General features: G+C 43.7%; 47 protein-coding genes and 1 pseudogene (1 of these 48 running past the window's edge). 8 read left to right on the forward strand and 40 right to left on the reverse strand.

Annotated features, from left to right (window positions below):
- Positions 1-43: 43 nt before the first annotated feature.
- The 7 genes and pseudogenes from L0M98_RS21135 to L0M98_RS21165 form a co-directional block, all read right to left on the reverse strand.
- Positions 44-301 (reverse strand): annotated as a pseudogene (locus tag L0M98_RS21135) (DUF4134 family protein); the annotation flags it as partial.
- Between the two features lie 74 nt (positions 302-375).
- Entirely contained in the window at positions 376-702 is a 327-nt protein-coding gene (locus L0M98_RS21140) for a DUF4134 domain-containing protein (RefSeq protein ID WP_004289321.1), read from the reverse strand.
- 1 nt (position 703) lies between these two features.
- Positions 704-1,150, reverse strand: coding sequence for a hypothetical protein (locus L0M98_RS21145; protein WP_004289320.1), 447 nt, complete (start codon positions 1,148-1,150; stop codon positions 704-706).
- 240 nt (positions 1,151-1,390) lie between these two features.
- Positions 1,391-2,278: a toprim domain-containing protein gene (locus L0M98_RS21150; protein ID WP_004289318.1), complete on the reverse strand. Its 888-nt coding sequence runs from the start codon at positions 2,276-2,278 to the stop codon at positions 1,391-1,393.
- Positions 2,279-2,359: 81 nt separating this feature from the next.
- A complete protein-coding gene (locus L0M98_RS21155) occupies positions 2,360-3,484 on the reverse strand; it encodes an AAA family ATPase (protein ID WP_004289317.1) in 1,125 nt (374 codons plus the stop codon).
- Positions 3,462-3,836: a helix-turn-helix domain-containing protein gene (locus L0M98_RS21160; protein WP_004294465.1), complete on the reverse strand. Its 375-nt coding sequence runs from the start codon at positions 3,834-3,836 to the stop codon at positions 3,462-3,464. The genes L0M98_RS21155 and L0M98_RS21160 overlap by 23 nt, the downstream gene beginning before the upstream one ends.
- A gap of 198 nt (positions 3,837-4,034) precedes the next feature.
- Positions 4,035-4,679, reverse strand: a complete 645-nt coding sequence (locus L0M98_RS21165; RefSeq protein WP_007478951.1) for a hypothetical protein — start codon at positions 4,677-4,679, stop codon at positions 4,035-4,037.
- Between L0M98_RS21165 and L0M98_RS21170 the strand changes: the two genes are divergently transcribed.
- On the forward strand, positions 4,584-4,877 hold the full coding sequence (locus L0M98_RS21170) for a hypothetical protein (RefSeq protein ID WP_224200298.1): 294 nt from the start codon (positions 4,584-4,586) through the stop codon (positions 4,875-4,877). The two genes, L0M98_RS21165 and L0M98_RS21170, sit on opposite strands and share 96 nt — an antisense overlap.
- A gap of 59 nt (positions 4,878-4,936) precedes the next feature.
- Here L0M98_RS21170 and L0M98_RS21175 read toward each other — a convergent pair whose 3' ends face one another.
- Both L0M98_RS21175 and L0M98_RS21180 read right to left on the reverse strand, forming a co-directional pair.
- The gene (locus L0M98_RS21175) at positions 4,937-6,067 is read right to left on the reverse strand and encodes a site-specific integrase (protein WP_004289313.1); all 1,131 of its coding nucleotides are present in this window, start codon (positions 6,065-6,067) and stop codon (positions 4,937-4,939) included.
- Between the two features lie 218 nt (positions 6,068-6,285).
- Positions 6,286-7,749, reverse strand: a complete 1,464-nt coding sequence (locus L0M98_RS21180) for a DUF4114 domain-containing protein (RefSeq protein ID WP_227217750.1) — start codon at positions 7,747-7,749, stop codon at positions 6,286-6,288.
- A gap of 315 nt (positions 7,750-8,064) precedes the next feature.
- On the opposite strand from L0M98_RS21180, the gene L0M98_RS21185 reads away from it, so the two are divergent.
- A complete protein-coding gene (locus L0M98_RS21185; protein ID WP_317198073.1) occupies positions 8,065-8,634 on the forward strand; it encodes an AAA family ATPase in 570 nt (189 codons plus the stop codon).
- A 224-nt stretch (positions 8,635-8,858) separates the two neighbouring features.
- On the opposite strand, the gene L0M98_RS21190 is transcribed toward L0M98_RS21185, so the two are convergent.
- The 11 genes from L0M98_RS21190 to L0M98_RS21240 form a co-directional block, all read right to left on the reverse strand.
- Positions 8,859-9,302 carry a LytR/AlgR family response regulator transcription factor gene (locus tag L0M98_RS21190; RefSeq protein WP_227217748.1) on the reverse strand — a complete coding sequence of 148 codons (444 nt, stop codon included), beginning with the start codon at positions 9,300-9,302 and terminating at the stop codon, positions 8,859-8,861.
- A gap of 161 nt (positions 9,303-9,463) precedes the next feature.
- Positions 9,464-10,090 (reverse strand): hypothetical protein, encoded by a 627-nt coding sequence (locus L0M98_RS21195; protein WP_227217747.1) that lies wholly within the window; start codon positions 10,088-10,090, stop codon positions 9,464-9,466.
- Positions 10,091-10,104: 14 nt separating this feature from the next.
- Positions 10,105-10,767, reverse strand: a complete 663-nt coding sequence (locus L0M98_RS21200) for a fasciclin domain-containing protein (RefSeq protein ID WP_227217746.1) — start codon at positions 10,765-10,767, stop codon at positions 10,105-10,107.
- Between the two features lie 12 nt (positions 10,768-10,779).
- Positions 10,780-12,336, reverse strand: coding sequence for a RagB/SusD family nutrient uptake outer membrane protein (locus L0M98_RS21205; RefSeq protein ID WP_227217745.1), 1,557 nt, complete (start codon positions 12,334-12,336; stop codon positions 10,780-10,782).
- 3 nt (positions 12,337-12,339) lie between these two features.
- On the reverse strand, positions 12,340-15,879 hold the full coding sequence (locus tag L0M98_RS21210; RefSeq protein ID WP_227217744.1) for a SusC/RagA family TonB-linked outer membrane protein: 3,540 nt from the start codon (positions 15,877-15,879) through the stop codon (positions 12,340-12,342).
- A gap of 105 nt (positions 15,880-15,984) precedes the next feature.
- A complete protein-coding gene (locus tag L0M98_RS21215) occupies positions 15,985-17,154 on the reverse strand; it encodes a FecR family protein (RefSeq protein WP_227217743.1) in 1,170 nt (389 codons plus the stop codon).
- A gap of 92 nt (positions 17,155-17,246) precedes the next feature.
- The gene (locus tag L0M98_RS21220) at positions 17,247-17,753 is read right to left on the reverse strand and encodes an RNA polymerase sigma factor (protein WP_237961952.1); all 507 of its coding nucleotides are present in this window, start codon (positions 17,751-17,753) and stop codon (positions 17,247-17,249) included.
- Positions 17,754-17,820: 67 nt separating this feature from the next.
- Complete coding sequence (locus L0M98_RS21225) at positions 17,821-19,401, reverse strand: lytic transglycosylase domain-containing protein (protein WP_186978528.1); 1,581 nt, start codon at positions 19,399-19,401, stop codon at positions 17,821-17,823.
- Positions 19,402-19,411: 10 nt separating this feature from the next.
- On the reverse strand, positions 19,412-20,125 hold the full coding sequence (locus tag L0M98_RS21230) for a DUF5683 domain-containing protein (protein WP_227217741.1): 714 nt from the start codon (positions 20,123-20,125) through the stop codon (positions 19,412-19,414).
- Positions 20,126-20,133: 8 nt separating this feature from the next.
- Positions 20,134-21,024 carry a ParB/RepB/Spo0J family partition protein gene (locus L0M98_RS21235; protein WP_227217740.1) on the reverse strand — a complete coding sequence of 297 codons (891 nt, stop codon included), beginning with the start codon at positions 21,022-21,024 and terminating at the stop codon, positions 20,134-20,136.
- A 96-nt stretch (positions 21,025-21,120) separates the two neighbouring features.
- Positions 21,121-21,891, reverse strand: a complete 771-nt coding sequence (locus L0M98_RS21240; protein WP_186978526.1) for a ParA family protein — start codon at positions 21,889-21,891, stop codon at positions 21,121-21,123.
- A 144-nt stretch (positions 21,892-22,035) separates the two neighbouring features.
- Here L0M98_RS21240 and L0M98_RS21245 point away from each other — a divergent pair, with 144 nt between their 5' ends.
- Both L0M98_RS21245 and L0M98_RS21250 read left to right on the forward strand, forming a co-directional pair.
- Complete coding sequence (locus tag L0M98_RS21245; RefSeq protein ID WP_227217739.1) at positions 22,036-22,752, forward strand: DNA alkylation repair protein; 717 nt, start codon at positions 22,036-22,038, stop codon at positions 22,750-22,752.
- Positions 22,753-22,803: 51 nt separating this feature from the next.
- Positions 22,804-24,672, forward strand: a complete 1,869-nt coding sequence (locus L0M98_RS21250) for an ABC-F family ATP-binding cassette domain-containing protein (protein WP_227217738.1) — start codon at positions 22,804-22,806, stop codon at positions 24,670-24,672.
- Between the two features lie 70 nt (positions 24,673-24,742).
- Here L0M98_RS21250 and L0M98_RS21255 read toward each other — a convergent pair whose 3' ends face one another.
- The 16 genes from L0M98_RS21255 to L0M98_RS21330 form a co-directional block, all read right to left on the reverse strand.
- A complete protein-coding gene (locus L0M98_RS21255; RefSeq protein WP_227217737.1) occupies positions 24,743-27,406 on the reverse strand; it encodes a zinc-dependent metalloprotease in 2,664 nt (887 codons plus the stop codon).
- Between the two features lie 82 nt (positions 27,407-27,488).
- Positions 27,489-28,598: a TlpA disulfide reductase family protein gene (locus L0M98_RS21260; protein ID WP_227217736.1), complete on the reverse strand. Its 1,110-nt coding sequence runs from the start codon at positions 28,596-28,598 to the stop codon at positions 27,489-27,491.
- A gap of 20 nt (positions 28,599-28,618) precedes the next feature.
- On the reverse strand, positions 28,619-29,572 hold the full coding sequence (locus L0M98_RS21265; RefSeq protein WP_227217735.1) for a hypothetical protein: 954 nt from the start codon (positions 29,570-29,572) through the stop codon (positions 28,619-28,621).
- Between the two features lie 18 nt (positions 29,573-29,590).
- On the reverse strand, positions 29,591-31,084 hold the full coding sequence (locus L0M98_RS21270; RefSeq protein WP_227217734.1) for a RagB/SusD family nutrient uptake outer membrane protein: 1,494 nt from the start codon (positions 31,082-31,084) through the stop codon (positions 29,591-29,593).
- A 10-nt stretch (positions 31,085-31,094) separates the two neighbouring features.
- Complete coding sequence (locus tag L0M98_RS21275) at positions 31,095-34,751, reverse strand: SusC/RagA family TonB-linked outer membrane protein (protein ID WP_227217733.1); 3,657 nt, start codon at positions 34,749-34,751, stop codon at positions 31,095-31,097.
- Between the two features lie 168 nt (positions 34,752-34,919).
- Positions 34,920-36,086, reverse strand: a complete 1,167-nt coding sequence (locus L0M98_RS21280) for a FecR family protein (protein ID WP_227217732.1) — start codon at positions 36,084-36,086, stop codon at positions 34,920-34,922.
- 120 nt (positions 36,087-36,206) lie between these two features.
- Positions 36,207-36,770 carry an RNA polymerase sigma-70 factor gene (locus L0M98_RS21285; RefSeq protein ID WP_099291908.1) on the reverse strand — a complete coding sequence of 188 codons (564 nt, stop codon included), beginning with the start codon at positions 36,768-36,770 and terminating at the stop codon, positions 36,207-36,209.
- 119 nt (positions 36,771-36,889) lie between these two features.
- Positions 36,890-37,132, reverse strand: coding sequence for a hypothetical protein (locus tag L0M98_RS21290; protein ID WP_227217731.1), 243 nt, complete (start codon positions 37,130-37,132; stop codon positions 36,890-36,892).
- Positions 37,133-37,214: 82 nt separating this feature from the next.
- Complete coding sequence (locus L0M98_RS21295; protein WP_227217730.1) at positions 37,215-38,891, reverse strand: TlpA disulfide reductase family protein; 1,677 nt, start codon at positions 38,889-38,891, stop codon at positions 37,215-37,217.
- A gap of 55 nt (positions 38,892-38,946) precedes the next feature.
- On the reverse strand, positions 38,947-40,092 hold the full coding sequence (locus L0M98_RS21300) for a 6-bladed beta-propeller (protein ID WP_227217729.1): 1,146 nt from the start codon (positions 40,090-40,092) through the stop codon (positions 38,947-38,949).
- Positions 40,093-40,293: 201 nt separating this feature from the next.
- Positions 40,294-42,591 (reverse strand): Gldg family protein, encoded by a 2,298-nt coding sequence (locus tag L0M98_RS21305; RefSeq protein ID WP_227217728.1) that lies wholly within the window; start codon positions 42,589-42,591, stop codon positions 40,294-40,296.
- A 25-nt stretch (positions 42,592-42,616) separates the two neighbouring features.
- Positions 42,617-43,540 carry an ABC transporter ATP-binding protein gene (locus tag L0M98_RS21310; RefSeq protein ID WP_227217727.1) on the reverse strand — a complete coding sequence of 308 codons (924 nt, stop codon included), beginning with the start codon at positions 43,538-43,540 and terminating at the stop codon, positions 42,617-42,619.
- Positions 43,541-43,800: 260 nt separating this feature from the next.
- Positions 43,801-44,703 (reverse strand): hypothetical protein, encoded by a 903-nt coding sequence (locus tag L0M98_RS21315; protein ID WP_227217726.1) that lies wholly within the window; start codon positions 44,701-44,703, stop codon positions 43,801-43,803.
- 21 nt (positions 44,704-44,724) lie between these two features.
- Positions 44,725-46,149, reverse strand: coding sequence for a RagB/SusD family nutrient uptake outer membrane protein (locus tag L0M98_RS21320; RefSeq protein ID WP_227217725.1), 1,425 nt, complete (start codon positions 46,147-46,149; stop codon positions 44,725-44,727).
- A gap of 26 nt (positions 46,150-46,175) precedes the next feature.
- On the reverse strand, positions 46,176-49,697 hold the full coding sequence (locus L0M98_RS21325; RefSeq protein ID WP_227217724.1) for a SusC/RagA family TonB-linked outer membrane protein: 3,522 nt from the start codon (positions 49,695-49,697) through the stop codon (positions 46,176-46,178).
- 233 nt (positions 49,698-49,930) lie between these two features.
- Positions 49,931-52,060 (reverse strand): Tex family protein, encoded by a 2,130-nt coding sequence (locus tag L0M98_RS21330; protein WP_370645697.1) that lies wholly within the window; start codon positions 52,058-52,060, stop codon positions 49,931-49,933.
- Between the two features lie 177 nt (positions 52,061-52,237).
- Between L0M98_RS21330 and L0M98_RS21335 the strand changes: the two genes are divergently transcribed.
- The 4 genes from L0M98_RS21335 to L0M98_RS21350 all read left to right on the forward strand — a co-directional run bounded on the left by L0M98_RS21335 (position 52,238) and on the right by L0M98_RS21350 (position 54,722).
- Positions 52,238-52,885, forward strand: a complete 648-nt coding sequence (locus L0M98_RS21335) for an ABC transporter ATP-binding protein (protein WP_186978516.1) — start codon at positions 52,238-52,240, stop codon at positions 52,883-52,885.
- A gap of 69 nt (positions 52,886-52,954) precedes the next feature.
- On the forward strand, positions 52,955-53,557 hold the full coding sequence (locus tag L0M98_RS21340; protein ID WP_099291904.1) for an FKBP-type peptidyl-prolyl cis-trans isomerase: 603 nt from the start codon (positions 52,955-52,957) through the stop codon (positions 53,555-53,557).
- 108 nt (positions 53,558-53,665) lie between these two features.
- A complete protein-coding gene (locus L0M98_RS21345; protein WP_186978572.1) occupies positions 53,666-54,277 on the forward strand; it encodes an FKBP-type peptidyl-prolyl cis-trans isomerase in 612 nt (203 codons plus the stop codon).
- Between the two features lie 70 nt (positions 54,278-54,347).
- On the forward strand, positions 54,348-54,722 hold the full coding sequence (locus L0M98_RS21350; protein WP_099291902.1) for a DUF3127 domain-containing protein: 375 nt from the start codon (positions 54,348-54,350) through the stop codon (positions 54,720-54,722).
- Positions 54,723-54,759: 37 nt separating this feature from the next.
- Here the strand turns inward: L0M98_RS21350 and menA are convergent, their stop codons facing one another.
- The 4 genes from menA to L0M98_RS21365 all read right to left on the reverse strand — a co-directional run.
- Complete coding sequence (gene menA, locus L0M98_RS21355) at positions 54,760-55,680, reverse strand: 1,4-dihydroxy-2-naphthoate octaprenyltransferase (protein WP_227217722.1); 921 nt, start codon at positions 55,678-55,680, stop codon at positions 54,760-54,762.
- A gap of 43 nt (positions 55,681-55,723) precedes the next feature.
- Positions 55,724-56,560: a CvfB family protein gene (locus L0M98_RS21360; RefSeq protein ID WP_099291900.1), complete on the reverse strand. Its 837-nt coding sequence runs from the start codon at positions 56,558-56,560 to the stop codon at positions 55,724-55,726.
- A 76-nt stretch (positions 56,561-56,636) separates the two neighbouring features.
- Complete coding sequence (locus tag L0M98_RS22735; RefSeq protein WP_370645695.1) at positions 56,637-57,359, reverse strand: CPBP family glutamic-type intramembrane protease; 723 nt, start codon at positions 57,357-57,359, stop codon at positions 56,637-56,639.
- 114 nt (positions 57,360-57,473) lie between these two features.
- On the reverse strand, positions 57,474-57,671 hold the end of the coding sequence (locus tag L0M98_RS21365) for a hypothetical protein (protein ID WP_227217721.1). Its footprint extends 576 nt past the window's final position; only the last 198 of its 774 coding nucleotides appear in the window; its start codon lies off the right edge, out of view; the stop codon is at positions 57,474-57,476.

Consider the following 57,671-nt stretch of genomic DNA (forward strand, 5'->3'; position numbering starts at 1 on the left):
CCTCTTGCTAAAGAGGAATTTATCATGCAACCATTACGGACGCACTCATGGCGATGTACACCGAGATAGCGCCTACGATAGCCACAACACCGGCAATGGCGTAACACAGTTTGACCATGATGGGAACGTACTTGGCGATTTCCTCCGTCACGGTAGCCAGTGCAGTCGTACCGGCGGAATAATCGCCTGCGGAGTTCTGGGCCATGACGGCCGTCGTGCCACACAGCAACATCAGTGTGAGCATCTGTACTTTTTTAGCAGAAAACATTTTTTTCATTTGTCTTTTTGTTTTTTGAAACATGATTATTTATTTTAGGGTAAGTATTGCAGTTCTTTCGAATCGTTATGGCGGTACTTGATTCCTGCCTCCCGTTTCTATATGCGATAGCCGAAAAAGGCAGGAAAGACGAGGAACGCACCGATCAGGAACAGGCACGCGCCCACAAGCGTTACGACGGACTTGGTAATGCCGTCCTCGCCCGTGTTCATCTTTACGTAAATCTGGAATCCGGACACAATCACACAAATCCCGGCGATGGCACAACAGAGAGCTTGGACGTAAAACATCATTGTTACCACGTAGTCGTGCATCGTCGCCAGCGCATCCGCACCCCAACTGTAATTCACGCTGCCGCTTTTCGCCAGAGCTGAACAGGGGATGATGGAACAAAGCGCACATAGTATCTTTTTCGTTTTCGACATCTTACAGCTTATCTTTGACCGGTCTCCATTTCAGGCAGGGACGGTTGTCCAAGCGTCCTTTGGAAATCAACGCCTTATACATCTCTTCGTCGGTAAAGCCGTCGGACAGGTAGGGAGCGATCTCTTCCATCTGCGCCTCCGCCTTGGCCTTCAGCCTTTCAAGCCGCTCTTTCGCGGCTGCCTCCTTTTTCCCTGTATCGCCGTCTTGTACCGCAGGCGGGGCAGCTACGGCTTCCGTGTCGCATGTCTCATTTCCGATACTAAACCCGGTCTCGTTCTCCGAAACCTCGACACTCTCTTCCGTGGCATCCATCGGACCGAGGTCGAAAACTTCTTCGTCAGTCTTCTCCGTTCCCTTCTTTCCATACAGGTCACGGGTAATATTGACCGCGTAATAGACGATGTACAGCACCGTCAGTACAAGGGCGAATATAAAGTATGAACTCATCTGTTTTAAGTATGAAATTAAACTTTAATTGAACTTTGAAAGTACAAAAGCAAAGAAAAGTATTATATTTGATATAATGAAAACTCTTTATATCAAACAATATTTTATTACGTATAAATAAGTATGAAACATATAAATTGAACTTTAATTTCATACTTTAAGGCGAATGTACCGGGAAAAACGGGCATAAAAAAAGCCCTCCGGGAGGAGAGCTTTCAAGGGAGGGGTAACGATAATGCCTTACCGTTTCTTTCCGCGCAGGTAATCGTTCAGGTCCTTGTACTCGTGATAACGGAGTGCTTCGTTGTGCACCCGCTTGCCGTACATGCCGGCGATGGTCTCTTCCGTTTTCTGTCCGGCGAGATCATTGTCGAGATAACAGTGTATTTCCTCGTACACCTGCAAGTGTTCCAAAGCCTTTTTCAGGTTGTTCACCGAGTTCATCACGAGGTAATCGCAAGGTGCGCCGATGCAGACCGTATCATCACCCGTCTGTTTCAGCGTCAGGTAAGAGAGAAAATCCATGAAGCCTTCGAACACGCAAACCCGGTTCTGTGCTTCACTATGAGAATGCCTGATGACAGAGATGTCCTTACACCGGATACAGCCCTTATAATAAGGATTGCGAACCTCGTACCCGCCCGCCACGTTACCGAAGGCAAGGGCGAAGTAGCGCCGTTGCCGCAATTCATAATGGACCTCCCGGCAGAACATGCGGCCGATGTCTCCGTCGATTCCACGGGAATGAAGGTACGAGAGCAGCGCATGGTGCTGCAACGGTACGACGAGCACGTCCTTCATGTCGGCTTCGACGGGTCGGGGCGTTGTCCCCGGAATCCGCACCCTTTGTATCGGGATAGCGTTCTCGTGCTTCCCTATATAGGCAAGCACTTCGCTCACGCTGTCCGTCTGGTAAAGGTGTTTGCCCAGTTCCACAAGGTCTCCGCCCGTCGCTGCGCCAAAGTCATACCATTCGTTGAGCCGGTCATTGACCTTGAACGACGGGGTACGCTCATTGCGTAGCGGCGACAAATACCAGTATTGTTTCGATGTTACACTCTGGGGGTGGTAGCCGAGACTGGCAAGATAGTCCACGATACGCAGTTGTTTTGCTTCCGCTATGGTCATGTCATTTTCTTTTCACTTGTTTTCAAAAAACGGTTTACTTTGGTTTTTCTCCTATATATACCCGGACCAAAGTAAACTAAATTATTTTTCACCTTCTGCGTCCTCGCATTCTTCGTCGAAAAGCAAGGCTTCGGTCGGGGTCACATCGTAATAAAAGAGCTTGTCCCGTTTGACGATCAGCTTCAGGTTTTCCGTCAGGTACTGCAGCAGTTTTATCATGACGCTGCGTCCCCGTTTGAACCCGATAGCCTCATAGGAGGCCATGAGAGCCTGCAGTACGTTCTCGAAACCTTTGATGGGCCTGTCCCCGAAAGCGGCGGAAAGCGCCTCCCGGTGCTGCTCGATGGACAAATCCATGAAGCTGCTCCGGGCCTTCGGTCTCACGCTGCCATCAAACGAATAGTTATCCACCATGACCGGCAATCCTTCGTCATCAACGGAAAAAGCAAACGGTTTGAACTCCTTCTCGCGGATATGCAGCGCATGAACTTCACTGATAACGGGATTCTCCGCACTCTTGGTGATGACCAGCACCGTTTCCGCCTTATTGCTCATTTCCGTGCCGATATGCCCGCGCACATTGTTGTCGCCTTTATTCAGGTGCAGCACACAATGGATATGCAGGTCGTATTTCGACGACCATTCCATCATCTTGTTGATAACCTCCACCGATTCGCTGGTGCTGTTGATGTCGAGCATCAGGTCGCGGATGCCGTCAATGATGACCAGCCCGTACCCTTTGTTCTGTCGCAGAGCGTAGTCGATGACCTCAATACGCACGGCCGGCGTGTATTCCCGCAGGCAAATGAAATCGAGATTCTCGTTGTCGGTTGTGGTGGGCAGTCCCGCCAGGCGGAGAATACGTTCCAACACGTTATGGCAATGGAAACGGCTCTGTTCGGTGTCCACGTACAAGATCCTGCGCTTGCCTTCGGGCAGATGCGCCCGGTAGTTCAAAACCTGCCGGCCCGCCAGTGACGCAGCGACAATAGCAGAGACATTAAACGTCTTTTTCGCCTTCGCCTTACCCGTCGAAGCGCTAAAATTGCCGAGCGTCGCTATGGTGGAGTTGTCGATCCATATAATCTGGGGCGGAGTCACGTAGGTGTCCGTGGCCTTTATCTGCGATGCCGTGAGAATATCCGACAGGCGATTCTCGTCCAGTTCCGCCCACGAGTTACGGTCAGTTCTTTTTTCGTTTTCCATAGCGCTTCTGGTTAAAGAACGGTTGGGTTGCGGATACTTCCGTCGCCATACGCATGGCATCGTCCACCGTAGGTTCGTAGTTTTGCAAGAGCCATGCGTCCAGCTCTTCCTTCGCGAAGTAAAGCATCTTGCCGCGAGGTTTGTAGTGCGGGATTTCCTTGTTCGATGTGAGTTTGTACAACATACTTTCGGACACGCCGATATACATGCACGCCTCTTGAAAAGTGAAGACTTTCTTGGTCGTGTAAATGGTATTTTCCAGTAAAGCCACACGCTCCAACAGACCTTCCACCGGTTCCAACTTCTTGAGAACCGCTTCTATGGCGGTCAGCCGTTCGCTTAACCGCTCCATGAATGTTGTTCTGTTTTGCATAAAATACATGTTAAAATTAGACAATGGAGAGTTACCTCCGTTATGCAGCGCGCTAACGGAGGTCAAAGTTATGTGATGTGAACCGGACAGCCGGAAATTCCGGCATGATACTATGCACGTATCACGGCAACTATCACTGTTTTATCTTTCACATACTTGGCTTTTTGGCACTTCGTGTCATATTTTCAGCCGACTGATGGCTTTTCGTATGCCGAGGTTTGCCGATGTAATGTTGTTCCTCGCCGCAGAGAGGGCAGACGAGAGGCTTGAAGCGGTAACATATCTTGTGCCGTCTTTGGACAACAGGAACCGCCCCTTGTCGAGAACCGACTGCCAGTGAGGTAGGATAAAGGTGTTTTCGAGCAACGCATCGAACAGAACCGCCACATGGCGGATATTGTTCACACGTATACAGAAATTCTCCTTGCAGGCAAAAAGCGCTTCCATGTCCTCGATGCGGAGAGTGGAAACGCAAAACAGATGATAAGCGTTGGCGCAAGCCACAATACCTGTCATCTGTTCACGGGAAAAATTGCAACCAAAGGAGAGAGGTGGAGCGTTTCTGGAATCTTCTATACGTGAAGAGTCGAACCATACTCCGGCAATGTCGTACTTTTGTTTCAAGGCCATGCACTCCTCGAAAGAAAATGTTTCTGCGGTAAAGAGGCTTTTGACGAGACTTGTACAATCGAGCAACAGCCCTCTGATGATATGAATGTTCATTTCATGGCAATTCCTGCAAACCGCACTGTTGCAGTCGATGTACCGGTGGCTGTTTATAAAGTCATCCACGTAGCGGCCATATCGTTTGCCGCCTGTCATGACGTCTTGAAGATAAAGCTCCCTTGCTTCGGAGAGCAACTCGTAAAATTCTTCCGCTACATCCTGTTCCGTAGCGAAGTGGTGCAGATGTGGTCTCCCTTCAAAAAAAGAGAGGACCTGTTGTTTTGTCCTTTCATGTCGAATTGTTTTTTATGGGTTTATACTTATTATAATAGTGGCATTACTTCGACCATTTGAAATATCGGAGAAAAGCCGGAAATATTTACCTTAAATTGAATTTGACATGTATGACTACATCAGTCGAATAGGCCGTTAACCAAATTGACTGCTTCGTCTTTTTTCTGGTTGATGATTTTGGCGTACACCTGTGTCATTCTCACGGAGGTATGGCCAAGCAGCTTCGATACGGTATAGAGATCCGCACCGAGCGTCAGCATCATGGTCGCGAATGTATGCCGGGCGGTGTGAAAAGTAAAACGCTTGGTGATTCCGGCCGCTTCGGCCCACGGTCTGAGATACTGATTGATATTTGAAGGCAGGTTGAACACAGGATCGTCTGCAGCCTTGTCCTCACGCTCCGGCATCCATTTCAACGCCTCGTTGGAGAGTGGCAGGTAAATCGGTTCTTTGGTCTTCTGCATAGCTACCGCCAGACGGTATTGGCCGTTATCGACAAAGACATTCTTCCATTTCAGGCCGACAATATCGCTGATACGCAGTCCGCAGAAGCAGGAGAACAGATAGGCATTTTTTACCCTCCCTTCCTGCATCGGAGTGGCAATCAATGCCCGTACCTCTTCGATGGTCATATAGGACCGCACGCTTTCCGGCATTTTGGGCTTCTCCGACTTTTCCATCTCGTTAAACGGATTTCTCAACAACCGTTTAGCCCGAACGGCAGCATTCAGGGCGCCATTGAATATCTGATAATAGGTGTTGCGTGTAGAAGCTGCTATCGGCTTTCCTTTAGGGCGGAAGGTTGTCAGCATGTAGTCGATATAGCCTTGGCAAAAAGCGAGGTCAACCCGATCCAATATAAATCTTTCCCCTGCATATTCTTTCAGGATATGGGTAACGGCTTTGATTTGACCGATGCCCTTCTTGTCGCGTTTCTCTTGGTACTCCAGATAGGTTTGCATCCAGTCCAGCAGATAAATCTTATCCGTATGGTTCACGATACCGGCTTCACCACTGGTCAGCTCGATAATACGTTTCGACTTGATGGCATTTGCGGCAGCCATTGTTATTTCATTTTGCCGACGGGTATTGCTGTCCGTTCCCGGAATAAGATACAGCTTCAGGTACTCGTATGTCCGTTTGCCGTTGCGGTATATATCCAGATACAGACTTTTGCTGCCATCGGACAAATCCTTCATCCGAAGACGGATTGGTTCTTTTACTTTTTTAGGCTTCTTTATTCGTGGCATAATCGTATTCTTTCATTCGTTATTTTTCGTATGCAAATGTACGAATTAAAACTGAAATCAAGAAACAAACAAGAAACAAAAATGTACCCAAAAAGAACCAATTAACAGAAAATAGTGAAAACAACTGAAAGAAATAACTACCCTATAAAGAACTGATATAAAGCATATTTAGTTGTATTTATTTGGATTTTATTTTCATCTTTAATATGCCTGTTTGTTTATTGATTATAACCCACAGATGAAACATATTTCACCACGACATCATTCATGTCAAAATCACCTTGATAAGGCCAAACATCCTCAAAGGATAATATTCCACGGTAGGTCACACTAGCAGCAATGTCATTATCATCCGGCTCTTCTGGCTTCACCTCGGGAATATCCGGGGTGATCGCCTCTATTGGATCCGATTTCACGTAAAATACGACATCATTATAATCGTAATCATTCGTCCAATCTTCAAAACCAAACAATACATTATCACCACTTTTAAATAAGGCTACATGCTCTTTCTTATCGCTATTTAGTACTTTTGTGGAATAAAAATGTTTTTTTGACACATTGATTCCCCCCTTTTCATTTATTCCTGACTCGTAGCCATTATTGTATATAACCCAACCAATAGAAGTATTCTCGGGGAACTCATCTCCTAAATCTTTTCCGTCTTTCCAATAATGCAACCGAATTCCCTCACCTCTTTCCAATGCTCCATTATTTCCTTTGGGATAATGACCATGATTTTTCAGAACTTTTGAATTGGGGAATGCAATTACAATATCCTTTATATCCGCAACTTTCTTAGGAGGATTTGCCGTCTCGTAACAATAATAAGCTAAAGTACTGTTTGCAGACGTATTTTCATCCACCAAACAAAGATCTATATGCGCCTTTTCAGTCACATGAATGTCCCCATTCTTGATTAAATCAGGCTTAACACCTCCACCTTCAGGCACGGCTTTATTAATCACTTTCAAAATATCGCTTGAAATCGTAACACCTTTTTCGCTATTCAAATAATCCGGACGCCCGTAAAGATCATAGGTTTCACCATTCAACAGGTACGTCCCTTTCGTATTTTTCCAATACCCTAAACGTTCTAACCCACCGGTCTTATTGTAAACCGCATCTTTATAACCTTCATCTCCCGCACGGGCAATTAAAGATCTAGCACCAGACACTTCATCGGGATACCTTGCTTCAGATAACACTCCATTCGTAATCTCAGCAACCAATACACGGGGAACTCCCGCATAAGGACTGTAAATATACAAGTATTTTGCCGTAGCAGGAACCGCAATTTTATGGCTATATCTACCATTTTCATCCGTGAATCCAACGTCTACAGGTTCGATATCTCTCTTTACCACCTGTCCGTCAGCATCCAACTGCTCCGGGTCCCGTGTGTAAACCTCAAAATAAACGTTATAATTCTCCGGCACATCGTACTTCACATTTAACGTGTAAGATACCCGCGTAGAGAAATCAAATACATTGTCATAATCAGGCTCGTCCGGATCATAAACTTCCTTTTTCTCACAACCTGTCATCGCCAGTAAAATTACCACCCCAGCGGCAATTACAAGCATTTTCGATTTTTCACATACACCTATATTCATTGTGTTTTTAATGTAGTATCCCCTAAAATTTTGCACAAAGGTATACAAAAAAAAACAACCAATCATCAACTATTTAGCTAAATTTTAATCAAATTCAAATATTCAAAACGAGGATAACAACCATTCACGAAAAACAAAAGAAAAAAAGAGGAAGAAATGGTGCTTACGGTCCCCCACTCGATTGCACCAGAACTTCGACCGCGATGGACGTGTCCGGTGTTAATCGGGTGTCATTCGGGAGTATTACTGGTGTTGTAGCCCGTTCTCTCCCTCTTCTCTTCCCGTATTCTTCCTCTTCTCTACATCAAAGCTCTAAAATAATTAACACACAATCTAAGGAACACTGTTTCTGTAAAAATCAAACCATCAACAAAATTCTAAATTTATGCCTTTTACTCGGTATTGAAAACTGCCGACCCGTGGTTGCGTTTTATCTTTATCACGGGAGTGACGAAGTTCGCGCAGATGGGGATATTCTGCAATCTCAACCAACTTGCAGATATCAGCCTCATGCGACCTTATGCCACGCTCTGCGGGTTGACACTTGCCGAGATAGAGGAGAATTTCGCACCGGAAATCGATCAACTGGTGGAATACTACGGGGGTACTCCCAAAGAAATGGTCGGGGAATTGGCACGCCGTTACGACGGCTATCATTTCAGCAGTGGCAACGTGCCAGATGTCTTCAACCCGTTCAGCCTGTTGAGCGTGATGGACTTCATGGACTTCCAGAACTACTGGTTCGCCACGGGTACGCCGACATTTCTGGCACGCATGCTGCAGCAGACGGATTTCGACTTGCGGGAACTGGACGGCATCGAGATAACCGCCTCATCGCTCACAGACGACCGGGTATACCTCATCCCCTACTCCGCAGACAGTCGAAAAACCGTAAAAGTGGGCGTGGAATTCAACGCCGAAGAACGCAATATCGGGAAATGGATTCATTAATTTCTCCCTTATCCTCGCTAGCTATTCTCTCTCTTTTTATCGGTGAAAATAGCACGAAGCGCATCGATGCCAAGCCACATTGCATTCAAATCACGGAAACAGACTATTGCATTCCAAAGAATCCATTGAAAAAAGATGAATTCGTCAATATTAAACGTGAAAACAACCAATATATAATATTAAACCTGCCCGGGAGGTTGCCTCTCGGGACGAGTTATACATGTTTATTTATTATTTTTCACGAGTTTAGATTTATGCAAGCCTTTCACCTTTCCTAAAAAGCGGAAACGGGAGTGTAAATCCTCCCTATAGGCGGGACTCACGGGGAAATCCTGTTTGCCGATATAGATCGTGTTACCGACCAACCGATCCACGAGGTCAAGGCAAACGGCGTAACTCCGGTGAACCCGAACGAAATCTTCCGGGGGAAGCATCGCCAACACGTCCTTCAACGGGTGAACCACGAGCATTTTTGTATCATTCTTGAAATGAAGGTAACAATAATCACGATCCGCTTGCAACCAAGCGATATTGGAACACAAGACAATCCGGTATGCGTCATTGTACCACACGAAAAATCGATCTTTACGATAACGCTCACTTACCACGACGGCAATATCTGCCGGGAGGTTGTTTTCTATCTCTATATTATTCTGTTCTTGAGTCATAATATTTAAATATTATGTCCCGTGAAACAAGCCTCCCGGCAGGTGTTCTTTACGTTTTCTTCATGAAAAAGCCGGGATATATTTCTTTTCACGCACCAAAGAAGTATCCCGGCTAAAAATTATAATATCATTTTTTCTTCAACTCGACACGAAAAAAACAATTATTTCACGATTATTGTAAAACAATTATTTACATCCTTCGACCAACCTTCATTCGTGAAATTCAACGAGAGCACGTATCGCCCCACGGGTACATCATTGATTACCGGAACTTCAAACGTCCCGTCTCCCCGAACACGGATACACTCCTGCAACTTAGAAACATCACCATCCTCTGAAGTAATAGACTTGATCTTGCAATAAATAGGAGCGCTCCCTTCTATTCCCTCGATAGGGGTACTTGCCCAAGGAATATTGTATTTCACTCGGGTATAATCGGCACCAGCTTCCTCTTCTTTAAATTCAGGAATCCCCATATCAATGTAGTATTGCCTAAAAGCCTCTTTCGAATTCATGTATTCCATCCCAGACCCCACTGGAAAAGGAGGTTCCAACCCCATCATATCTTTCAGCATTTGTAACATCATCTCGTATTCAGACACACTCGCTTCCAAATCAGGATTAGGTATTAATGTCGGGGGAGCATCATCCAACTTGGCAGGTATCACCAAGGAATCCAAACCATAACCAGCGTACTCGGTTACCAAGTAACCAACATCTATATCTTGACACGCCCATACATGAATAAAAAACAGGGCTATTGCCGGTAATAATATTTTCTTTTTCATACCAGTCTTTTATATTACTTTTTCCATTGTAAAACATTCCCGAAATCATATCCCGTGTGCAAAGCATGGATTACCCCGTTTGTCGGCTGTATATCCGGTGTCGCCACCGGTATTTCGATCTCAGTTGTCAAAGAGTACATTCCCATGCTCACCGCTCCGATATCCGATACTACCCACGACCCCTGCACCAAATAAACACGGAATCGATTACCGGCAAGAGTTGTCAAATCCGTTCCACCTCCCAGTTCATCACTGATAAAATAGTCTTTATTTTTATACTCGAAGCTGTTTTTTAAATACTTTTTGTCAAGCACGTGATACAAGATATAATCACGACATTGTTCTTCCGTGAAATCCTCTATCACCTTGTATTCACCCTCGATCTGCTTCGTTTCATTTTGCGAATCCAACATAAACCGCTGTATCGCATAAGAGGGGGGTGCGAAAAAAGTGATCTCCGGATAAGTCGCATCACGTCCCTCGAAAAGATCTGTCAATCCAGCCCGCTCTATCATTTGAATCGTCAAATCCCAGTACCCATCATTTCTCGCTCTCAAATAATCCATAATCGTCCCGTCAAAATGAGGATCGCAAACACCTGTGTCAATAACCGTCTGTTCCGTGTCACAAGAATTCATCACACTAATCGTAACCAATAATAATATCAATCTTCTCATACTGTTTTCTATTTACAATTTTTTATACCAATACGCATTCTGACGCAACAAAGGGTTTTGGTTAAAAGCAGCATCATCAATCATCATGAAGAAAGCCCCATCCTTGAAATCCTGATCGGTAGCCGTCTGGTATTTTCCCTCCAGTTCTGTCTTGGCATAACCGTTACGGATAACATCATGATAACGATGCCCCTCTGCCAACAACTCTTTCTCTCTCTCCTTGAAGATCGTGTAACGCAAATCCCCGTTATGATCCGATGCCTCGTAATCCTTTGCTCCCGCCCGACGACGAATCTCGTTCAAGTCGGCAATAGCCCCGGTATTATTACCTAAACGTACACGACACTCCGCCCGCAACAGGTAAATGTCAGCTAATCGCCAGATAACATAATTCGACTTAAAACCATTAAAAATTATATTAGCATCTGCCCCCGTTACAAGATTAGCAATCCTGTATTTATTTAAAAACGCGAACCCCGATGCCTCCTCGTCAACTGTCGGTTTATCCAAATTATAAAGATAAGCTTCCCGCCTCTTATCACCAATCGGGTACATCATTTTCATAGAAACGGATTTCAAATGCAACGCTTTATAGCGAGTATACATTAAAGGCCAATTAGGTTCAACAGGGTAACCCAAGTATTCTGTTCCAACTACTAACATAGGGGAAAATTCTTCAGGAAATTCCTTCTGGGGTAATTCCAATATACTCTCCTCGCTATTACCGACCAATACTTTCGTCACGACCTCTTCCGGGTTGACCGCCAAACGGTAGACACCGGTTGCCACTCCCGTTTCGCTACCAATAATCGCCGTACAGGCTTTCTCCGCTTCTTCCCACAGCTTTTGCGTTTCATAGGTAGAATTAGCGAAATAAATTCCCCCCGCTTTCCAAGCGCATAAATGAGCTAAAAGAGCATTAGCCGTACCCCGGCAAGGCGTGTTCTTGTAAGCAGGCACCTTCCCCCCACTCATCCTGATCTTATCGAAATCAGGCAAAAGCGTTATCGCTTCCCGACTCAAATCTATCGCATAGTCAGCCACCTCTTCCCATTTCGATTTCTCTTTAGGCGCAAATTCCAAGTCATTTTCTATTAACATACAATCTCCCCACGTGCGGATTATTTGTAAGTAAGCGTAAGCCTTATAATACAAGGCTTGCCCCCGGTAAAGATCACGTAATTCCTTGCCAAAATCGGCATACTCCACGTAGGTCAACACGATATTTGATGCCACAATGCTCCTGTAGTACCAATTCCAACTTCCCTTATTCATACTTAAGAATTCCGACGGGTAATCCAACGTCCTAGCCCCATTTATCCCCTCGTTAGCCTCGTTCCAACTATCCGCATATTCTCCCTTCCACCAGGTAGCCTCGGTTTCATAATTTTTCCCATATGTCGAAAACATCATTTGGTCAATCCGATTCAACAAGGACTCAAAATCCTGTGGCAAGGTCAACCCGTTCTCGTATGTCAACGAATTTTCTGGAGTAACGGTCAACGCATCCGTACACCCGTAGAATCCATAAAACAAAGCGAATATCAATAATAATCTAAAATTTTTCATGCGTTAAAATTTAACGGTTAAACCTAAAGTAAATTTACGAGCTAACGGGTAAGCCATCCCGTCATCTATTCCTGTCCGGATATCTACCACCTCGGGATCTATCCCCGAGTAATTAGTCCACGTCCACAAGTTTTCACCACTAACAAACACGCGAATATCAGTCACTCCTACACGATTCATCCATTTCTTGGGCAAGCTATACCCCATGGTTAATGTCTTCAGTTTTAAATAGTTTACTTTTTCCACATCTCTATCCTTAGGGGTTGTAGAAAAAATATGTTTCCCCGCCAATTGTAAACGGGCGTAATCAGCGTGCTTGTCACCCGGTTGTTGCCAAAAAGAAATCTTATCCAAATCCATCAGAATCGGGTGCGCGTAATAATCTTCCGTAAAATCAAACATTAAGGAACGGGTGTACATGTTATTCACCATGTGACGCCCCACAGAAAAAGGCAGAGACACGCTCAAGTCAAAATTCTTGTACCGGAACTCGCTCACGATCCCCCCGGTAAACACAGGAAGGGCACTCCCGAGATACACCCTATCAGCAGTGGTAATCATCCCGTCACCATTGGTGTCATGAAAACGCAAATCCCCCAACGTATAGAAATTAGTATTCATGCTACCAGGAGACAAATAAGCACTCTCCCCTGATGCTTTCGTGATGATTGGCAATTCGTCTTGAGCATTCACGTATCCCAGTGTCTTGTAGCCTAAGATACGGTTCAACGGTTTCCCAGTGATCCCGAAGTCAAGATCTTTACCGTTATACGACTTCTCTATCCGGTTCCAGTTTTTTGCCCCGTTCACGGATATCTTCCAGAACAAATCCTGAGACCGGAAAATCTCGTATTTAACAAGCAACTCGATTCCCTCGTTAGAAATTGCCGCTGCATTCCTCCATTGCTTCCTGAATCCGTTATAATCACCCGTCAATTCAACAGGGTAAAGCAATTTATCCGTATAACGGTAATAATAATCCAAAGTGATTCCCAAACGATAGTTGAACATATCCAAGTCTAACCCGAAATCATACTGGTCTGTTTCTTCCCACGAGAGATCCTCGTTAAAATAACCGTCATACCATTGGGGATCCAGTGTTGACTCTCCCAAATGTGAATTCTGTCCCGTATTCATAAGCCCCAATGCCAAATAAGGTTCCTCGAAATGTTTACCCGAACGTCCCCAGCTAACCCGTACTTTACCGAAAGACAACCAACCCAAGTTATCTTTCACCCATCCCTCCTCCGAGAATGACCACCCGGCTGCAATGGCAGGAAAAATTCCCCACTTGTTATTACGCCCGAATACCGAACTGCCATCACCGCGCATACTGAACGAGAATAAATATTTTTGCATATAATTGTATTCCACTCGCCCGAAATAGGACATCAATATTTTCTCGTACATATCCGATTCATAATGTTTAAAAGCGATTGGATTTCCCGCGTTATCATACCCCAAAGACGACATTCCACCGGGAGCATAATAAATTTTATCACTCGGGGAGTTTCGCGCCGAACCGCCATTATACTCGTTTTGGTCATATTGATAGGAAAAACCAATAATGGCATCCATGGTATGCTTTTCTTTAAATGTCCTGCGAAACGAGAGTGTATTTTCATTCAAAGCCATCAAATAAACGGCAGTTTCCCCTATACTCATGGAATATCCTTGTGCATCCAAATAAGAAGGTTGAAAATAATTTCGCCGTTGAACGGAATAATCTGCCGCCAAGGAAGCAGATAAATCAAGTCCCTCGATAATCCGATAGCTCACCTTGAAATTGCTTCTTAAACGAACAGAGCGATTTTTCTCTTTCGTACCTCGCAGTTTTTCCAATGTTTTTTCCCAAATCTCGGATCCTTCACCGGGATAAAGCGAACTAAAAGAATAAGGGTCTCCCGGTACCTTTTCCACGATAGGAGCACTCCCCAACCCATCTGATTTCTCCCCTCTTTTCCTGTTGTTCAACGTGGCATTGAAGCGCATATCCACATTCACATTTTTCACAGGTTTCACGTTCATGCTCGAATTCACATCAATCCGGTTGAATCCAGTGCCAACAAATACCCCCGTTTCATTATAATAACCAAGCCCAATACCATAACTCATTGCTTCTCCTCCACCATAGGTCTGCAAATTTGCATTCGTCACTTTCCCCGTCTGAAAATATACCGGAAAATAATTGGTGGAATTATTATAAAAAGGATTCAAACTATCCTGCAAGTAGGGTATCATATTGGGCCCCATAATTTCCTTGTTAAAAAAATAATCGTACACACTCTGCGATGTTCCATTCCAATAAACGTCCTCGTTAGAAACCGGGTACCTGTACCTTTGTGTTTCTTTATCCAAGAACGCTACTTTATAATTCGCCAACGTTTTCAAACGGAATTCCCGTTCCCCCTTCCCGATGGTTATCGTGGGAAATTCAGGCACGATACCCCATGATTGCGACACGTTAGCGGAAAAAGTGGCTTTCTGGTTATTACGCCCTTTTTTCGTGGTGACTATAATCACTCCATTTGCCGCCCGCGAACCGTAAAGAGAAGCCGAGGAGGCATCTTTCAAAATCTGGATAGATTCTATCATATCCGGGTTGATATCCGCCAACATATTGGTTCCCGTCACCGGGGAAGCGAACGAATTCAAGGGTACCCCGTCGACCACCCACAAGGGATTGGAAAAGCGGCGTCCTTGTTCCACGTCCAAAGAATTGTAACCCCGGATAGTGATTGCCGTTCCCGAACCTCCGGGCGCCCCAGACATATTCGTGATATCCAATCCTGCCACACGCCCCTGTAACAAAGAAGCAATATCCGTGGAAGGAATCCCTTTCAATTCATCTGCTTTCACCACGGAAATAGCCCCGGTTGCTTCACGTTTCGTCGTGTTTCCATAAGCCACGACCACGGTTTCATCCAACGCTTGAATATCTTCTTCCAACGTAATCCGGAGAGTATCTTTAGCGGTTTTCTCAGAGAATTCAATCGTTTTATTTTTAAAACCCACGAAAGAAAATTCCAAAGCTCCTTTAGTCAAAGGCAATTCTATAGAGAACCAACCTTTTTCATTAGTTGCCGTACCCATCGACACCCCCACAACCTTTACCGTCACGCCCGGCAGAGGTTGTTTGTAGGTGTCGTACACGAAGCCTTTCACGCGAACGGACTTTTTGGCACTCGTATTATCTTTCCGCGGAACAATTAAAATTATTTCCCCTTGTGCAATAGCAACCAAACGAGTTCCTTGCAACACGGCTTCCACGGCTTTAATAATCTGAACGTCCTTTAGCTCCAAGGATACTTGTCGAACTTCCTTTTCAAGTTCTTCCCGCTTGTAACTGACCGAATTTCCACTCAAACGATTGATTTCCTTAATCGCATCAAGGACAGTTACCTTGTCCAATTTCAACGAGATTAATTTACCACTCTGCTGCCCGAATACCAAGGGCGGGGTAAGCATCATCCAAATCAGTACGCCAATACCGATCATTAATAATCGCCTACACGAAGCAGAAAACATCTTCGGATGTTTCATTTCACGATTTTTTTGCATAGATTTGTAAAACATTAAATTAATAATTTCTTGGTTTTCCAAGAGGTTGAATGACCGGGGCATCTTCCACATGCCACCGGTTATTTTTTAGTATATATACACTGTCGTTCCTTTAATCTCGAAACGGGGACCTCCCAGCAATGTCAATGTACTTAACACGCTTCCCAAATCCTCGTTACGATTAATTTTCCCGGTAAAGGTATGCTTCACGTTCCGGTCGCCCCGCCACTCGTAAGTCACGTTGTACCAACGTGCCAACATACGCATCACACTCTCCAAATCATTATCATCCAACATGATAATGCCATCCCGCCAAAGTGATTGTATATCCATGTTTACCTTTTTCACCGAAATATCATCAGCCCCCACTTCCCAATTAGCTTGCATCCCCGGTGCCAATACTTCCTTCAATGAAGTTTGTTCCACGGACACCTCTACCCGCCCGGTAAACAAAGTAGTCTGTATTGCAGGCTCATCGGTATAAGCCATGATATTAAACGAAGTCCCAAGAACACGAGTCCGCATCTCTCCCGCCTGCACGACAAACGGGTGCAACGAGTCGGGAGTCACTTCAAAAAAAGCCTCTCCTTTCAAATCGACCACCCGATTTTTCCCTGTAAATTTCACTGGATAACGTAACTCCGAATCGGAGTTCAAAAATACTTCCGTCCCGTCACTCAATACCAACGAATAAATACCTCCGCGAGGCACCACTATCGTGTTGTATTCCACAACAGAATCCGGCATCTCTTTCTTCATCTCGTACGCCACTTGTCCCGTCCGGATATTAATACTCGTACCAGATGTGGCAACCGAAGTATCCCTATCTCGCAAGGCAATCTTCTGCCCATCGTTCAGAATCAATAATGCTTGTGTTTTTCCCGGCTCTATGACAGCCATCCGTACAACTGTTTCGTCCTTGCCCGCCCGTTGCAACCCGAACCACAAACCAAGCCCCAGTAACAAGACCAGTCCCGCTGCATATGCCAACCATGTCCTCCTCCCGATAGATTTTCTCTCCCTCGTAAGCCGCTCCAAACGCCGCCATTGTTCTTTCCGGTCGGACAAACGCACGATATTCTGAAATTCCTCGTTCTTCTTCCCGCCCGACACTTGTCTGAACAATTCCTCGTGTTCCTCGGATTCCTCCAACCACTCCCGCAACCGCCTTCCCTCTTCCTCGTCCAACATCCCGCCTCCCAACAGCTTCTTCACCACGACATTCGCAATACTTATTTCTTTTTCTATATCACTCATAGTATATCATTTTTCCGTAAACTACACCCTATAATTGCGTAACTCGGAAAAACGGGTGAATAGAAATGTGATTTTTTTGTTTTTTTACAAAATCACCCCACGGACAAGAAAAGCAACAACGCCCTCAAATGTTTCAACCTCTCTCTCAACGTCTGGTATCCAACTTTTTTCAAAGTCTTCACCGTGTTAGGAGAAACACACATCTCTTCGGCTATTTTTTCGACAGTCATATCCTGCATACTTAACTCGATAACCCGTCGTGTTTGAGCGGGAAGTTCACGAACGGCTTGTTGCACCTGTCCACAGATTTCGGCAGTAATTAAAACATAATCCCCGGTAACGCTCTCCTCCCATTCTATACTTTCAAGAATACGTTTCCGATTGGTCGTATCACGCAGAAACGCCAATATTTTGTTTTTGATAACCGTGTATAAATAGGTCTTTACCGCTAACAAATTATCAAAATTATTCCGGTTACTCCAATACAAAACAAAAGCCTCCTGAATGATATCTTCGGACTGTTCTTTATCGTGCAACATCTTGTACACGTAATAAAACATCCGCTGATATAATCCCTCGTGAAGCTCTCCAAATGCCACACGATCGCCCTTGGAGATTCGTTTTATATGTGAGTCATCAAGCACAACTTTATAGACTTTCGTCCGATTATATCTTTATCTTTAATTTCTGTCCCGGTTTCAGGTTCTTCACCATCTTCTCGGAAAGCCCGTTCCATTTCATGATATCCCGGTTGGAAACACCCGGGTATTTTTTAGCTATACTCCACAAATTATCTCCCCGTCGAATCGTGTAATAAAAGAACTCACCTTCAGCCAACGATTGGGTTTCCACTTCCGAGTTAGCGGCAACCCCCGCGTACCGAGTATTAACCTTTGACTGATAATGTGCCACTTTATCTTTAGGCACGTAAACCGTCAATTTCTGTCCTATATTAATACGGTCTTTTGTCATCCCGTTCCAATACTTCAAATCGGACAACCTCACGTTGAATCTCTCGGCAATCTTCCCGATAACATCCCCACTCTTCACCGTGTATATCAGTTTAGCTTTATTACTCGGGGCTGCATGAGCGTGAGCGTATTTCTTGAAACGGCTCTTCGGGTCGGCAGTACGGTCACTGTCATTAAAATAAGAATTACGGTTATAAGCAAAAATCGTATCCTGTTTGTCGATAAAATTCGCCACGTGATTATAAGGCATCCGCAAACTATAACTCTTCCCGAATCCGGCAGGTACAATATCCGAACGGTATTGTGGATTCAAATCCCGAATCTGCTCCACGGAAACATCCATCAACTTTGCCATTTGCTCAAAATGCAAGGCGTCGGAAATCATTATCGTGTCACACATGGTCGGCAACTCGTTCTCCAGAGGGAATATATTATGCTCCTTGTGATAATTAAACGTGTACATCGCCGCTATAAAAGCCGGCACGTATCCGCGAGTTTCCCTAGGCAAGTGGAAATAAATATCCCAGTAATTCTTCTTGCTACCGGAACGACGGATAGCCTTATTCACGTTGCCCGGTCCGCAATTGTAAGCGGCAATTACCAGAATCCAGTCCTCGTATATCTTGTACAAATCTTTCAAAAAACAAACAGCCGCCTCGGTCGACTTCACCGGGTCCCGACGCTCGTCAATAAAAGAATTGATTTCCAACTTGTACATCTTTCCAGTCCCGTACATGAATTGCCATAGTCCGCAAGCCCCTGCCCTTGAAAAAGCCCTCGGGTTCAAGGCACTCTCTATCACGGGCAAATATTTCAATTCTTGAGGTAACCCCTCCCGATCCAAAACTTCCTCGAAAATAGGAAAATAATAAGAACTCAAACCTAACATGGCCCCCACTTGAGCCCTACGCCTCACGGTATAAAGTTCTATATAATTACGCACGATATCATTATATGACAACTTAATCGCGGAATTCAAAGCATCCAACCGGTTCAAGTAAACCGAATCGGGAACAGCCGGACCGCTCTCGTACCCCATAAGGTAAACGGAATCCACGTAATTACCTTCCTCCAACCGTGTCACATACCATTTACCATACAAATCATCCAATCGCTCGATAAACGCTCCCGGGATAGAATCCACGAGTAAAACAGGAGCCGATAATTTCAATCGTGACGGCGGTTCAAGACGCACTTTCAATGAATCGCGATCACTTTCACCGAATACCGTGTTACAACATAAAATAGCACATACCCACAAAAATAAACAACGCATGTTTTTTCCTTTAAAAATTAAATGTTAGTGTTAATCCCACGGTACCCCCGCTGACAGGCGAGAATCCGGTAGAAGGTCGGATATTAAAAGATATATCATCATTTACCTCGAAATCATAAAAATGCGCAAATACCGTCGCATCAATAATCTGAATCAGATATATACCTCCCGAAACGATATATAGCAAATCCCGATTTCGTTTATAATTATCTTTCTTCGTTTTCAACTGTTCCTGCAAACGCTTCCGCTGACTGGAATTAAATGCCTCTGCCGTGCTACCGGGCCTCATTAATTTATCCCAACTGGCGTTCGCCGGATAGGGTGTTTCAGGATCTTTCTCCAAAGCATTCAAGTAATCCGTATAATCCACGAAAGCATTCCGGTATTTTTTAAAATACTTCATGTTCCACGACAAACCGTAAACAGTAGCCCCAATCCCCCCGTACAAGATTGGCACTTTCCACCACTGACCGTTATACACCTGAGCCGAACCCGGGAGTATCATTGCCATAATGGTTGCCTTCTTGGGAGAATGTGGCTTCTTATCTTCCTTCAACGAGGATTTTAAAATCTCCGTTCCCTCGAATGATAAAGAATCCGTCTGAATAATCGTATCTCGCGAAGTAGCAGGCAACTCCACGCGATAATACTCCGACGCTTTTATTCCCGTACCAATCAGCAAAACCGGGATGATCAAAACTATGTTCTTTAAAATCCTTCTCACTACAAATTCTATTTCTTATCCATCTTATCCAGTAACTCCACGATACGTTCCAGTTCGCTGTCGGACTTAAAAGATATAACTATTTTTCCCCGCCCTTTCTCGTTACGTTTCAAATCCACCTTCGTGTCAAAATAACGTGCCAAATGAGATTGCAACGCCATATAGTCGCCTATCGGTTCACGCTTCCGTTCAACCTTTTTCTCTTTCGCTTCCTCCGGTTGCATCAGTTCCCGCACAATCTCTTCCACCTTCCGGACAGAAAAATCATATTTCAGGATTTGCTCGAAAATCATATTTTGCGTTTCCGGGTCCTCGATATTAATAATGGCACGGGCATGCCCCATACTGATCTTCCGGTCTTTAATAGCCAACTGTATCGGGGCAGGAAGTCTCAACAAACGCAAGTAATTGGAAATTGTAGTTCTCTTTTTACCCACGCGCTCGCTCAAGGCGTCTTGTGTCAAATTGCACTCGTCAATCAAACGCTGGTATGAAATAGCTATCTCGATAGCGTTCAAGTCCTCGCGTTGGATATTCTCTATCAACGCCAATTCCAACATAGACTCCTCTTCCACTTTCCGGATATACGCGGGGATAGTTTCCAATCCCGCTAATTTGGAAGCCCGGAAACGACGTTCTCCGGCAACAATTTCATATTTCCCTTCCTCGACCTCTCTCACGGTGATCGGTTGCACGATGCCGATAGCTTTTATAGAAGCGGCAAGCTCCTGTAAAGCCTCTTCATCAAAAATAGTTCTCGGCTGGTTCGGGTTCGGACGGATATCACTCAGTCTCAACTCTTCCTGTAAAGCAGAAGAACCGCCCCTCGGCTTAGACTCCTCGGCAGCATCCTGCAACAACGCACCCAATCCCTTACCTAATGCACTCTTTTTCGCCATAACCTTTATAATTTTAGATTTATGATTTATGATTTCAGATTCATTCATTATCTCGCATTTTCAATCATAAATCGCAAATCATAAATCATCAATCTCTTAGTTTTTTTTATTCTTTTCCAGTAACTCGTTTGCCAAACTCAGGTAATTTACCGACCCGCGGCATTCTGCATCGTACAGAATAACAGGCTGCCCGTAACTCGGGGCCTCGGCAAGCTTCACGTTCTGTTGAATCAAGGTCTCGAACACCATATCTTCAAAATGCTTTCTTACCTCTGCCACCACTTGATTGGACAAGCGCACGCGACCGTCATACATGGTCAGCACGAATCCCTCGATTTCCAAAGCCGTGTTCAAACGTTTCTGGATAATCTTGATCGTGTTCAACAATTTACCCAACCCTTCCAACGCGAAATATTGACATTGCACCGGAATCATCACGGAATTAGCCGCCGCTAAAGAATTGACAGTCAACAACCCCAAGGAAGGAGAACAGTCTATTAATATATAATCATACTGATCTTTTATCCCGGCAAGCATCTTCGCCATAACGCTCTCTTTCTCGTCAAAATTCAGCATCTCCAACTCGGCTCCGACCAAATCAATATTTGACGGTAATAAAAATAAATTCTCGATATCTGTTTTTAGAACGGCTTCCTTCGGGTCCAACCCGTCAACCAGACACTCGTAAATGGTCGCCTTCAGTTCTTTCAAATCATACCCAACACCCGTTGTCGCGTTTCCTTGAGGGTCTGCATCTACCAACAAAACTTTCTGCTCCAAGACAGCCAAACTAGCTGCCAGATTCACAGACGTCGTTGTCTTTCCCACCCCTCCTTTTTGATTCGCGATAGCTATTATTTTGGACATAAAATTCACTTTTTACGATTATGTGGTAAAAATACAATTAAAAAGAATACACACCCCTTTTTTCGTCATTTTTTTAATAACAACGGGCGCTTTTTTACTAACATTAATTACCTTTACCCCGAGAATTAAAGACGAAGAGGGAAAATGAGAAATACCACGGAAGAAATTATAAATGAAATAAATAAATACCGGGATGAAGAGAAAGCAACTTTCCTGCCTCGTTTCTTCAAAACGGGAAAAGGGCAATACGGGGAAGGCGATCAATTTATCGGGGTTGTCGTGCCCAACGTCCGCATCGTGGCGAAAAAGTACATGGATACCGATCACGATACACTCCGGGAACTACTGGCATCTCCCGTGCACGAGTATCGTTTGGCAGCTCTCCTGATATTGACTTATTATTACGCGAAACATAAAGACGATGCATCCAGAAAAGCGTGCGTCGACTTCTATTTAAGCCAAATCGATGCCATCAACAACTGGGACCTCGTTGATTTGAGTTGTTACAAAATATTGGGACACTGGCTGCACAACAAAGACAAACAGCTCCTGTACGATTGGGCGCACACCGACCACCTCTGGAAACAACGCATTGCCATGATATCATGCATGCACTTCGTGAAACACGGTGAATTCAAAGACGCACTGGCTATCGCCGACATTCTCCAACACCATTCTCACGTTCTCATTCACAAGGCGGTCGGGTGGATATTACGGGAAACAGGCAAGGAAAACGAACAACTATTGACGGATTACCTTATCCCCCGCTACAAGAGGATGCCCCGCACCATGTTGCGCTACGCCATCGAACGCTTTGAAGCCCCCAAGCGCAAAGCCTTTCTCCTAGGGGAATACAAATGACAATCTCATTTTCAATCTTAAATCTAAAATCATTAAATCTAAAATTAATTCATGGTTAGTTTTTTACAAGTTGATAGTCTGAGTAAACGTTTCGGAGAACATCTATTATTTGAAAATATAACGTTTAGTATTGCCCAAAATCAAAAAGTTGCCCTAATCGCTAAAAACGGTATGGGTAAATCCACCTTGTTACGCATCATCTTCGGTCAGGAAACCCCGGACACGGGTACGGTTATTTTTAGAAATGATGTTTCACTCGGATTCTTGGAGCAAGATCCCGAATTAAATCCCGAGAATTATGTTTTCGAGGAAGTTTTCAACACGGAAAATCCCACGCTAAAACTGATCAAAGCATACGAACAAGCTGTAAAAGATAACGACACGTCAACACTGGAAGAATTAATTCCACAAATGGATGCTTTACAGGCATGGGATTATGACTCCCAGATCAAACAAATATTATCGGAATTAAAAGTTGACAAATACACCCAACGCATCAAGGAACTTTCCGGCGGACAAAAGAAAAGAGTCGGTCTGGCAAAAGTACTGATAAGCAACCCGGACTTCTTGATTCTGGACGAGCCTACCAACCATCTGGACGTGGAGATGACTGAATGGTTGGAAGACTATCTGGATAAAACCAAAGCCACCCTTCTCATGGTAACGCACGACCGTTATTTTCTGGATAGAGTGTGTGACAAAATTGTCGAGATTGATGATTTCGGTATCTTCTCGTATGACGGCAACTACTCGTACTACCTCGAAAAAAGAGAAGAACGCATTGAAGCCCGCAATGCATCAATCGACAAAGCCAAGAACCTTCTGCGAACCGAACAGGAATGGATGCGCCGTATGCCGCAAGCAAGAAGCCACAAGGCAAAATACAGAATCGACAATTTCTATAAAATCAAAGAAGTCGCCTCGCAGAACATCTCCGAACAGCAATTGGAACTGGACATCAAGGGGCAACGGCTAGGCAAGAAAATTCTGGAACTGGAACACGTCAATAAAAGCTACGGGAACCTGAGCGTACTGAAAGATTTCACGTACAAATTCGTGCGGGGCGAAAAAATCGGTATTATCGGTAGAAACGGCGTCGGGAAATCCACGTTCCTCGACATCATAACCCGCCAGATAGAACCGGACAGCGGAACCATCGAGATCGGGGAAACCGTGGTCTACGGGTATTACAAACAAGCGGGTATTACCTTTAAAGAAGACGATCGCCCTATTGACATCGTCAAAAACATATCCGAGAAAATTGACCTCGGCAACGGACGTATCATGTCAGCCTCCCAATTCCTCGAATATTTCCTGTTCCCGGACAAACTGCAATATTCACTCGTTGCCAAGCTCAGCGGGGGTGAACGCAGGCGGTTATACCTTTTGACCGTGCTTATGAGTAACCCGAACTTCTTGATTCTGGACGAACCTACCAACGACCTCGACATCATGACCTTGAACGTGTTGGAAGAATATTTGCAATCATTCCAAGGCTGCCTAATCATCGTGTCGCACGACCGATTCTTTACCGACAAAGTGGTTGACCGGGTATTCGCTTTCGAGGGTGACGGTATCGTGAAAGACTTCCCCGGGAATTATACCCAATATAAAAACAAAAAAGAAGAAGAAGAACTCCTTCGCAAACAAGCCGAAAAGAAAATCCCCGCCGCCCCCAAGCCCGTCCGGGAAAAAGAAAAAGTACGTAAACTGACCTTCAAGGAAAGGCAAGAAATGCAACAACTGGAAACCGATATGGAAAACCTGAACGTCGAGAAATCCAAATTGGAAGATGCTTTAAATTCCGGTACGTTAGGTGCGGATGAACTGGTCAAATCCTCCCAACGCATCGCCGAAATTATTGATATTCTTGACGAAAAAGAAATGCGCTGGCTGGAATTGAGCGAAATTGAATCGTAAATGTTTTCCCAATAGCTAAAAAAGGCTGTTCAAAATAAAATGAACAGCCTTTTTGTTTCCATGATTAAAACTATTTACTAACTTGCTTAACAGCCTCCGCCATAGATATCAAACTTTCATAGTGTACTCTATCATCGCGATTAGCAGCCCCCACTTTACTCTTCAATAAAGTAACTACCCGCTTCAACATCGCTTGATTGTAACCGAAAGTTTCATCAATCACACCTATTTCCACCTCTTCCTGGAAAGGACTGGCAGCCTGCCCGAACTGAACAGGTAACAATTGCCTAGCTACAGTTCCCAATCCACTCTCTTGTTCCATTTCCTGTAAATGACGATACATCTCATCCATGAAACTTTTGGAGAATAAATTGTATGCCATCATCTCCTCTAAAGAAGGATGTAAACTTTTAATTGCCCGCGTATTCTTAATATAGTCAGTGCAGGTAACACCCATTCTATTAAAAATATTCTTCTGCAACAATTTTTCCTCTTGATTCAATTTCTTTCCTTGTATAGTCGGAGCGAAAACACCGGCATACAAATCATCGTAATAATCGCCAATCGTGTAAAGATTCTTATCTTGTGAAACATGAGAAGAGAGAAGAACCATCGCCCTTTTGCTTTCAATCACCTTGCTCACGGCAGCAATAATCTTTGCAGACGGGTACACGGCTAACTTTGTTTTATTAATCAATTCCGGACGATCGATCCACGAGCTGTTTCTCAACTCTTTCAACACCCATGCCAACGCTTCTTTTTGTTTTGCGCGTGCTACCGATTTCACGGCTTCACCGGCTGTTCCGTCTTTCACTTGCGACAAGTAAATACCACCTACCTGATACAACGCGTTCAACAAGTAACGCATGTATTGCTCTTGAATTCCAGAATAAAGTTGCATCCGGTGAGAGAAATCCGGGTCATCTGAAATCCACTCGTTCAAGTGGTTCAAGATATACTTCAAGTTCTTTATCCCGTAGGTTCCTGCCTTTACGGGATCATCACCTAAATCTTCCTCCAACGCACTCGGGTCTATACGGAAAGCCAACTGTTGACGCCCGTAACGATAGCGAGGATCTCCGGCTTTCTCGTCAATCCATTTCTCGGCGATTTTAGATTCCTCCCACATATCCTTGGCTTCCGGAACAGGAGAATACAACCATTTAATCACGTAATAATCATACACGCCAAGATCGGGAGGAGTCAACTTCACCCCTTTATCTCCCGGTTGCGCTACATAATTGAAACGAGCGTAGTCCATGATAGAAGGAGTAGTCCCGTATTTTTGAGTGAAAGAAACGGAACGCAAAGAATCCACCGGAACGGAAGCCGAAGCAGACATGTTATGCAACATACCTAAGGTATGACCTATCTCGTGCGTGATAACATACGTGAGCGATTCATCAAAAACATCTTTCGGCATCTTAACGGCACGCACACGAGGATCTACTTGTGCCGTCTGAACGAAACGCCAGTTATTAATCAACTGAACAACATTATTATAAACAATCACCGAAGCGTTAATAATCTCCCCGGTAGTCGGGTCCACCCAAGACGGTCCCATGGCATTTGCCTCCGCGTTAGGACAATAACGGATACAAGAATATTTCAAGTTATCGGGATCAAAATTCGGGTCATCCTTCGGGAAATCCTTTGCCACCATCACGTTCTTGAAGCCGATTTTCTCGAAAGCTTTATTCCAATTCAAAACAGCCGCTTTAATCGGACCTCTCCACTCGTCCGGGAATGCGTCATCCACGTACCACACGATCGGTTTCACGGGTTCTACAAGCTCTCCGCGCTTCCACGCTTCCATGTCTTTCGGTTCTACCCTCCAGCGATTAGCCAAAACATAAGTATCGAAACCGTCTTTTTCTTGGGATATCTTCCGGATAGGGAACTGCATTCTTGCGCTCGCCGAATTCAACGAGTAAAAAATTCCAACACGGGAATCCTGCACACGAGGGCGCATTTTAGAATCCGGCAACAAAAGAAAAGTAATCACGGAACGAGTCGACACCTGTCCTAAAGGTATAGATCCGAACAACGTCATATATTGAGCCTCCACAGGCTGAGCCACTTCCAACGATGCGTTATCTTCAAACGCTTTCACGCCTTCAAAAGTAAATTTACTTGAAACAGGGGAAGAAGTGAGCAATCCGCCGCTAACTTTTGGGGCAAGAGCCTTGTTATCTTTTATAAATGACGTCACTTCAATCACCACGGCAGAACTATCCGCATTATACGAGTGAACGGTGAACGATTTTGCCGGAATATCGATATAACTTTTCTCCATGGCTTTCTTCACCCACTCTTTATTCTCTCCCATCGTGGCGGCCAAATTAGGTTTGTTGAACACGATAGACGAATCTTTCTTAACCACGCGATAAAGCACAGGAGCACTGTATTTATACCCCACGTTAAGCAACAAAGGTTCAGAAGTGGCAGATAAAGTTCCTCCCACTAATATATCACGCCCCATGTACTTCAACGGGTATTCCAAATAAACCTTCTGGCCTACTTTATGAATGGTCAAGAAATCCCCCTTCGCAGTAACGATCCCCGGAGTTTGAACCAACTTCTCGTATTTGCTTTTTTTCTTTTTAACAGGCTCTTTCACCTCTTCAGTTGTCACTTTTTTCTTCTTCTTTTTGAACAATCCCCCCGCGTAACTCTCTCCTGCAACGGGAACAAGCAAGGTCAACAACAATAAAAATGAAGACAATCTTCTCATTTTTAATAATTTTAAATTAAACATTATGATTACATAAAATACAAACTTCCATACTTCAAGACGCTATAAACAATCATCGCTTCTATTCAGATTCAGCATTCAACAACTCTTGCACTTTCTTACGCAACACATTTCGATGCAATTCTTTAGCCGCGAACTTACCCTCTCTGTCCAGAACCACCAGATAAGGTATCCCCTCAATTCCCAAATCTGTACAGATACCATCTTTTTTATAACCGCACGGATTCCGGTAACTCTTCCACGGGAGCTGTTCTTCCCGACAGGCTTTCAACCATTTCTCTCTAGAATCATCCATGGAAATACTCACGACACGTAACCCCATATGAGCGAAATCTTTATACAATCGCCGCAAACTTTTCATCTCACTCCGGCAAGGTCCACACCACGATGCCCAACAATCAATAACCGTAATATATCCTTTCAAAGAATCCAGCCGAATAGTATCACCCGCTTCATTCTCCAAAAGATAATCCGGGAAATCTTGACCGATTGCACTCACGAAAACTCTTTCCAATTTATCTTTTAAAGCTTTCCCGATACTCGACTGCTGTATTTCCGGCGATAGCAAATCATACATCTCTTTTCCCCACTCGTAATGCGACTTCATTTCTTCGCAGGCTAAATAAGCGGCATACACGTTATCGGAATACTTTTTCACCAAATCACGAGCAATAGAAAAACGTAAATCATCAAACCACAACCTTTCAGACATCAAACTATCAAACAACACTTGATCATTTCTCGTTGAAGCCTGAAAAATACTTAACCCGGAAGCATTCTCATCCACCACTTTCGTGTAAAGTTCATCAAATGTTTCTCCACACTTTTTTCTTATCTCGTTAGCGTACGACCCTTTTAAACTATCCGCGCATATCCCTCGTCGTGAGGAAACCGTAATACTCATTTCCTCCCCGTCTAAATACAAATCTGCTTGCCGTTCGTTAAACTTCAATCTATATAACCCGGGTTCTTCAAGTATTCCCTTGAAAATATACTCCCCGTTTTTCAATTCCCCCGAACATAGCAACTTAAGATTCTCTCCGGTAGAATACAAAGCAATTTGTCCTGTATCCTGATCCTGCACATTTACTTTCAACCTGAAAGACATTCCGGATGGAGACGAACAACAAACGATACCCCACAAGAACACGAATAAAATCAGTACTCTCATTTTCATTCTAACTTCTCCTCCTAGTTATTCTTCTCAACCAGCTCATCCCGAACTGATTCCATCAACTTTTTCAGATATTCATACTTATCCAATATAATAGGACAATCACTATATTCCGCCTGAAAAACATCCCAATCATCCTTCAAAACTTCCATAACAAAATCAAGAAGATCCGCATTTTCCGTCGGACATCTATAGTATTTTACAAAACCTTGAAACATAACATATTTCTCACCCTCTTCATCAACACTCAAGAATCCATAATACTTCTTATCTTTCCATGGAAACAAAGAAGAAGAAGACTGTTGAACATCCTGCAAATGCATATCAGTAACCTTACCGTCTTCACCAACAACACTCGAGAGTCCATAAAAATACTCTAACTCTTTCGAATAATTATTCACTAAAGCATGCGCCCATTCAGAGCCCCTAATCCTCAAACCAAACGCTTCTTTATCTTCCCGTGTCATTTCTTTCAATTCTGCTACACGAGAAACAACCGCTCCCGACATTCCATAATAAAGATCGATTTGATCGCTACTAAATATCAAGTCTTCAACAAGCAAAAAACATCTAGGCTTCATACCCTTTTGCTGAAAAGGAATAACATACTCTTCCAAGAATTTTACCCCTTCCAGAATATCCTGACGCTGCTCCGAAAGCGTGTACTTCATACTTGTCACGTTCTGCTCTATAGAATATCCTAACATCAACGTTTTATAATAAATAATCGAATCCCCGTTCGCGTCTAATCCTCGATACTCCCTCCCGATCGTATCATTATAATAAACAGGCACTTTATATTTACTATAAATTTCATAAATCAAATGATCCAATTCATCATTGGGATTATCCTTTATCACGTACCAATCCACATCCACGTTTGACGGAGATAACGTACCGTTCTCATCATCATGACAACTTGCCAAAGCAAACAATGACAACAACAATATTCCAATTAAATTTTTCATCATCAATCACTTTTTCGATTACTATTCATATTCCACATACTCGGGAGCGGGCCGCTCATTATTAACCATATTTCCATCCGTGAATTGCAATTCATAAGTAGGGATTGGCAAAACCCACCCGCCGTCAGGATAAGCCGGTAACTCGTAATACCCACACGCCACTCCCGTACTTTGAACACGTACCTCATGCCTTATTGACTTTACATCCGGGTATTTAGGACTCACGGAATACCGGCGCAAATCAAACCAACGATGTCCCTCGAAGCACAATTCCAAACGACGTTCATTCCGAATAAAATCCACTAAATCTTTCCCCGTTTTGGTTTCAATATCCGGCACGCCTTCCGCGCAATAACGAGTAGCAAGAAAAGAATTCATAACGTTTTTAGCGCCCTCCTCCTTGTCCTGCATCGCTAATGCCTCTGCCTTATTCAAATAAATCTCCGCATACCGAATCAAGTTACAATCAGACACTCCTCCATTTGACCATTTCTTAAATTTAGAAGGATAATTTCCATAAGAATAAATCGTAATCCCCAATTTATATCGTTGGTCATTTGCTTGATTATAAAAAGCAGCCTTCAGATCTTCAGATATCGCGTAAGTAGTCTTCGTTTTATACCCCACCATCGCATTAAGACGATATTCTCCTTGAGAAAAAATCGTTTCCGTAGACTTCGAAGAAAGTATACTGGTACCCGACTTCAATGTATTCAAATCCTGCAAACGATAAGTAGCCTGCATAATCGTATCGCATTGACTATCGCACTTTTCCCATTCACCCATGTAAAGATACACCCGGCTCAACAAAGCCCTTGCCGCCGTTTCATTAGCTCGATAAACCGAAGCTTGAACAATGCCTTTCAAATCCGAAATAGCTTTCAATAAATCCTCCACGATCAAGTTATAAACATCTGCCACCGGATCCCGGACAAAATCCTTATCTTCCACTTCCGACCTCACTTTAATCGGAACTCCTAAATCCGTGGCAGCAGTTCCCGCAGCATAAGGTTTTGCATATAAATTAACCAGCCAAAAATAGTACGTGGCTCTCAGGAACAAAGCTTCACCTTTAATTCTATGGTAATCCGCCCCCGCATCCCGAAACGCTTCCACCTCATCCAATATCACGTTCAAAGAAGCTATATGCTCGTACAAACCACTCCACACGTAATCATGCTTGACGGTTCCGTTCTCATCCGTACTCGGCAACTTCAACCACTCGTAATACCCGATATAAACCGGGGACCCCAATTTGTCCCAGTAATTGGGTTTTGATGACAACTGCACATCATCATCCATCAAATGAATCCACGAAGCTATCGTCGTTTCCCCCTCGTCATCACTATCACTGGTTTCCCGAGAAATCATGTACCCGTCCCCCACCAGCAGTTCGCTTAAATCCGAGATCGAATTCACGTATAATAAATCTCTAGGATACTCTTCCAAAAAATCCCCACAAGACACCAACAACACGCTCCACAGAATACCGAATATATTTATTATCTTTTTCATACGCTATGATTTAGAATGTTACATTTAAATTCATTGAAAAAGTCGGACAAAGCGACATATTAATCGACGGAGCAGACCCCGATTGAACAGCAGGATCCTGTCCTTTCAACTTTTTATCACAAATCATAAACAAGTTCGTGCAAGAAAAACCGATATACGCCGACTTCATATACATTTTCCTCGCAAAAGCCTCCGGTACATTATAACGTAATGACAAAGATTGCATCTTGAGATAATCACCGCTGACCACCCGTATATTGGAATTATCCCACATATTCCAAAGATTCTTACCGAAATTATAAGGTTTTTCCACGCACCACATTCCCATCGTCTGTCCAAACCTTTCACCGGAAACAATACCCGGAATCGTTGTATTACGTTCATCACCGGGATATCTCCAACGATTCATAAACTCTTTCCTCGCATTCGCTGCCGGCTGGGGAGCTATCGTTCCGTATGTACTTTCCAAATCCGGATACATCTTTAACAGGCGGACTTTAGAACCCAAACTATAAGCCAGATTAAACGATAAAGTAAATCGGCGATAGGTAAAACTATTGTTCAACCCTCCCTGAATAACAGGTACGCGTGTTCCGGAATGCTCTAATACCGTGGTAAACACCTCATCACGCTCCATCGAATCATACAAAGCCTCTCTATCCAATACAACGTTTCCCTCGTCATCATAATCATACCGATCTACATCGTAAAACATCGGACACCCGTCCGCGGGATCCAATCCTTTAAACTTATACGAATAGAAAGTATTCAAGGGACGTCCCACGATCTGGGCTGTACCGTTCAAATAATTCGCATAAGTATACCGGTCATGCATAGATTTATCTTTCACCTTTCGCCCCTTCGTCAACTGATTCAACACCTGTCCCAATTGAGGATCGAAAATCCACCGGAAACCGTTAGGATTCTCCGCCGAGAACGTGTTCACGGGAATAACTCGCAACGAAAACTCGAATCCTTTATTTTCCAATGTACCCTTATTCAACACGTAATCTTCCCGCCCGTTTACACGTGAAATTGTTTTCGTCAAGAACGTGTCATTCGTCTTTTTATAATAATAACTAACGCTGGCGGAAAACCTTCCTTTGAACAAATCAAAATCTAACTGGACATTAGTTGAAGCCGTTTTCTCCCATTTCAACATGGGATTCGGAAAACGATAAACATAAGAAGCGTACTCTCCCAAAGTAGAATTCATGTCCCCCTTGCGTATAACCAACTTCGAACTTTCGGACTCTAACATATTTCCTTGATAGCCAAAAGAAGCGCGTAAAGATAAGCTCCCCAGCCAATTTACCTCCTTGAACAAATCATCCTTAATATTCCAACGTCCGGATACCGACCATATAGGAGTAATTTTATCATTCGCCTTCGTTCCAAATTTATTAGAAGTATCAAAACGCATATTCGCGTTAAACATATACAAACTCTTGTAATCATATGACAATGAAGCGTAGCCGGAAATCAAATTCGTTTTGGAATCAGAAAATACCCCTCTTGCCTCGCTGGATTGAGTCCATTTACGAAACGCCTGATAATAAACCAAATCAATTTCCGCGACCAACAATCCTCGCTCCGGGATATACCCCCGGTACGTTTTACTAGAACCCGTGTAATGGCTTGAAGAAGCCTCCGCACCTAAAGTTGCCACAATCTGATGGTTACTCTCCGTATCCAAATACTTATTGAAATCCAACTGGGCACGCAAAGTCCAAGCCTCGTTATCGGTATTCTCTTTTCTCAATTCACCTCCCACCGGACACTCGTTCACCCGGTCCTCATCCTTATCGGGATCTTTAAGTAAACTATCTGTACGTCTTAACTTCCTCACGTAAAAAGATTCTTGCCCATACCAAGTATCCACGTCCGTTGAAGAAGTTGAATACGCGAAAGTCAAACCCAATTTCAACGGTTCAATCATACGCCAATCAACCGTCGCGTTCACGCTCATACTTTTGGTATTCGAATCATACGAACTATTATTCATTTCATTAATAATGCTATACGGGCACCAATCAATAGAACTTCCCGCGCTATTACCTCTCCGTTTATAATACCACAAACTTCCATCTTCATTAAAAGCGGGAAGAGCCCGGCTCGTGTTATAAGCATATCCCAACACATTCACCTCGGAAGGAGTATAAGAGCGGTCGGACACATTTCCATTCATACCAAAACGCAAAGTCACGTTATTCAAATTAGCCGTCAGATTCACGCTTGTCGTGTAATTTTTCATTCCTTCCCCTTTCGTCGTTCCTTGGCTATCATTATAACCCAAAGAAGCGTAATATTTTAACGAGGACGAGCCCCCAGAAATACCCAAGGTATGCCTGTGGGACCAAGAATTCTGCAACAGCAAATCCAACCAATCCGTGTTCATCGACTCGTATCTGCCGACCTCCTTTTGGAACTGATTGAAATCAATCCGGTCATTCCAGTAATCACGCAAAGCCCCCTCGTATCCTACCCACGAATCAATCGTATTATATGTAATTCCTTTCTCTACCAACTCCCTAGACAAAGCGATTCTCTCCCTCGAATTCATCATATTCACGCTTTTATCCCCATAATGCGGACGACGCGTAAAAGTTCCCGCTACCGAATAATTAATCGCCGGGGGACCTTCCTTACCCTTTTTAGTCGTGATCACTATAACACCGTTTGCCGCACGAGCACCGTAAATAGCGGTAGCCGAAGCATCCTTCAAAACATCTATCTGCTCGATATCTTCCGGGTTCAATCCGGAAATCGCGTTGCCCAACAGATTCACGAAATCCAAGTCATTAATCTGCGAGGGATCAATATCCACCGGATCCTGTTGAATAATTCCATCCACCACCCAAACAGGTTCCTGATTCCCTAAAATAGTAGAAGTTCCCCGGATTCTCAAACGTGGAACAGCACCCACTTGTCCCGAATTCTGCATAAAAATCATTCCCGGCACATGCCCTTCCAACATCTGGTCGATACTATTCAATCCCGGCACGATAATATCCTCCGCCTTGATCGAAGTCACGGCACTTGTCAGTTTTCGCTTGTCAATCGTCTGATACCCCGTACTCACGACAACCACCTCATCCAAGGCTACCTCCGATTCCTTCATCACCACGTTAATCGTGTCCTTACCCGTGTAAACGACTTCACGATTCTCCATTCCCACGAAAGAAAACAACAAGGTAAACTTTTCCATCGCCGGCAAATTCAAGACATACCGTCCCTCCACGTTCGTCACCGTTCCGAGCGTCAAACCCTTCACCAGCACCGTCACACCCGGAAGAGGAAGTTTCTTCTCGTCCGTTACCCTACCCACGATACGGATACTTTTCTTTTGTTCATCATCCGCAACTTTCACCTCACGCTTCACCACGATAATATTCCCCCTGAAATTGTAGACCAAATCCGTCCCTTCAAAAATTCGCTTCAACACATTCTCCACGGTTTCACTCTCCACCTTGATTGATAACTTCCCCAATTGATTTGTCTGCTCCGTATTAAAGAGAAAATGTAAATCCGTCTGTCGTTGAATCTCATCAAACAACATTTTCACCGTTACATTTTTCATGTCCAAACTCACTCTCTCCTGTTGGGCAAAACTACTTGCCGAAAGAGAAAATGTAAATCCAATCATTAAAACGAGAAACACTCTCATAATTTTCCAAAATTTGTGTCCACATCCCCGTAAGAATGGTGGACAATTTCCATTTTTTTGCATACATTTGTAGTTGAATAATTAACAATTATCAATAAGCTTCACGCCAATAAAGCTCAATGATGATTAAAACACACGGGAGGTGCTTCCAACGCCTTCCGTTTTTTATTATCGTGAAATCACTATTGTACGCCCCTTCACCGAGAACAACACACCGGTAGACTCGGTTATAACATCAAAAATATTTTGTATCTCTTTATACCTTCCCAGGTACCCGGAAAAATGCAATTGCTTCACGGATTCCGTCTGATAGAATACTTCCACGTCATACCACAAAGAAAGAGTAGTCATGATATTCTCCAAAGTTTCATCCTCGAAAGCAAAAACCCCTTTCACCCAAGCCAAATACTGCCGGGGATCTACCTGTCGAATCGCCATCGAACCGTCTTTCGGATCAAAACAAACAAGCTCTCCCGGCTTCAAAACACATTCATTCCCGGAACGGATAGCCTTTATCCCGACTTTTCCACTTTCCAAAACCGTTTGAATCCCTTCCGGTCGCCGTGTATTCACGTTAAACGAAGTCCCGTACACTTGCACCTGCACCTCGTCCGTCATCACGTAAAACGGGCGGGTAGAATCCGTTGCCACCTCAAAATAAGCCTCCCCGGAAAGAAAAACCCGACGTTCATTCTCGTCAAATATCACCGGGTATCTCAAATCCGTGGCTGAATTCAACGTAACCCGGGTCCCGTCGGATAAAGTTAAATGAAACTCCCCGCCCTTGGGAATTTGCAAGGTATTATACTTCAACCCAATTTTTTTCCCGTCCCCGCCGTCCTCGTACACCAAACCACCATCCGTCCTGCGTACCCTTCTCCCCTCTTCCAACCTTATCTCGCTTTCTTCGCTCTTGCCCAAAGACACTTTCACACCATCGGAAAGAATCAACGTCGCCTTATTCATCCCGGGATAAATCACCCCGCCAATCTGCTGTGGATCCAAAGTAACATCTTTACCCGCCAGCCAAACCGCCAACCCGATCGCAACCGGTATAACCACCGCCGCCACATACTTCAATACACGTGTAAACAACTTAGATTTTCTCGCTTGAGTCCGATTCAAGAAACAACTCCACCCTTTTTCCATATCAATATCACGAAATTCCGGAAATTCCGAAGCAAAACGATTATCCCGCAACATCTCCTTGAAAAAACACCGATTTTCTTCCCGTTCCTCCACCCACGATTCCAACACGGCCTTCTCCTCATCCGAAATCGAACCTGCCAAGTAAAGACGGATCAATCGAACAATATTTTCATTATACACATTCATTATACATCTCTTTTTACTCCCTATACGACAAGAGTACCCAAAAGAGGTAAAAGAAAAATCACTTTTTTTACCGGAAAAACATCAACCAATTGATTTCAAGCAAGAAAAAAAACAAAAAAATCAAATCAACTTAAATAACAGAACCCAGAAAAACACATTCCCTAAACGCTCCTTCAAAAAACATACCGCATTTCTTTTATGCGCTTTCACGGTTTGAACAGACAATGACAACAACTCAGCAATCTCGTCATTCTTTTTGCCTTTTAAATGCAACTCGAACACCTCCCGACAACGTTCAGGCAACTCACTAACAGCTATATACAACTCCCGGTAAATTTCCTCCCTCATCAAGCCGAACTCACCATCTTCCCCCTCTTGTTGATTCTCCATCATGTAAACGACATACCGCTCCTCCACTGCTTTGTGTTTCAAATAATCCAAACACTTGTTATTTACTAAATCATACAAATACGCCCGAAATCCACGATAGGAATTAAACACCTTACTCCCCTCCCATATAGCGATAAAAACCTCCTGCACGATATCTTCGGCAACCTCCCTCTGTTGTACTCGACGCATCGCGTACAACACCATGTAGCTGTAGAATCGTTTAAACAACTCCCGGTAAGCCGAAACTTGCTTCACATTAATTTGCCGAATAAATTCACCGTCAACATTACACATACCAACAACTTATTCCGAATCAGTCCGTACAAAAATAATACATAATTCTATCTTTTTGAAGGGAAACTTAAAAAAAAGCATCCTCCCGATCATTACCGAGAGTATAACACCCGTGATTCTTATTTCTTTTTCTTCTCCAAATCATCCTCCGGCTCCGTTCCCAACGCTTCGGATTCCTCCTTGATTTCGTCCATGTAATTTGCCAGATTATCCCGTGCGTCGTCATCATCGTTTTCCAATATCTCACCCAAAGCATCGACATACGCTTCCTGTAATTTCTCATCCTCCTCCGGGGTCAAATGTCTTTTTACATCTATCTCTTCTTTCCCGGAAGCACCTTTCTTATTTTCTTTCTTTTCCATAATGCTTTATCTTTAATCTATATAGCATTGAAACGAAAGGAAAAGAAAAAAGTTCGACCAATCCAAAACTCAAAATCAATACCTAATCCAACATTTTTTCTAATATATTTTCAACCTCCTCCACTGTCGGACAAACAGCCAATATCTTTCCATCCCGATCCACGAGGAAAGTTCCCCCTCCTGCCCCTCCGACACAGTACTTAAACCAAATATTTCCAATATCATTAATTTCTACCAGATTCAACCACGGGTAACCATCTTGAAGTGCTGCATTCTTTGCACTATGTACATTTTTCTCCCGTGCAACACCAACAATTGTAAAACCTTTTGACTTATACTTTTCATATACCGGAATCATACTTTTCGAATATCTCCGACAAGGTCCACACCACGACGCCCACAAATCAATCAAAGCTACTTTACCATCAATCTGTTCCGATAAAGTCACCGGATGTCCGCCAAAATCAGGAGCCGTAAAATCAATATATTTTCCCCCGACCTCTATCTTCTTTAATGATTCAAGCATCGTCGCTATCAGAGACGTGTACGAATGTTCGGGAAACATCGGTTTATAAACCGAATAATACATTTTCTCCAAACGCTGCAAATCTTTAAATGATAACATTTCAAACTCCTCCGGCAAACCATGTACCCGATATTTTACCAACATATTTAAATCATCCATCAATAAGAAATACGCTACTAAAGAAGGATTTTGTGCCATGTAATCCTCTTTCCATTTTTGCCCTTGTCTATGTAAACTTTTATTTTTCTCATTTAACGCTATAACTTGAGGTGTGTACGCCTTTTCCTCTCTTTTCAATTGCACGTAAACGGCATCCAAACTATCCAATTTCCGGCGATCATCACGAACCTGTGACATCAATTGATGTAATTCCATCGCTTGAGGTGAAAAATATAGATTTTGACGATACAATGAATCATATTGAGCATACAATGTTTTAAAATGAAATCTATCCTCCTTATCTTTCAAATAATTTTGATACAATTGATTGATTTCACCACCATAAATCTCCGAAACAAAATCAGAATCGTCTAAACGGATATTAATTTCCACAGAACCCGGTTCAACAAAGAAATCAATTGGTTTATAAGCACTTTTTGCCAATTCATCAGCAAATATCAACCTATACATCCTACTCTCGTTTGACTCACAAACATACTTGAATTTCCCATTTCGAATAGGAATAATTGCATTGGGATTCTGAATTCGATCGTCAGCATCATATTCCATCAACACCAGCCGATAGCTCCAAGGACGACCAACGACTTCCCCCTCTATCACACAACTCTTTGCATTCACGTTCTGTTCCAAATCCGCCTCTAAAAGAATTCCTTGAATAAACCAATCATCCTCATGATTCCCCTCCACGTAATCTATTTTCTTTTCATTCGCATCCAAAGGTTCAAAATAGAGTCGAAAAGTCATTATACCGGGATCCGGTAAAAAAACTTTTTGATTTAAATCAATCCCTTCTGCACTTAATAATCTATATTCTTTACCACTATCCCCTTTTATAATCGTCCGACCTGCTATTCGTATCCATCCGTCAGGCGAAGCATTCACTTGCCCCGTTACAATCGTCGCATCTTTTGTCATTTCGATCTTTACAATATCGAACATATATGTATTCGTGTTTTCATACCAAGGAACGTCTATTACCCTATTTTGTCCCCATCCCGTCATCGTAATACTTATCCACAAACACAGACTAAATATTAAACCTTTACATTTCATACACTTCTTTTAATAACAATAAATAATCGCCAATCCCAAATTATATCAAAATTTTCTATTTCAATTTCAGCCGCACGATACATGCCAGATTAAAACTTTTTGCCATTTCGAACTGCTTTTTCCCTTGTTCGTCAAGCATCTCGAAAGGAACACCCCGATCCAGATCCGCGCCGGAACAAATGAAAACAATCTCATCCTCATCAAAATAAGTTTGCAACGGGAACTCCACGTCTTCCGTGAAAAACTCGAACTTCCGACACGACCGATCTTTCGTGTTGCAAAGAACATAGAAGAACTCCGGGTAAAAAATACCTTTTCGCGTATCCTTAAAATTCGCCAGTATCCAATCACCCCAAGCCCTAGACTCTCCGATCGTGACCGTAAACGTCGTGTTCAACCAATCTGCACGTTTCTGTTGATACTCCTGCTTCAAACCATGATTATTCCTTGCTTTTCCCGTCGGCTTCCCGAAAGGCGGGCTCTTAACCTGCGACACCCGATACGGGGAACGTCCCGTGGTAAAGTGGTAAACAGGCACGATCCTGTCCAACTCAATTCGATAATACGTGTTCAAAAAATGGAAAGCACCGTAATTCACCCCGTCTTTCATGTACCCGTACAAATCAAACGCCGTACCAAACACATCCGGTACGGTAAACGCACTGGCAGTATAAGCATTCTTCTCCCGTGAAAAATAATGTATCTTCTTTTCGGGTGCCGTACGTAAACAAGCGAACACATCCTTACTCATGGGAAATATTCGGTAAATCGATCCCCGCGGTCGGTACGTCTTGAGATATTCCCCTTTCAACGTGTATTCCAACACACCTCTCCACTGGGATAAAAGCAATAACCTTTCATTGAATGGGTCAATCACCACATCCGAAATCTCATCATATTGTCCTTCTTCCTTGCCTTGGGCCCCAATCCGGCTGACCAACTCACCCGCCCGGTCGAACACGAAAACCTCTTGTTCGTTCAACACGTAGTACAAACCTTTATAAGATTTCACTCCATGAGCCGATTTCTGAAAATAAGGCAATAGTATAATTTCAATACTATCACATATCTCCCGTAGTGACACCCGGTCATTCTGTGACATCTTGAACTCATACACGGGAGCACTACTTTTCGATGTCGTTTTCTTTTCTTTACAACCTACTAAAACAAGGAAAACACTTATCACAAACAAGCATCTCATAATTTATCTATTTAAAAATAAATCCTACTGTCCGCACTTCTCGTTAACAGGTGTAAGTTATGATTTTTTCTTGTTTTTTCAAAAGGATTGTCTTAAAATATAGTGTTTTCATGATTCTAAGTACCGCCACATCAAAACATGGCGTGTGCCGCTGAAAATAAATCTTGCGACACACGCCATACAATCTAAAACCTTATTTTTCTACCTTCCCCTCCTACGCAACCAGATCACGAGAGCCAAAACAATCATCAACGACGGGATGATCCACCGCAGGATGACAGTCCACGTGGAAACCTCCTTTTCGCTAAGATAAATCAGGTTGTCAGGTGGAATTGGACGACGCACATCAATGGGCACCTCCTCGTCAGACAACCAGAAGAAACTACCCGGAATCAATGTGAAATTGCTCGTACGGATACCTTTACGCCCCATACTCAACTCACCGTTACTAATACAGTCTGCATCCCCAAACACCAGTATTTTTTGTGTCCTTCCGTCAACTTCGCGCATCAAGGCCAAGGTCGTAACATAACGTTGCTGCACTTCTCCCAATTCGGGATTCAAACGAGCAGTATCGTCCACGAAGTCTGTGGTTTGCATCTCGTTCCATACTAAAGAATCAGTTTCAAACAACGGTATCGCTTTGTACCCTTTTTTCGGGATGAATGTCAATCCGGATACCCCGGGATGCACTACCACACTCTCGTGGCTATTCATTTGCTCGAAATGATAAATCAATTCCTGTCCCTCTTTCGTTGGCTTCACGACCATGAGATCTGGGGCATGATTACCCGAAACATGAACTAAGCATCCGGGTACTAACTGTACCCCAAATTCTGCCAATAACGGGTTCATATACTCCTCTCGTTTTGGCTCACTCAGAATCATCAAATTCCCCCCGCGAGCGACATACTGATCCAAATTTTCTTTTTGCACTAAGGACAATTCACTCCTCATCTCAGCAATCACCAGTATATTAATATCTTCAGGTATCTCTCCATCTAGTCCCACTTCCACCACATCGAATCCTTGGTTCAACAAAGCATAGCGAAACGGCTTATCCCACGTGAAAGTATTATAATCGCGGGTCCCCAACTTCTTCACGTCACGCTCTCCATGTCCCGTCAAAAAACCTACTTTCGGCAAATCCATTACCAAACGTTTGAAAGCAGCCGTAATTTCTGTTTCTAACGGCTGATGAATCATATCATTATACACACGTAAAAAAGTTTTCTCCCCACTTTCCCGTTCCAATAAACGCACGAACCTATTTCCTTCCGGCCACAAATCTATCTGTTTCCGTATCTCTTCCGGTGTAATAAACAATGTGGAATCTAAATGATAATTTTTCACGACCTCCTGGAAGCGTTCTTTTGTATTTTTATCTGGCCAACGTTTATCTTGATAAGCATCTGTAATCGTGTCATAATAATACACATACTTCATCTTAATCTCGGGTTTAAAACGCACGTATTGGCGAAAATGTTCCTGATCTCGTTTTACTTGATCAGGCATTGCTGTCCGTAAATCGTTTAAATCCAATGCATTCACGTATGTCGTAATTGTCAATCCACCTTTCATCTTCGCTACTACATCTTGACTGTTCTCTGTCAACGTGTTCGACTTTGTAGCAGTAGTATCATAATAGGTCATCAACGTGGGACGAGATGAGAAATACCCGATCACACTGGCAATCAACAACACCCCCATGTACTTCCCAATCGTCATTGTCCAGCGAGCCTTTTGACGATTCGCCTGCAACCGAATCACGGTCAAAACCAAAAATAAAGCAGACACAGTGATAAAATAGATCACATCCTCGCTACAAATCAAACCACTAATAAATTCCCCTGAACGTCCTGAAATCGACAACCAGTAAGTGATCTCCCGTACCAACTCGAATTCTTGCCATAAATCTTTCACGTAATTCAACAAACCGAGTATTACCAGTGTCATGATGGCCACCACCACTTGATATGACGTCAAACTTGACATAAACAATCCCACTGCAGCATAAGCGCAAATCAAGAAATAAAGTCCCAACAAACCCGATAATATCAACGGGAAATCAAAATCCTTAACCGTGAAAGCACCGAACACGACAATTACCAACAACGCCATAATTAATACCCCTCCATAGAGCATCATCGAAAGATACTTCCCAAGAATAATTTGCCAGTTCGTCACTGGTGATGAGTACAACAATTTAATCGAACCGCTGCTCAATTCCCGACTCATCAATCCCATTGTCAAAAGCGGGATATAAAGATACAGATACCCTTGTACAGCCGTAAATAATCCTGTCCAAGGAGCTGAAAATAACTTGTTTGTAATATTATTCACCGTATATCCTATTTCTTGAGAGTGTACCAATCTCTCCATATTTCCCATGAAATTTGTCACCGCTTGGAACACGAAAATCACAAGAATCAACCATGCTATCGGCGAGTAAAAGAGCGTTTGCAACTCCATTTTCGCTATCTTGAATATCTTTTTCATTTTATATATTCTTTATCCGTTTACGTTATTTTTTTGATAATTCTGCAAATATGGTATCTAATGAACTTTTCTCCATATTTAACTCATTTAAACGCCAACCACGGGCAGCACTCACCTCTGCCACTTTTTCCAATGCTTCCTGTGCGTTAGAAAAATGAAGACGATACCTTGTTCCCCCTAATTCCTCCACTTGAAGCACACCAGGAATACCGGCTCGCAATTCATCCACAGGCGGGCAAGCAATCAAAGATACCAGCACCGTACTGGGAACGATATAATTATCAAACTCATCCACGCTTCCGGAAAACACCAGCGTCCCTTGCTCTATCATACGGATATACTCACACGTGGCCTGCACCTCCGGCAAAATATGTGTGGAAAGAATCACGGTACGTTCCTCGGCTATCGTCTTGATCAAGTGACGAACCTCCACGATCTGATTGGGATCCAAACCGTTCGTGGGTTCATCCAGCACAACGATGGCAGGCTCATGAATAATAGCTTGAGCAATCCCCACGCGCTGTTGGTATCCCCCGGAAAGGTTATGAATCAACCGTTTTCGGAAATGGGTAATTCCGCAGCGTTCCAACACCTTGCCTATCGCTTTGCTCACCTCTTTGGCTGGAACATCCCGCATGAAGGAGCAATACTCCAGGTATTCTTCCACGGTCAAATCCATCTGCAACGGCGGTTGTTGAGGTAAGAAACCGATATGCCGCTTAGCCGCCACCGGATCCTCTCGCATATCAATTCCCTTGATATAGACACTTCCCTCTGTTTGCTTGAGAACACCACAGATGATGTTCATCATCGTTGATTTCCCAGCCCCGTTGGAACCTAACAGACCGTAAATACCGTTTTTACTAATCTCGAAACTAATGTCCCTTACCGCCCACTGTACGCTATAACGATGGGACAATCTCTCAACCCTCAAAATCGAATCTTCCATAAATCTCTAAATTAACTTATTACAATGATTTATCTAATAATACTCACAATCCAAACTCTTTTTCTTGGACACGACATTCTCACATGCGGTTCTTCATTACTGCCGAACCACCACGAAATTGTGTTTACACAAGGGGGTGCCAAAAGTCATTTCCCAAACTCCCTCCCCTCTTCGGGATACTCCCTCTATAAACAGAGGTAGCTGTGAAGCAGATAGAGGTGTTTTAGAAGGGAATGGACTTTTGCCACCCCTTCTATCTCTTAATTATAGGTAACTTCCCCAACCTTCTTCAGATCTACCTTATATTTATCTAAAAACCAATCGTACAAAATATCATACTTCCGTTTTATCAAAGGATACTTCTCGAGATAATCCCCCCATTCCTCAACAGTACGGGTTACCATGGCATTCATAAAATGTTGTAAATCCAACTTTGAATCCACTAACTTTGTTTGATAATGCACATTAAGACACCAATTAAAAATATACTTATTTTGATTAGCATTCCATTGCGGCATAAACCCACGAGCCAAAGCAAAATCCGGATCATCGGGATTTACGGGATCATAATCTTTGGCTGCCCGCGTATAGTCACTCACCTCGTAAAATTCCTTCGGGAACTCAAAAGTAACATTGTTACACCAAAAATTCCACAAACTCGATTGTAGATCATTTTTGTAAGTTCGTTTCTCCACTGCTGACAATTTGCTCAATTCCGCAGAACAATCATTCACGTAAAACGACTGTCCATCCTTTCCCATTGTCGCAAATTTACTCGTTCCCAGTACATCCTTCATGAACTCAACGACAATAATTTTATAAGGCATATATTTCACGTGAAAATCAATAGGATATAAATCAAACCAAATATCTTCTAGAAAATCTAACACTATATCCATACATTGAGGATCAACTTTTCCATAAATATAACTCAGGTTAGTTTGTGATAGACCATACATGAAATCAGGATGTGAATACTCGTACAATATGTAACTCTTGTACATATTATAATACTCCACGATCCGACCATCCGCAGGAGATTTTCCTTGCGGCAACACGTAATCCGGTGATAACGTTTCCACGTCGCCTACCTCATCATAGTCTGCACAAGCCATGCACCCGAACAAGCATAAAATTATCAAATATAAATTTATAGTCTTCATATTTATTACATGATTAAATGGTTATTCCAATACTCCTTCTCGCTCCGGAGCCTTGGCTGAAGCATTTTGCACCAATTGTATATTCTTATCAATAACTTCCAACGGGAAAGGCAAAGTGTACATCAGATCTTTCTCGTTCAAAGTATAAATTAGATATTGGTCTTCTTTACGTTGCTTGAATTTCCTCGTGATAGACGGCATACCGTAACGACGCAAATCAAACCAGCGGTGAAATTCATAACATAATTCAAGGCGCCGTTCTTGACGAATTTTTTCCAGCACCCCCGTCGTACTTCTCTCATCCGTGTAGCCCGTGATACGATGGCGGCGCAATTCATTCAAATCTGCCAACGCCCCATCCTCGTCCTTGTTCTCTGTCGCCAACACCTTAGCTTCCGCACGTGTTAGGTACGCCTCAGAAATCCGAATAGCATACCCCGGCGTTCTCACACCTCCACCACTGCCAAGCTCTCCCGGAACAAGTAATTTATATATCTCGGTTCCATTTATTGGGAACCAAAAATCTCTACGTTTGTCACCATGCGTAAACCCCGACAACAAACTCTCGGTTGGACTCAAGACATCATCAAAATAAGCATATCCATACAACCATTCCACCTCGGAGAGGTTATACGTACTCAAGCTAAATTCTCTTTCTCCGTAACTCATCTTCGTGTAATCACTCAACCCTTCGGAAGACTCAATAGCCCGAGTAGCCACAGTGATCGCCTTGTCGTATTCCTCCATGTAGAGATAAGTCCGAGCCAACAAAATATCCACGGTCGTTCCATTCATCCGGTAGTTACCTCTCGTTTTTGGGTATTTAGCAAACAATCGGGAAGCCTCTTCCAGGTCAATTACAATTTGATTATACACATCTTCCACGGTACTTCGGGCAATCCCGTTCTCCACCAAGGCTGCCGTCAATTTTAAAGGTACTCCCAACGCTTTCTTATTATAATTATAAGGTTCCCCGAACATATTCACGATTCGGAAATACCCAAAAGCACGCAACCCCAATGCCTCCGCACGAATCAAATCTCTATCTTGTTGGGTTCCGACGGCATTCTCGACTCCATCTAACACGGCATTAATACCCATAATTTGCGTGTAAGTGTACGTGTAGCCATTATCTGGAGCGTTCTCTTGTTCCCACATATCCGGTTGCCAAGTGAACGTGCGACTCAATGCAGCCAATCCCCAGATAAAACTACCTGTTGGTAATTTACTCTCATTCAACATCAAATCATCATCCAAGTAAAAAAGTACATCATAATTAGACAATTGAGTCTTATACATGTACATCATCAGTAATTCACTATAATCTGTCGTGGTCGTAGGGATCGACTCATCCTGCGAAGACTCCTCGAGAAATCTCGAACATCCCCCCAACACTTGCGAGAAGATCAAACTCAATGCGACACATATATTTCTATACTTTCTCATTTCTTCATCTATTTAGTAGTTAATTTCTAAAACATCACTTGAACAGAAAATGAAGTCACCCGTCGAGTCGGCCAGTTACCCGTCTCCGGGTCCAATCCATCCCATTTCTTGTCGGACACCCACATGAACGGGTTAGTCATGCTCAACTTCAATTGCAAATAACTCAACCCAATTTGGCTCAACGTCTTCTCTCCAAAATTATAAGCCAACGAGAGCGAACGACAACGAATAAAGTCTGTGTTAGCCACCCGTAAATCGGATTGGTTATACATCACGTAGGAACTTTCTCTTGATTTGTAATTAACCATCAATACAGAATTTGTCGGGAACAAAATATAATCCCCGTAACTATTAATACCTGGAAGCGAAGGTATACTCGTGTTATCTCCCGTTTTTTTCCATCGATTCAACAATTTTTTAGAAACATTCTGGTGTGGAAGCGGAAGCCCATCTCTGGCCATTGTTGCCTCGTACAGATTCGGCAAGCGATTATGCCCACCCCATTGCACTGCAAACAAAGCGTATAGAGTGAGATTTTTATACTTGAACATCGTGTTCAATCCTCCCGAGAAATCTGGAGTAAACTTACCTGACTTCACCATAAAATCCTTGATATCATTCACGGATTCCAAATCCATGTACTTGAAACGGGGACGCCCGTACTCCTGTTCCAACTCATCGAACACGTAAGAGTAGAACGTGGAAAAAGGTTCTCCATCCACTATACAATTACCATTCAAATAATCGTCTAACAAGTTTACCCTATTATTCTTTGTCACTTTGTTTTTCGTCACCGACGTGTTCAACGACAACTGCCACGTGAAATCCTTCCTTCTCACGGGTACCACATTGATCACGAAATCATACCCGGAATTCTCCATCGTGGAACCAGAAACTATCCCGTTAGCCACCCCATTTTCTAAAGCAACCCCTTTGGACGATAATACATCACTAATCTTCTTAAACCAGTTAAAATTAAAATTCACACGTCCATTCAAGAAAGCGGCATCAATTCCCACATTCCATGTTTTCGTCTTTTCCCAACCAAGATCCGGGTAAGGCAAAGAAACAATCTCCAACCCGTAAGAATTGTACAAATACTCGTACACATCGGTAGTAATTAATTCTGGTGATACAGAACTCACCGCATTTCCTTGGTACCCAAAAGATCCGTAAAGATCCAAATTATTCAACCACCAGTGTTTCCCGAGAAAATGCTCGTTAACAACCCGCCACTTCACCCCCGCAGACCAAGTAGGTTGCAAACGTTTATTCTTATCTTGACCGAAACGATTAGAAGCATCGAAACGACCACTCAAGTTTACCACGTAACGATCATCATAGGAATAAACAGCCATCGCATATTCACTCAACGTGTTCTCAATGCGATTCAACACGCTATGTTTGCCCGAAACTTTATCAACATTATTTCTCGAAGTACTTCCATACAAGTAATACACGGTCGGTGGTATGGCAAACGTTTCTCCTCGATCCGGCATATATCCCCAACGCACGTTAGTTTCTCCCTTGGTTTTAGCAGAATTAGTTTCAATCCCCACTTGCACGGAAATCTGATGTTTAAAGTTTAAAAGTTTATTATACATCAACGAATTTCGAGTTGCAATAGTCGACACATTCGTCAAATCCGTCTCCAGTAAACCACCCATCGGTAAAGGCGTAGAAGTCACTTCTACGCTATTGGGAGCCACTGTTCCATACTCGTACCCTCGAATCTCAGAAATATAATGAGAACGCTCCGAGGCATATTTCTTCGTGTCGGAAGAAGAAGAAGAATAGGAAAACATCCCTTGGTATTCTATATCCTCGAATATCCGCCACCGTAAATCAAATACGGTCCCCCACGTGCGGATATAATTAGAACTTCCCGTGTGCATCTTTTCATTAAGAATATTATAATTATATACAGTCTTATCCCTAATAGCCTCACTACCGCGTCCTGATTTTTCATGATAGAAAAGGGAACCATCCTCCTCATAACAAGGGATCACCCGAGAGGTTGCGTAAGCATACGAGAAAGGATCCACCCCGTAAGCGAAACCGTCCACTTTACGCGTACTACCGTTCACAGTCATGTTCACAGTTAATTGATTCCATAATTGTACCGTAGTATTCGAGACCACCGTAAATTGCGACAAATTATTTCCTTTCGCATCACCCAATTGACGACTGTAACCGAAAGAGGTTCGGTTCTGGAGCTTCTCAGATCCTCCGCTAATACTCAACGAGTGGTTATGATTGAATGAATTGCGGAACAATATCTTGAACCAGTCCGTATTCTGACGAGACATCTTCTGGTACTCCGTATCCATCTCCTTCAGCGAAATCTCCTTATCCAAGTAACGCTTTAATAACCCCTCGTAACCTATCGGCAATACAATATCTGCTGCATTGAAGTTCCTGCGCTCCATGTAAATATCCCGCGAAAGCTCCATCCGCTCGGCAGAGTTCATCAAATCATACAAGCCATAGTGAGGACGCTGACCAATGGAAAAATCACCGGAATAATTCACTTGCAATTTTCCGATAGTCGCTTTCTTCGTCGTGATCACGATCACGCCATTTGCGGCTTTCGACCCGTAAATAGCCGTGGCCGAGGCATCCTTCAACACTGTGATTGTCTCAATGTCGTTCGGGTTCAACCAAGAGATTGCATTCCCTGCCAGTTGCTTAATATCATCGGCATCCACGGAAAATTTCATGTTATCCTCCAAATTGAACGGTTGCGGGTCCCGTTGGATCACACCATCCACCACCCACACGGGCTCTTGACTACCCAACAACGTGGAAGTTCCACGCACCCGCACTTTCGGGGTAGCCCCCACCTGCCCCGTCGAATTTCGCACCAGCATACCCGGCACCACGCCTTGCAACATCTGATCCACGGAAGTAGCCCCTGCCATCATGATATCCTCTGCCCGTACCGTGGTACTGGCCCCCGTGTAATTTCCCTTGGAAACACTACCGTAACCCGTTACCACCACTTCACTCATCTGTTTCACGTCCTCCCGCAACACCACGTTTATCGTATCCTTTCCCGCGTACACGACTTCCCGGGTTTCCATCCCCATAAAAGAGAACAACAAAGTCAGCTTCTCCATCATCGGCAGACTCAAAACATACCTTCCCTTGGCATCCGTCACCGTTCCCATAGTCAACCCCTTCACCAGCACCGTCGCTCCCGGAAGCGGAGCCTTCCCATCCGTTACGAGTCCCGTGATTCTCAATATCTTCACTCCTTCAACCGTGACAATAATCTTACCGTCCTTCTCCACGCATCCCAAAGCCGTCCCCTTCAAACACTCTTTCACCACTTCCAGCACCGACTTATTTTTCACATCCACCGTAACCCGCCCCTTCTCCTTTACAACCTCCTCTGTACGGAACATCACCCAGTTACCGCACAAACGGTTCACTTCGTGTAGCGCCTGTAAAACAGACACATTCGCCACTTTTAGAGAAATTCGCTTCGTCTTCTCCTGCCCATAAACTTGCATGTTCATGAAAGGATACCCAAAATCTACCCTCATACACGAGTTTTGAATGAGTTTTAGGCGGGTTTTAGGCGGCATCGCCTGATATTCGCCTACTGTTCGCCCACACTTAGCCCACGTTTTAACAGGAATTAAGCACCCCGAGTGCACGCCGACTACTCTTTACCCGGGTGATTCGGTGGGTAAAAGATAATGTATTTTCACCCTATAACATAGTTTAAAGTTAGCACGGGGGATGATATTCCCTTGCTCATCCCCGTGCAGCACGGTTAATCACGCGGGCATTGCTTCATTGACAAACCTATCCGTTTCCGGGCTTTATCCACTTGCGTGATTTTCACCGTCACGTGCTGATTCAACGAAAGCACATCCGCCGGGTTAGAAATATATTTATCCGCGATCTCCGAGATATGCACCAACCCGTCCTGCTTCACGCCTATATCCACGAATGCCCCGAAATTCGTCAAGTTCGTCACGATACCCGGAACCACCATTCCCAATTCCAAATCGTCAATCGTGTGAATATTCTCGGCAAAACTGAATACTTTCGCCACGGAACGAGGGTCACGCCCCGGCTTTTTCAATTCATCTATGATATCCTTCAAGGTAGGCAACCCGATCCTGTCGTCCACGTAACGGGACAAGTCTATTTTATTACAAGCCTCCTCGTTACCGATCAACGAGGTCAACGGCAACCCTAAATCTTTCGCCATACGTTCCACCACCGCGTAAGACTCCGGATGCACGGACGAGTTATCCAACGGGTTCACCGCTCCCTCTATCCGCAAGAACCCGGCACATTGCTCGAAAGCCTTCTCACCCATTCGCTTCACCTTCTTCAACTCGTTACGACTCTTGAACGCACCGTTTTCCTTGATATAGGCTACCACGTTTTCGGCCAATGTCGGCCCCAAGCCCGAAACGTACGTCAACAGATATTTGCTTGCCGTGTTGACATTTACCCCAACACGGTTCACGCAGGACTCCACCACCCGGTCAAGACTCCCCTTCAATTTCGTCTGATCGACATCATGCTGGTATTGTCCCACCCCGATAGACTTGGGGTCGATCTTTACCAACTCGGCAAGCGGGTCCATTAACCGACGCCCGATAGACACGGCACCCCGTACCGTCACGTCATATTGCGGAAATTCATCCCGGGCAATCTTCGAGGCGGAATAAATAGACGCCCCGCTCTCGCTGACCACGAAGACTTGTATCTCCCGGTCATAACGCAGATTTTGTATGAAACGCTCCGTTTCCCGTCCCGCCGTTCCATTCCCGATCGCGATAGCCTCTATCCGGTAAGAATTCACCAGATTCGAGATCTTGTTGGCGGCTTGTTTCACCTCGTTCTGGGGCGGATGCGGGAATATCGTTTCGTTATGCACCAGATTACCTGTTTCATCCAGACAGACCACCTTGCACCCCGTGCGGAACCCGGGATCAATACCCAACACCCGTTTGTTGCCCAACGGCGGTGCCAAAAGCAATTGCCGCAGATTCTCGGCAAACACTTTTATGGCCTCCTCGTCCGCCTTTTGCTTACCCGACTGCAAATATTCCGTTTCTATCGACGACAGCAATAAACGCTTGTAACCGTCTTTCACTGCCATCGCCACCTGTTCGGCACTATCATTACGAGCTTTCACGAAAATCCGCTCCAACGACTCCAAGGCCTCGTCTTCCGGAATCCCGATGCTTACCTTTAACACGCCTTCCGCCTCCCCCCGACGTATAGCCAGCATACGATGCGAGGGTACTCGCCGTAACGGTTCGGAATAATCAAAATAATCGGCAAACTTTTCGCCCTCCTCCTCTTTGCCCTTCACCACTTTCGCTTCCACGACCGCAACCCGGTCAAAAAAACGGCGAATCGTGTTGCGGGCACGCTCGTTCTCGCTCACCCGTTCGGCAATAATATCTCTTGCCCCTTGCAAAGCATCCTCCTCGCTCGCCACGTCGCCTTTCACGAAACGGGCTACTTTTGTCCACACGTCCCCGTGTTCCTGACGTGTCAAAATATCCGCCAACGGCTCCAAGCCCTTCGCTTTCGCCTTCGACGCACGGGTCTGCTTTTTCGGCTTATAAGGCAAATAAATATCTTCCAATACCCGAAGTTCAGTACAATTCTCGATTTGCCCTTTCAGTTCCGGGGTTAATTTATCTTGTTGTTCGACACTTTCCAATACCGTTTTCTTCCGTTTTTCCAGTTCTTTGAACTGCTCGTACATCTCCCGCACCTGTCCGACCTGTACCTCATCCATACTTCCGGTCATCTCTTTCCGGTACCGGGATATAAAAGGAATCGTGGCTCCTTCGTCCAGCAATCCTAACAAATTTCTTACAAATCTACTCTCGAAACCACTCTTCCGGGTCACGAAAGCTATCGGATCCATGTAATACTCCATACGTCATTTATTTTAGACGGCTAATATACGCACACTTTATTTTAATCACTATCTTTACCCACAAAATTTATGACTTACGATTCACGATTCGCGATAAAAAAAACGTTGATTGGCGGGAAGGAATCATGTAATCTGAAATCATAAATCAAAAATTAAAATGGAAACATGATAGAGATTAAAAATATAGTCAAAAGTTACGGGGAGCTAAAAGTACTGAAAGGTATCAATCTCTCGATAAAAGAAAAAGAGATTGTCACGATTGTCGGGGCAAGCGGTGCCGGTAAAAGTACATTGTTGCATATTCTAGGTACACTTGACAGCCCGGACGAGGGAGAAATCCTTTACGATTCCGTCAACGTGGCTCGCCTCGCCCCGAACAAACTATCCGTGTTCCGCAACAGTAACATCGGGTTCGTGTTCCAATTTCACCATTTATTACCGGAATTCACCGCTCTTGAAAATGTATGTATCCCGGCATGGATAAAGGGGACAGGCAAAAAGGAAGCCGAGAAACAAGCACTGGAATTACTGAAAATGCTTGGACTGGGTGACCGTACGACGCACAAGCCCAATCAACTGTCCGGCGGGGAACAACAACGGGTGTCCGTGGCACGTGCCCTCGTCAACCACCCCCGCGTGATACTTGCCGACGAACCCTCGGGTAATCTCGATACCCGCACGAAAAGCGAGTTGCACCAACTCTTTTTTACCCTGCGTGAAGAACTCGGGCAAACCTTCGTCATCGTCACGCATGACACGGAACTCGCGACCATGTCGGACAGGCAAATAAAATTAAATGACGGTATGATTTGAGATTTCGCTCAATGTTCTTACATTTGCATCTTAATGAACAAAATATTTATTTATTAATTAAACCTTTCAATGAAATATACTGAAGAGTTAGACAAAGTGAGTTACTGTTTAGGACTAAGTTTCGCTAGCAACCTCCTTTCATCAGGAGTCAACACCATCAATCCGGAAGCCCTTCTCGACGCACTGAAAACAGTTTATGCCGGTCAAATGCCGGAAATCAAACCGGAAGAAGCAAATAACATCTTGCAAGAATTCTTTACCAAGTTACAGGACGACAGAGGTAAAGCCGCTAAAGAAGCCGGAGAAAAATTCTTGAACGACAATAAAGGACAAAGTGGTGTAATCACCCTGCCTAGCGGGTTACAATACAAGGTAATCTCCGAGGGTAAAGGAGCTACCCCGAAAGCAAGCGATACCGTGAAATGTCATTACGAGGGACGCCTGATTAACGGTGCCGTGTTCGACTCTTCATATCGCCGCGGAGAGCCTGCCGAATTTCCCGTGAACGGGGTGATTCCGGGTTGGGTAGAGGCATTGCAACTGATGCCCGTGGGTTCAAAATGGCAATTATTCATTCCCTCCGATTTGGCTTACGGTGCTCATGGAGCCGGACAGGCTATCGGACCGAACGAAACGTTGATTTTTGATATAGAATTATTAGATATAGTATAATTTAATTCACGAAAAACTATGAACGCAAAAAATTTATTTTTTACTTTAGCAATAGCCACTTTAGGCTTATCCAGCTGCTGCAATTCCAATACCCAAACCAGTGTTTCCATGAAAACCGAAAAAGACACGGCTAGTTTCTACATGGGATGTTTCTACGGGAGAAACATGGTACAAAGCGGAATGGAAGATTTGGACATGAAGGCCGTTATCGCCGGAATGAACGCGATTCTTCAAAAGAAAGATGCTCCCAATGACATGGAAATTCGCATGTACTTGAATAAATACGCTCAAAAAGCGATGATGGCTAAAGCGGAAAAAACATTGAAAGAGGGACAAAAATTCTTGGAAGAAAACGCTAAAAAAAGTGGTGTAAAAACTACCGAAAGCGGCTTACAATACAAGATCGAGAAAGAAGGTACAGGACCCATGCCTGCTGATACCAGCGTGGTGAAAGTACATTATAAAGGAACCTTACTTGACGGAACCCAATTCGATTCCTCGTACGACAGAGGCGAACCCGCTGAATTCCCCTTGAACCGCGTGATTAAAGGTTGGACGGAAGCATTACAATTGATGCCCGTGGGATCAAAATGGACACTTTACATCCCGTCAAACTTGGCTTACGGACCTCAAGGCACCAGAAGCGGTATCGGACCGAATGAAACGTTGATTTTCGAGGTTGAACTACTTGAGATCGTAGACCCGAACGCACAAAAATAATTTATCTATTTGATATATAAACAGCTAACAAGCCCAAGGTTTCTTGGGCTTGTTCTTAATCAAAATAAAAATGAATTACGAAGTTACCGGTAAACTAATTTACAAAGAAGCCACCCAAAAGATCAGCGATCGTTTCCAGAAGAGAGAATTCGTGATAGAAGTTGAAAACGAGAAAAATCCGCAATGGAACGACTTCGTGAAAGTTCAACTAATCCAAGACAGATGCGATTTACTGGAAAACATCCAGTTGGAAGAAAATATTAAAGTGTATTTCAACCTGCGCGGAAGAAAATGGGAAAACAACGGACAAGTTTCCTATTTCACAAACCTCGAAGGTTGGAGAATAGAAAAAATACAGGAACAAGCAGCAGCAGGAGCTCCGGTTCCCGAATACCGGGTAGAGGACATCCCTCCCATGCCGGAAGCGGACGATCTGCCGTTCTAAGAAAAAAGCTAACCGAATTGGTTAGCTTTTTTCTTTATTATTTGCCAATAATCTGTCCGAATCCCAATAACAAGGTAAGTAATAAAGTGGTAATAGAAAGAAATTTCAACTGTGAATCCAACTCACGCCCCTCCCCCCTGTACACGTTTTTCAAATGAATACCTAACAAGGGCAAGGCTATAACAAAAAGGTATGCCGTCCACCCGGCAGGATGCAGGAACGTGTAAATAAACAGACAGGCTACAGCTGCAAGAATCAAGACGTAGTGATACATTTTAGCTCTTTTCACTCCAAGTATCACGGGTAAAGTACGTTTTCCACAAGCTGAATCATTCTCGATATCCCGGATATTATTCATATTCAACACTCCGGCAGATAGTAAACCGATAGCCGAAGCGGGAAACACGTATATCCATGGTAAGACTCCCGCCATGGCAAAATAACTTCCCATCACGCTGACCAACCCGAAAAAGATAAACACGAAAAGATCACCTAGTCCCCTATAACCGTACGCGTTATCTCCAACGGTATATTTAATTGCCGCCACGATAGAAGCACCTCCGGCGACAAACAAACTGATACTCTTCCAATTCAGTAAATCCCGAAATGCCTCGTGAATCAATAAACTCCCGGTAATCACGGCTATTCCCCCGACAACAATCATTGCCCGAATCATCTCTCTCCCGCTTAAAGCTCCGCTTTGCGCACTTCGGATAGGCCCCAGACGATGCTCGTTATCCGTCCCCTTGCTCAAGTCCCCGACTTCATTTGCTAAATTTGACAGTATTTGCAAAGCGGTAGCAGTCAACATCACCCACGCGAAAGTACTTGTCTTAAAGTACCCGTCACTCGCCGCCAACAACGATCCCAACAGCACGCCGGACAAGGATAGCGGCAATGTTCTCAACCGAAAACTTGTAATATACGCCCGAACCTTAAACATGATTTTAGATTCCACAAAAAACACTTTTAATCGTAAATCATAAATCGTAATTCATAAATTATTTTAGTTTCAGTTCCTTCTCCCCGATCATCACTTTATGTTGCTTGAACAATCCCCCGACGGCTTTCTTGTAATTTTTCTTGCTACAACCGAAAAGTTGATAAATCTCCGCCGGATCGCTTTTATCGGACACTTGAAGTACTCCGCCATTCTCTTCCAGTTTCTTCAAGATTATCGCTGACAAACGATCGACCTGCTCGTGCCCGTCATTTTTCTGCAATATACAGTCGATCTTACCGTCTTCCCGAACTTGCTTGATATATCCCGTCACGTGTTGTCCGATAGACAAGGGTTGGAATATCTCGTTCCGGTAAATAACAGCTTCATGGCTTCCGTTCACGATCACGTTATATCCTAAATCCGTTCGGCGGGCAATGATCAACTGCACTTCCTCGCCGGGTTTATAATCTGCCGGAGTTTTATCCAGAAACCGATTCAATCGCGTCGAAGCCACGATACGATCCGTCGTCTTATCCACGTACACGTAGACCAGATACTCTCTTCCCATTTGCATTTCTTCCCGTTGTTCACGGAACGGCACCAATAAATCCTTGCGTAATCCCCAATCGAGAAAAGCACCCACGCGGCTGGTCCCCACGACTTTCATCAAGGCAAAATCCCCCACGACAGCTTTAGGCTCCGTCATCGTAGCAATCACCCGATCTTCCGAATCAAAGTAAATAAATACCTTCAACTCGTCCCCCTCCTTGCACTCGGCGGGGGCTGTTTCTTTCGGTAATAAAATCTCGCCCCAGTAATCTCCACCATCCAGATACACCCCGAAATCAACCGTCTTCACGACTCGCAATATATTATATTCTCCTAACTTTATCATATTCTGTAATTTTGCTGCAAAGATAAAGAATATATCCGAAACAATATGTTCTCTATACAAAACAATCTTCACCAAATTAACTCATCAAGAGGCGAAATGAACTTACGATATTCCATAATACATGTAAAACGATAACGTAACCAAATCCCAACCGGATTCTTGTATATCCAAATATTACGGCTCCTGCAAAAATGGATAAAAAAAACAATACCGGCATATTATAAACATGATATATTGTAAAAAGAACAGCTGATAGGTAAAAAATTACCATCGGATGTGTATTCCATTTATTTTCAAACATCGCAAGCTGTTTATTAAACAAACTCATGATTAAAAAAAGTACTGTCGCAACGAAAAAAATAGTTCCATATAAAGAGAGAACATGGAAGACGAGATTAACTTCGCAAAGTTGATGAAATTTATAAAAATATAAAAGATAGGAGATATGGAACGAGAGTATCAGACTCAGTGAAATTTTAATTCTAGTGATATTAAACGAGCTAAGCGCATAACGATAGCTAAATTCTTCAAGAATCGGGGATAATAGAATTACATGAAATATGTTCCATGTTTTCCATTCGCTAGCAAGATAGATTAATCGGTTTATTGGGTTTGACATGATTGGCTTACTGACAATAACAGTTTGCAACATCATTACCAAAATGTTTGTACCAATTACTATCAAAAATAACCACAAAAATATAGTGAAAAATTTCTTTACCTTACTCCCGGAAACATCTTGAAAAGATTCGAAATTAGGCTTTTGCAGAAATTGTAAGATGTCTGTTATGGTATTCATATTTTTATAGCATATACGATTTATCAAATATAAAAATAGATTTTGAATTATAATAATAAAAAAAATAAAACTCACTATTTTGACACAAAGAGAAGAGTATTTATTCGTTTTTTATTACATTTCAATCAAATCTTCATCTTCTCGAGAGTAATATCGGCTATCTTTTCGATACCAGCTAAATCGAGCACTTTCGCAAAATTTTACAGTAGCAATACCGTTTCTTACGGCAACATATTGTTCTCTATTGCCGGGAGAAGGATATAAACCATTAGGTAAATTAGTACGAAACTCCATACCAACAGCTAATGGGGG

This window comes from Butyricimonas sp. DFI.6.44 (assembly GCF_022132345.1).
Classification (GTDB): Bacteria; Bacteroidota; Bacteroidia; order Bacteroidales; family Marinifilaceae; genus Butyricimonas; species Butyricimonas muris.

Coding starts and splice junctions, on each gene's coding strand:
- L0M98_RS21205 (WP_227217745.1), bottom strand. CDS start 12,336: ATGAAAAATTTTAGATTATTATTGATATTCGCTTTGTTTTATGGATTC.
- L0M98_RS21260 (WP_227217736.1), bottom strand. CDS start 28,598: ATGAGAGTACTGATTTTATTCGTGTTCTTGTGGGGTATCGTTTGTTGT.
- L0M98_RS21145 (WP_004289320.1), bottom strand. CDS start 1,150: ATGAGTTCATACTTTATATTCGCCCTTGTACTGACGGTGCTGTACATC.
- L0M98_RS21240 (WP_186978526.1), bottom strand. CDS start 21,891: ATGTCCAAAATAATAGCTATCGCGAATCAAAAAGGAGGGGTGGGAAAG.
- L0M98_RS21300 (WP_227217729.1), bottom strand. CDS start 40,092: ATGAGATGCTTGTTTGTGATAAGTGTTTTCCTTGTTTTAGTAGGTTGT.
- L0M98_RS21250 (WP_227217738.1), top strand. CDS start 22,804: ATGGTTAGTTTTTTACAAGTTGATAGTCTGAGTAAACGTTTCGGAGAA.
- L0M98_RS21335 (WP_186978516.1), top strand. CDS start 52,238: ATGATAGAGATTAAAAATATAGTCAAAAGTTACGGGGAGCTAAAAGTA.
- L0M98_RS21285 (WP_099291908.1), bottom strand. CDS start 36,770: ATGTGTAATGTTGACGGTGAATTTATTCGGCAAATTAATGTGAAGCAA.
- L0M98_RS21295 (WP_227217730.1), bottom strand. CDS start 38,891: ATGAAATGTAAAGGTTTAATATTTAGTCTGTGTTTGTGGATAAGTATT.
- L0M98_RS21245 (WP_227217739.1), top strand. CDS start 22,036: ATGAGAAATACCACGGAAGAAATTATAAATGAAATAAATAAATACCGG.
- L0M98_RS21235 (WP_227217740.1), bottom strand. CDS start 21,024: ATGGCGAAAAAGAGTGCATTAGGTAAGGGATTGGGTGCGTTGTTGCAG.
- L0M98_RS21165 (WP_007478951.1), bottom strand. CDS start 4,679: ATGACAGGCGGCAAACGATATGGCCGCTACGTGGATGACTTTATAAAC.
- L0M98_RS21215 (WP_227217743.1), bottom strand. CDS start 17,154: ATGAGTGATATAGAAAAAGAAATAAGTATTGCGAATGTCGTGGTGAAG.
- L0M98_RS21195 (WP_227217747.1), bottom strand. CDS start 10,090: ATGAAAAAGAAAATATTATTACCGGCAATAGCCCTGTTTTTTATTCAT.
- L0M98_RS21315 (WP_227217726.1), bottom strand. CDS start 44,703: ATGAAGACTATAAATTTATATTTGATAATTTTATGCTTGTTCGGGTGC.
- L0M98_RS21160 (WP_004294465.1), bottom strand. CDS start 3,836: ATGGAGCGGTTAAGCGAACGGCTGACCGCCATAGAAGCGGTTCTCAAG.
- L0M98_RS21190 (WP_227217748.1), bottom strand. CDS start 9,302: ATGACTCAAGAACAGAATAATATAGAGATAGAAAACAACCTCCCGGCA.
- L0M98_RS21265 (WP_227217735.1), bottom strand. CDS start 29,572: ATGATGAAAAATTTAATTGGAATATTGTTGTTGTCATTGTTTGCTTTG.
- L0M98_RS21330 (WP_370645697.1), bottom strand. CDS start 52,060: ATGGATCCGATAGCTTTCGTGACCCGGAAGAGTGGTTTCGAGAGTAGA.
- L0M98_RS21155 (WP_004289317.1), bottom strand. CDS start 3,484: ATGGAAAACGAAAAAAGAACTGACCGTAACTCGTGGGCGGAACTGGAC.
- L0M98_RS21210 (WP_227217744.1), bottom strand. CDS start 15,879: ATGAAACATCCGAAGATGTTTTCTGCTTCGTGTAGGCGATTATTAATG.
- L0M98_RS22735 (WP_370645695.1), bottom strand. CDS start 57,359: ATGAATACCATAACAGACATCTTACAATTTCTGCAAAAGCCTAATTTC.
- L0M98_RS21320 (WP_227217725.1), bottom strand. CDS start 46,149: ATGAGAAAGTATAGAAATATATGTGTCGCATTGAGTTTGATCTTCTCG.
- L0M98_RS21200 (WP_227217746.1), bottom strand. CDS start 10,767: ATGAGAAGATTGATATTATTATTGGTTACGATTAGTGTGATGAATTCT.
- L0M98_RS21270 (WP_227217734.1), bottom strand. CDS start 31,084: ATGAAAAAGATAATAAATATATTCGGTATTCTGTGGAGCGTGTTGTTG.
- L0M98_RS21170 (WP_224200298.1), top strand. CDS start 4,584: ATGGCAATTCCTGCAAACCGCACTGTTGCAGTCGATGTACCGGTGGCT.
- L0M98_RS21345 (WP_186978572.1), top strand. CDS start 53,666: ATGAAAACCGAAAAAGACACGGCTAGTTTCTACATGGGATGTTTCTAC.
- L0M98_RS21225 (WP_186978528.1), bottom strand. CDS start 19,401: ATGCGTTGTTTATTTTTGTGGGTATGTGCTATTTTATGTTGTAACACG.
- L0M98_RS21140 (WP_004289321.1), bottom strand. CDS start 702: ATGTCGAAAACGAAAAAGATACTATGTGCGCTTTGTTCCATCATCCCC.
- L0M98_RS21150 (WP_004289318.1), bottom strand. CDS start 2,278: ATGACCATAGCGGAAGCAAAACAACTGCGTATCGTGGACTATCTTGCC.
- L0M98_RS21175 (WP_004289313.1), bottom strand. CDS start 6,067: ATGCCACGAATAAAGAAGCCTAAAAAAGTAAAAGAACCAATCCGTCTT.
- L0M98_RS21290 (WP_227217731.1), bottom strand. CDS start 37,132: ATGGAAAAGAAAGAAAATAAGAAAGGTGCTTCCGGGAAAGAAGAGATA.
- L0M98_RS21310 (WP_227217727.1), bottom strand. CDS start 43,540: ATGGAAGATTCGATTTTGAGGGTTGAGAGATTGTCCCATCGTTATAGC.
- L0M98_RS21325 (WP_227217724.1), bottom strand. CDS start 49,697: ATGAGGGTAGATTTTGGGTATCCTTTCATGAACATGCAAGTTTATGGG.
- L0M98_RS21360 (WP_099291900.1), bottom strand. CDS start 56,560: ATGATAAAGTTAGGAGAATATAATATATTGCGAGTCGTGAAGACGGTT.
- L0M98_RS21255 (WP_227217737.1), bottom strand. CDS start 27,406: ATGAGAAGATTGTCTTCATTTTTATTGTTGTTGACCTTGCTTGTTCCC.
- L0M98_RS21340 (WP_099291904.1), top strand. CDS start 52,955: ATGAAATATACTGAAGAGTTAGACAAAGTGAGTTACTGTTTAGGACTA.
- L0M98_RS21180 (WP_227217750.1), bottom strand. CDS start 7,749: ATGATTGGTTGTTTTTTTTTGTATACCTTTGTGCAAAATTTTAGGGGA.
- L0M98_RS21305 (WP_227217728.1), bottom strand. CDS start 42,591: ATGAAAAAGATATTCAAGATAGCGAAAATGGAGTTGCAAACGCTCTTT.
- L0M98_RS21275 (WP_227217733.1), bottom strand. CDS start 34,751: ATGAGAGTGTTTCTCGTTTTAATGATTGGATTTACATTTTCTCTTTCG.
- L0M98_RS21280 (WP_227217732.1), bottom strand. CDS start 36,086: ATGAATGTGTATAATGAAAATATTGTTCGATTGATCCGTCTTTACTTG.
- L0M98_RS21350 (WP_099291902.1), top strand. CDS start 54,348: ATGAATTACGAAGTTACCGGTAAACTAATTTACAAAGAAGCCACCCAA.